Raw genomic sequence first — 55,462 nt, 5'->3', positions numbered from 1 at the left:
AACGCGCGAACGCCGGTCGCGGTTTCGGGGCGCGGTCGCCGAGGAGCGCCGCTATCCGTCCCGGCATGTCACCGGGCGCGCTCAACGACGGGTCGTCGGCATCGAACACCGGCCCGTCACCGGAGACCTCGGATGCCGCAGCGAGCAGCTCCGGCAGATCGATGGCCCCGCCGTCCTCGGCCTCCCAAGCGCGCACCGTCTCGCTGAGCAGCCAGAGCCCCGTGACGTTGTGCAGGAACCGGTAACGGTCGTCGACGCCGAGTTCGTGGGTGAAGTTCGCGGTGCGCGCGGCATCCGTCAGCACCGGCTGCGCGAGTTCCACGCCGACCAGGCCCCAGGTGCCGCACGAGATGTACGCGGAGGCAGGACTGGAGAGGGGAGCCGCCACGACGGCCGATGCGGTGTCGTGCGAGCCGACCGCGATCACCGGCAGGTCGGCGCCGATGCGGGCGGCGAGCTCCGGGCGGAGAACACCGATCGTCGTGCCGGGGTCGACGAGCCGCGGCAGGATGCGCGTGGCGATGCCGAGGCGGTCGGCCAGCGCCGTGTCCCATTCGCCGTCCGTGACGCTCAGCAGGCCGGTGGTCGAGGCGTTCGTGCGCTCGGCCACCGCTACGCCCGTGAGCAGGAACGCGATGAGGTCGGGGATGAGGAGCGCGGTGTCGGCCTCGGCGAGGCGCTCGTCGACGCGGTACTGATACAGCGTGTTGAACGGCAGGAACTGCAGTCCGTTGCGCTGATACAGCTCGGCGAACGGGACGATGTCGTGCACCTCGTCGACGCCGCGAGCAGAGCGCTCGTCGCGGTAGTGGAAAGGCTCTGCGAGCAGCTCGCCGTCTTTCAGCACGCCGTAGTCGACGGCCCACGAGTCGATGCCGATGCTCTCGATGCGCGGTTCGCGGCGGACGGCCTCGGCGAGCCCAGCCACGACGTGCTCGTACAGGGCGCCGAAGTCCCAGTGCAGTCCGTCTTCGCGCTCGATCGGTCCGTTCGGGAACCGCGACACGAGCTCGAGGTCGAGCTGCCCGTCTCCGATCCGCCCGATCATCACGCGCCCGCTGGTGGCGCCGAGGTCGACCGCGGCGACGGCCCGGACGCTCATCGGCGCGCTCCGCTCGTCGAGTGCACGGCATCCGCTCGAGCGCACGGCCAGGCGACGTGAACAGGGCGTGCCTTCGGCGCGAAGCCGTGCACTCGACGAACGCGGGTCATCGCAGGAACGCGGCGGCGACGCCGGAGTCGACCGGGATGTGCAGCCCCGTGGTGCGGCTGAGTTCGGGGCCCGTGAGGACATAGACCGCGTCGGCGACGTTCTCGGGGACGACCTCGCGCTTGAGGATCGTGCGGTTGGCGTAGAACTGGCCGAGGTCCTCTTCGGCGACGCCGTAGGTCGCGGCGCGGTTGGCGCCCCAGCCCGAGGCGAAGATGCCGGAGCCGCGCACGACGCCGTCGGGGTTGATGCCGTTCACCCGGATGCCGAACTCGCCGAGCTCGACCGCGAGCAGCCGCACCTGGTGGGCCTGGTCGGCCTTGGTCGCGGAGTAGGCGATGTTGTTCGGGCCGGCGAAGACCGAGTTCTTCGAGGAGATGTAGATGATGTCGCCGCCGAGCTTCTGGTCGATGAGCACGCGAGCGGCGGCCTTCGACACGAGGAACGAGCCCTTGGCCATGACGTCGTGCTGCAGGTCCCAGTCCTTCTCGGTGGTCTCCAGGAGCGGCTTCGAGAGCGACAGGCCGGCGTTGTTCACGACGAGGTCGATGCCGCCGAACGCGAGCACCGCCTCGTTCAGCGCGGCCTGCACGGCATCGGCATCCGCGACGTTCGCGGCGACACCGATCGCGACATCCGTGTTCCCGAGTTCCGCGGCGGCGGCCTGGGCCTTCTCGAGGTCGAGGTCGGCGATCACGACGCAGGCGCCCTCGGCGGCGAGGCGGGTGGCGATGGCCTTGCCGATGCCGGAGGCGGCGCCGGTGACGAACGCGATGCGGCCCTGGTGCGTCTTCGGCTTCGGCATACGCTGCAGCTTGGCCTCCTCCAGCGCCCAGTACTCGATGTTGAACTTCTCGGCGTCCGAGATGGGCGCGTAGGTCGACAGCGCCTCGGCGCCGCGCATCACGTTGATCGCGTTCACGTAGAACTCGCCGGCGACCCGGGCGGTCTGCTTGTTCGCCCCGTAGGAGAACATGCCGACGCCGGGGACCAGCACGATGAGCGGGTCGGCGCCGCGGATGGCGGGCGACTCGGCGGTGGCGTGCGCGTCGTAATAGGCCTGGTAGTCGGCGCGGTACTGCTCGTGCAGCTCGTGCAGCCGTGCGATCTGCTCCTCGGCGGATGCCGTGGCCGGCAGGTCGAGGATCAGCGGCTTGACCTTGGTGCGCAGGAAGTGATCGGGGCAGCTGGTGCCGAGAGCGGCGAGCTCCGGTGCCTTCTCGGACGCCAGGAAGTCGAGGACCACGTCGGCATCGGTGAAGTGTCCGACCATCGGCTTGTCGGTCGACGCGATGCCGCGGACGGTGCCGGCGAGGGTGGCTGCACGCTCGCGGCGCTCGGTCGGAGCCAGAGCCTCGAATCCGGCGCGGGCGCCGCCGAACGGCTGAGCCTTGCCGTGCTCGGCGATGTACTGGGCGGCGGTGTCGATGATCCACAGCGAGTTCGCTTCGGCTTCTTCCGAGGTGTCGCCCCAGGCGGTGATGCCGTGACCGCCGAGGATGGTACCGATCGCCTGCGGGTTCTGCGCCTTGATCTCGGCGATGTCGAGTCCGAGCTGGAAGCCGGGACGACGCCAGGGCACCCACACGACCTTGTCGCCGAAGATCTTCGCGGTCAGTGCTTCGCCGTCGGTGGCGGTCGCGATCGCGATGCCGGAGTCGGGGTGCAGGTGGTCGACGTGTGCGGCATCCACGAGGCCGTGCATGGCGGTGTCGATCGAGGGGGCGGCTCCGCCCTTGCCGTGCAGGCAGTAGTCGAAGGCAGCGACCATCTCGTCTTCGCGGTCGATACCGGGGTACACGTCGACGAGCGCGCGCATGCGGTCGAGGCGCAGCACGGCGAGGCCGCTCTCGGTCAGGGTGCCGAGGTCTCCGCCGGAGCCCTTGACCCACATCAGCTCGACCGGCTGCCCCGTCACGGGGTCGGTCTCGGTGCCCTTGGCGGAGGTGTTCCCGCCGGCGTAGTTCGTGTTCTTCGGGTCGGCGCCGAGGCGATTCGACCGGGCGATCAGGGCGGCGGCGGTGGGGTTCGTCATGACTCTCCAAGACAGGGGCGAAGCACACGGCCGTGTGCACTCATTCTGTTACTTCTTGTGAAAGATAACATGAAACTACGTTTGCGGAAAGTGGTCAGAGGACGTCAGCGGTCTGCCGGAAGGCGTTCAGCCGCTCGTCCGACGGGTCGAGTTCCGTGATGAGCACCGAGATCTCCTTGCGTTCCAGCGCCCGGGCCACGGACCGGCGCTCGAGTTTGCTGGAGTCGACGCACACCACTGTCGTGCCGGCGTTCGCGGCCATCGCCTGCTTCAGCTCGGCCTCCTCCACGGACACCTCGGAGGTGCCGTCCGCACTGTCGAGTGCATCCGCCGAGGAGAAGAAGATGTCGAAGTAGACCGACCGCATGCTGCGGCGGGCGATCGGCCCGACGAGGCTGCCCGTGGTCGGCTCGGCGGTCCCGCCGGAGATCACCGCCGTCACACCCTCGAGGGGGTGCAGCACCTGGAACGACTCGAAGGAATTCGTGTACGCCGTGAGCCCGGCTCTGGGGCCGATGACCGAGGCGAGCATGTTGACCGTCGAGGATGCGTCGAGTGCGATGGCGCCCTGGTCGGGCACGAGCCGGAGCGCCTTCTCGGCGATCGTCCGCTTCGCGCTCGCTCGGATCGCGCGCCGCGCATCGAACGGGCGAGCTCGCGGAGCCGCGGTCGCCCCGCCGCGCACGCGCCGCACGCGCCCCTCGGCCTCCAGCTCGAGCAGGTCGCGCCGGATCGTCATGGACGACACGGAGAACAGCTCGGCGGCGGCCTCGATCATGACGCCCTGGGGGGCATTCGCGAGTTCCACGAGTTCGTCTCGGCGGCGCTGCGCTTCGAGATTGCCGGAAAGAGCCATGGGAGGAATCTATCCGGTGCGCGAGGGGCGGTCGCTACCGAGCGCGACGTCCACGCACCGTGGCGGATAGCCGGATGAAGACGGCCCCGAGCGCGACAGCGAGCGCCCCGGTCAGCAGCGCCGGAAGGGGGTCGGCCCCGCTGTCCGCCAGGACCGGGCCGCTCGACGGGGACGGCTCGGGCGTGCCGGGTGCGAAGTCGAAACGGGCGGATGTCGCTGCGGGCGCGAGGAGGCCGGTGAGCTCGTACGCGGCCGGATCGAGGACGTACTCGCCGCCGGACGAGACGAGGTCCAGGGCGAGCGAGCATGAGACATCCGTCGGTCCGAGGCTTCCGCGGCCGACGATGCTCGTCGACGTCAGGTCCAGCTCACCGTTCGGGCAGTTCGTCTCGATAGCCGGGTCCTCGGCGGGAAGGAGGCCGGGGGGCAGTGCGAGGTCGAAGCTCCATTCCGGCTTCGCTCCGCTGGGCGCGGCGGGCGAACCGGCGAGGTGCGTGTTGGTGACGGTGAACAGGAGCCGGGCAGTTTGGTCGGCGGCGTAGGCATCGCCGATCGGTGGCGCAGCGATCACCGCGTCGAGCTGCGGTGTGGTGTCGATGAGCGCGAGATTGTCGAAGGCGTTGTCGTCGCCGCCGCCACCACCCAGGTCGTTGCTCAGCACCACTTCGACGCTCGTCGACCTTGCGAGCAGCGAGGTGAGTCCACGGAAGGTGCCGACGTTGTTGCCGTTGATCTGGTGGACCGGCAGATCGCACGCGGCGATCGGGCCGGGGAATGCGGCGACGGGCTCGGACACGCCATCGTCGAGTCGCACCGCCAGATCGACCGGGTTCGTCGTCCAGCAGTTCGCCTGGGCCACATCGACGGTCGCCGTGTAGTAGTGGCCGACGGTCACGGGGACCACGGTCGCGGCCATCACGCCGGCCGGAGACTCCCCTTGGGTGTAGGAGCTCACCGCATGATTCGCTCCGGGCTCGGGGCGAGGCACGGCGGGATACGGGTAGTCCGGATGGGAAGTCCAGGCTCCCAGCGTCTCTGCGAGCACTCGGGACTGGTTCCAGCCGTCCTGCTCGCAGTCCGACGCCTGGGAGGCGGTGGGGACGGTCGAGACGTCATCGCCGGCGACGATGAGTCCGTTGCAGAACTGGCCGTTCCACGCCGGGTCGGCCCGGTAGCGCTCGCCGCTGGTGCCGACATACCCCGGCACGGGTGGCGCGACCCCGTCGTCGTAGTCGGCGATCGTCTGCACGAAATCCGGCGTGGCCGGAGAAACGGGGCCCTCGAAGCCCTCGTACAGGATCACGGTCGGCGCCGCCATGACTCCCGGTGTCCCCGGCACGGCAGCGGCCGGGGCGCCGGAAGCGAGGAGCACGCCGAGCGCGGCGGTCGCGCTCCCGAGAGAGAGCGACCGCGGGAGCGTTGACCTGCGAGGGGCCGGCATGTCTCGAAGGTACGCCCCGGGCCCCCCGCTGTCGACGGGTTGTGGTCAGGCGCCCCAGCCGGCCTGCACGCCGCCCACGCGGTCGGCGGCGATCTTCTGCTGGTAGCCGGAGGCGGCATAGGCGGCCATCGGGTCGGCGGCCAGGCCGCGCGACTCCCGCCACTCGGCGAGGGCCGGGCGCACGTCCGTGTAGAACGCATCCATGAAGACGGCGTTCGCGGCGAGCACGTCGCCCGACTTCTGCGCGGCGGTGAGAGCATCGCGGTCGACCAGCAGCGCGCGGGCGGTCATCTCCTGCACGTTGAGCACCGAGCGGATCTGGCCGGGGATCTTGTCTTCGACGTTGTGGCACTGGTCGAGCATGAACGCGACGTCGGGGTTGTTCAGGCCCCCGCCGCGGATGACCTCGAACAGGATGCGGAACAACTGGAACGGGTCGGCGGCGCCCACGATCAGGTCGTCGTCGGCGTAGAAGCGCGAGTTGAAGTCGAACGAGCCGAGCTTGCCGAGGCGCAGCAGCTGCATCACGATGAACTCGATGTTCGTGCCGGGGGCGTGGTGGCCGGTGTCGAGGCAGACCATGGCCTTGTCGCCGAGGGCGCTGACCTGGGCGTAGGAGGTGCCCCAGTCGGGAACGTCGGTGTGGTAGAACGCCGGCTCGAAGAACTTGTACTCGAGCACGAGGCGCTGGTCGTCGCCGAGGCGCGCGTAGATCTTCTGCAGCGACTCCTGGAGGCGGTCCTGCCGGCCGCGGAGGTCGGCCTGGCCCGGGTAGTTCGACCCCTCGGCCAGCCAGATCTTGAGGTCGCGGCTGCCGGTGGCATCCATCACGTCGATGCAGGCGAGGTGGTGGTCGATGGCCTTCTGGCGAATGGCCGCGTCCTCGTGCGTGAGGGCGCCGAACTTGTAGTCGTCGTCCTGGAACGTGTTCGAGTTGATGGTGCCGAGTGTGACTCCCAGGTCTTCGGCGTGCTTGCGCAGATCGTCGTACGAGTCGACCAGGTCCCACGGGATGTGCAGGGCGACGGAGGGCGCGAGGGCGGTGTACTTGTTGACCTGCGCGGCATCGGCGATCTTCTCGTAGGGGTCGCGCGGGGTGCCGGGGGTGCCGAAGACCTTGAACCGGGTGCCGGAGTTGCCGAACGCCCAGCTGGGCAGTTCGATGCCCTGCTTCTCGAGGGTTGCGAGGTGGTCGGGGGAGAGGATGCTCACGATGAACTGCTTTCGTTGTCGGTAGCGGGGGCGGGGATCTCGCCGCGGGCGGCGAGCTGGTCTTCGAGGTGGAACACCTCGGTGAGCGCGGTGGCGGCCTGGTCGGGGCGACCGTCGAGGCCGTGGAAGAACCGGCTCATCTCGGCTTCCCAGCGCGCGGCGACCGGTGAGGCGGCGAGGTACGCCTGAGCGGCGACATCGTCGTCGGTCTCGTAGTAGCCGAAGAGCGTGCCGCCCTCGCCGAGGAACAGCGTGTAGTTGCGGCGTCCGGCGGCGGCGATCTCGGCCAGCATCTCCGGCCACACCGGGGAATGCCGTGCGAGGTACTCGTCGAGCAGCTCGGCACGGATCTGCAGCTGGAAGGCGACGCGCGTCATGGGGCTCCTCTGCCGTGGTGACGGGACTATCTGAATCGTTTCAATACCCATGCTACGCAGGCCTCCGGCTGCCCGTCAAGCCGGAGGCCCGACGACCGATTGCCGTACACTGCGGACAGCATCCGGAGCGGCGAGGAGCAGTAGTGGCAGTGAGTGTGCGTGACGTCGCAGCGGCGGCAGGTGTGTCTGTCGGCACGGTGTCGAACGTCCTGAACCAGCCGGACAAAGTCGCGGCGACGACGGTCGAGCGCGTGCAGGCCGTGATCGCCGAGCTCGGCTTCGTGCGCAACGATGCGGCACGCCAGCTTCGCGCCGGTCGCAGCCGCAGCATCGGCCTGATCGTCCCGGACGCGGGCAACCCGTTCTTCGCCGACGTCGCCCGTGGTGCCGAAGCGCGCGCAGACGAAGACTCGCTCGCCGTGCTGCTCGGCAACAGCGACGAGAACCCCTCGCGTGAGGACAGCTACCTCGACCTCTTTCGCGAGCAGCGGGTGAACGGTGTGCTGATCACCCCCGCATCCGAAGACGACGACAAGCTGCTGCGAGTGCAGGCGTCGGGCATCCCGGTGGTCCTGGTCGACCGTGAGGTGGCGGGGTCGGCGTTCTGCTCGGTGTCAGTCGACGACGTCGAGGGTGGATTCCTCGCCGCCCGGCATCTGCTGCGGATCGGACGGCGTCGTCTCGCCTTCGTGGGTGGCCCCGAGGGGATCACCCAGGTCGCTCAGCGCCTCGAAGGTGCCCGCCGAGCGGTCGCCGAGGTTGCGGGAGCGACGCTCGAAGTGATCCGGATGCCGGCACTCACGGTGCTCCACGGCCGCGCGGCGGGCGAGGCGATCGCCGCGCGTGCCGAGCGAGAGCGTCCGGATGCCGTCTTCGCTGCGAACGACCTGCTCGCGGTGGGAATGCTGCAGGCACTGACTCTCTTGCGCACGATCCGGGTGCCGGAGGACATCGCGTTGGTCGGCTACGACGACATCGACTTCGCGACGGCCACGGTCGTGCCGCTGACCTCGGTGCGCCAGCCCGCTCAGTTGATCGGACGCACGGCCGTCGAACTGCTGCTGCGGTCGATCAGTGATCCCGACGGCGAGTATGAGCGCCGGGTGCGGTTCCGCCCCGAGTTGATCGTGCGGCAGTCGACGGCCGGCTGAGTCTTCTGCCGGCATCCGGCGGTCACCGCGCCAGGGGCACCGATCGCGCATGCGACCCGTGGCCGAGCTCCTCGACAGCCCAGCCCGGAAGGTCGAGTTCGGCGGTGGTGCCGACCGGGACGGTCACCTCGACGTGCAGTCTGTCGTGCTCGATCCGCCACGAGATCGAGGCCTCGCCGTACGGCGTGCGCTGCGTTGCCGACGCCTGCGTCAGCCCGCCTCCCGGCCGAGGCGCGAACCGGATGCGGCGGTAGCCGGGTTCGGCCGGAGCGAGTCCGGCGACGCTGCGGTGGAGCCAGTCGGCGACGGCGCCGAGCGCGTAGTGGTTGAACGAGGTCATCGTTCCCGGGTTGACCGAGCCGTCCGGGAGCAGGGCATCCCACCGCTCCCAGATCGTGGTCGCTCCCTGCACGACCTGATAGAGCCAGGACGGGCACTCCGTCTCCTGCAGCAGGTCGTAGGCCGCGTCGGTGTGCCCGGTGAGGGTGAGCGCGTCGCAGACGAGGGGAGTGCCGACGAAGCCCGTCGCGATGCGGTTGCCGTCGGCGTGGACGAGTTCGGCGAGACGAGCACCCGCTTTCGCGCGCTGCGCAGCGTCGGGGAGCAGATCGAACACGATGGCGAGGGCGTAGGCGGTCTGGGCATCCGAGGTCATCGTGCCGTCGGGCTTCACGTACGCGACGCGGAATGCTGCCGCGACCTCGTCGGCGAGAGCGGCGTAGCGGACGGCATCCGCTGACCGGTCGAGCACGCGGGCCATGTCGGCGACGGCCCGCGCGGACCGGGCGAAATAGGCGGTCGCCACCAGGTAGCGGTCGGTGCGCGCATCGCCGGGGTCTTGAGGCGGGGCCGCGGGGTCGAGCCAGTCGCCCAGCTGGAAGCCCTCGTTCCACAGCCGGTCGGGACCCGCGACGGATTCCACCTTGTCGACCCACCGTTGGGCGCTCTCGAACTGCGCCGCCAGCACGCCGATGTCGCCGAAGCGCTGATAGATCGTCCAGGGAAGCAGTGTGGCGACGTCGCCCCACGCCGCGCCGGGTCGGATCGGATCCCACACCTTGTGGGTCGGGATGACGGGGACGAACCAGGGCACGGTGCCGTCGGGCAGCTGGTCGGCCTCGACGTCACGGAGCCATCCCGTGAGCATCCCCGACACGTCGAACAGCGTCGACGCGGTCGGGCCGAACACCTGGATGTCGCCGGTCCAGCCCACGCGTTCATCGCGCTGCGGACAGTCGGTCGGGATGTCGACGAAGTTGCCGCGCATACCCCAGACCACGTTGCGGTGCAGCTGCTCGACCAGTGGGGCGGAACAGGCGAACCAGCCCGTCCGTTCGAGGTCGGTGTGCAGCACGCGCGCGGTGAGCGCGCCGGCTGCGGCATCCGCATCGAGGTCTCCCGGCCAGCCGTCGACCTCGACGTAGCGGAAGCCGTGGAACGTGAAGCGCGGCTCCCACTCCTCGCCGTCGGCGCGCCCGGCGAGGGTGTAGTGGTCGGTGGAGCGGGCGCTGCGCAGCGGACGCGTGAAGATCTCGCCCTCCTGCAGCACCTCGGCCGTGCGGAGGGTGACCGTCGCGCCCCGCGGTCCCGTGACGCGGATGCGCACCCGTCCGACGAGGTTCTGACCGAAGTCGAGGATGCGCGCACCCCGCGGTGAGGTGAGCACGGCGATGGGAGCGACGTCTTCGGTCACTCGGACGGGAGGCCCGGTCGGGGCCACCAGAGTGTGCGGATCGCGCTCGCGCACGGCGACCGGGGCCCAGTCGCCGTCGTCGAACGCGGGCGTCGACCACCCCGGCACCTCCTGCCGTGCGTCGTGGTCTTCGCCGTCGTAGATTCCGGAACGGAGGATGGGGGAGGGGGCGGCCTTCCAGGTGTCATCGGTCGCGAGTGTCACGCGCCGCCCGTCGGCGTAGGTGATCTCCAGCTGGGCGAGGAAGGACAGATCCTGGCCGAAGACGTTGCGGTGACCGCCGCGCCAGCCGAGTCGACCCCGGTACCAGCCGTCGCCGAGCCAGGCGCCGATCGCGTTCTCGCCGTCGCGGAGCAGGCCCGTGACGTCGTAGGTGTAGTACCGCAGTCGCTCGCGGTAGACGGTCCAGCCCGGCGACAGGGTGTCGGATCCGACGCGGACGCCGTTGATCTCGGCGTCGTACAGGCCGTGGGCGGTGGCGTAGAGACGTGCGCGGACGATCTGGCCGTCGATGCGGAATCCCCGCCGCACGAGAGTCGCGCGGCGGGCGTCGCTCTCCGGATCCTCGTCGAGCTCCAGTCCGATCGGCCTCGCGGACCAGTCCTCGGCATGCAGCAGACCCGTCTCGAGCCAGGTCGCGGGGCTCGGATCGGACCAGTCGCCGTCGTCGCCCTGCACTGCGACGCGCACGGCGACGCGCTCGCGGGATTCCAGCGCGCGGCTCGGCCACGGCACCAGCACCTGCTCGGACGAGGCGACGTCGACAGTCTCCTCTCCGTCGATTCGCACGACGGTGATCGCATAGGCGTGCTGCTGCCAGTCGGCGGGAGCATCGCTGAGCGTCCAGCTCAGGCGTGGTCGGGGTTCCCCGATGCCGAGCGGATCCCGGTGGTGTTCGATGCGCGGCGCGGAGACGGTCGTCATGGTCCTCATCCTTGCGGATCGACCTCCGTCTGTACGGTTCCGGCTTCAGGTCGTCGTCTCGCTGTGCCGATCCCGCACGGCCTTCGCGTTCGGTATGCCCCTCGAGAACAGGAGGGACAGGAGGCTGATGAGGATCAGCCCGAAGAAGGCGATGCGCAGAGACGACAGCTGCGAATCGCGGTAGACGGTCGCCAGGGTGTCGGCATCCGCGTCGCTCAGACCGGCGTCCTCGGCGATGGAGGCGACGTCGGCGGCGGGCACGATCGTGACGCCGTGTTCCGTGGCGGACGCGACGGTGGTCTGGGTGGCGTCGGGCAGATCGCTCGCCGCGACCCCCGACGCGAACGACGTCGAGAGCGCCCCGATGAGGATCGAGCCGATGAGCGCCGTTCCGAGCGACGAGCCGAGGTTCTGGAACACGCCCTGGAGGCCGCCGACCTCGCTCGTCTCCTTCTCGGTCACACTCGACATGTTCACGTTGCCGAGCTGGGAGGCGAGCAACCCGAGCGCAGCGCCGGCGAGGAACATCCCGGTGGCGAAGAATCCGCTGCGCAGATCGCTGGTGGCCGAGCCGAGCAGGATGAGTGCGCTGACGACGAGCGCGAGCTGGCCGATCCGCACGATCCTCCGCGGCGACAGCATGCGCGAGAGCCGGGTGCCGACGATGGAGAACAGCACGAGGGCGATCGAGAGCGGGAAGATCCGGATGCCGGTCTCCAAGGCGTCGAGACCGAGCGTCATCTGCAGGTACACCGGCACCATGAAGAAGAGACCGGCCGTCACGGTGTACTGCGCACCGAGCACCGACAGTCCGCTGCGGAGGGAGGTGATCGAGAACATCCCCACATGCACGAGCGGCGCCCGCCCGGCGCGTTCGAGGCCCCGCTGCCGGGAGAGGAACAGCGCGAGCAGTACGACCCCGAACACGATGAGCCAGGCGGCGGGAGAGATACCGAGCGGAGCGATGGAGACGCCGCCGATCTCAGGAGGGTTGAGGGGCAGGATCCACCCCCAGGTCTTGCTCTGCAGCATTCCGAACACCACGGCCACGAGTCCGATCGAGGAGAGCGCGACGCTGAGGATGTCGATCCGCACGGTCTGTCTCGGCGTCGGGTCGGTGACGATCCGTGCGCACAGCACGACTCCGATCATGATGAAGACCTCGGCCACGAAGACGTAGCGCCAGTCGAGGTACGTCGTCACGAAGCCGCCGATCAGAGGCCCTGCCGCGACGGCCGCACCGGAAACGGCGCCGATGATCGCGAAGGCCGTGATCCGCTCCCGACCGCGGTAGTTGTCCGCGACGAGGGCTGCGATAGCCGGGATCACCAGCACAGCGCCGAGCCCCTCGATGATCGACCAGCCGAGGAAGAGGAACTGCACGTTCGGACTCAGTGCGGTGATCAGCGAGCCCAGCGCATACACGCACGACCCGATCATGAATGACCTGCGGCGGCCCCACACATCGCCGAGTTTCGCGCCCAGCAGCATGAACGCGGCCATCGTGAGGGTGTAGAAGGTGATGGCCCCCTGCATTGCGGTGACGGTGGTGTCGAGATCGGACACGACGGTCGAGATCGACACGTTCATCACCGTGCCGTCGAGCACCATCACGAACTGCGCGGAACCGAGGACGGCGATGACGCCCCACTTCTTCATGACGTCTCCTTCGAGCGCGCAGCGGACGCGACGGGGGTGGTGGTGTTCGCGCCGGCGCCGCGCATGATGCGCGCGACGGCCGTGATGAGGAACAGCTGACCGGTGATCGCCTCCGCGACCGCGACAGCCTGCGATGTCGCGTTCGCCGGAACGAGGTTGCCGTAGCCGGTGGTCGTGAGGGTGGTGAACGAGAAGAAGAGCTGATTGGCGAGCGAGTCCTCGCCCGCGTCGCCGAACACGGGGGAGGAGGAGGCGAGCGAGAGCAGGTTGAAGACGAACGTGAAGAAGAGGCCCACGAGGACGTAGGCGGTGATCGCCGCCAGCAGGGCCTCGACGTTGAGCCCGCGTCGCTTCACCTGGTGCCCGATGATCGCGATGGGAGACACGAGCAGTGCGAACATCGTCGCCGCGGAGAACACGATGTCGAGGACGTGCCCGCTCGCACCGAGAAGTGTCGTGACGATGGTGGCCACCCCGGCGGCTGACAGGATGATCCACGCCACATGCTGCACCGTGCGGGGCGCGGCCGTGACCCGGAAGACGACGGCGACGGTCATGAGCGTGACCAGGAAGGCCCACGGGCTCGGATTCGTGCCACGCTGCGCGGCGCACAGTGCATACGAGACGACGACCAACGCAGCGACGACCGCATACCCCGATGCCCCGCTGAAGAGCAGATCGGGACGTCGATCATCGGTTCGGGCTTTCGCCGCACGTGCGGACGCGGTCACCGACCCGGCTCCCCGGGAACCATCGCCGGCGTGTCGGTCACTGGCCATGTCGCACCTCGCACCCGCTCGATGACGGCGCGGGATCCGGATGACCGGGGCGGATCCCCGGGGTCGGGTGCGGGCGGCGTCGCATCGCTCATCGTGCCAGTGCCCGACGGGGCACGAGAGTCGCACATCACCCCTTCCGGGCGAGGGTGCCCGGGGTGCGTCGGCGCCCCTCAGACGTCGCTGGTCGTGGCGCGCTTCGCGCTCGCGCCCCGCATGATCCGCGCGACCGCCGTGATGAGGAAGAGCTGACCGGTGATGCCCTCGGCGATCGCCACCGCCTGACCGCCGGTGCCGACCGGCACGAGATTTCCGTAACCGGTCGTCGTGAGCGCCGTGAAGGAGAAGAACAGTTGGTTGCCGAGCGAGTCGAGGCTCTCCTCTCCGAACAGCGGATCCGTCGAGATCTGCGACATCAGGTTGTACACGAAGGCGAAGAACATGCCGACGAGGATGTACGCGGTGATCGCGGCCAGCAGTGCCTCCAGGTTGAGGCCGCGACGGGTCACCTGGTGGGCGATGACCACCCAGGGGGCGACGAGGAGCGCGATCATCGACGCGGCCGAGAGCGGGATGGCGAGCAACGGGCCCTCGAGTCCGAACAGATCGGCGACGACGGCAATGACCCCGGCGGCGGAGAGCACGACCCAGGAGACCCGCTGCACCATCGGTCGGGCCCTGGTCACATGGAAGACCATGGCGACCGTCGCGAGCATGGGGAGGAAGGCCCACGGGCTCGGGTCGGTGCTGGGCTGTATCGCGCACAGGCCGTACGACACGATGAGCAGGACGAGGACGATCCCGTACCCGAGAGCGCGGTCATCCCACCGGCGGCCGAGCCGGCCTGTGGCGCGTTGCTCGTCCACTGCTTCTGTCAGGGGCATGTCGACTCCACTCCGGTGCGGTGGACGCCGTCGTCCACGATGTGCGGCCAGTATCCCAGCGCCGGAGCGCATCCCGTCTCAGGGCGGGTGCGCGTCGGCGGGAACGGGAACCTCGACCCGGTTCGAGACTGCTCGCCGAACCCGTTATGATGGCTGAGTGCATCCGATCTTCGGGTCGGATCCACGGAGACGTCGCATAGTCCGGCCGAGTGCACCACCCTGCTAAGGTGGAGTCCCCTCACGGGGACCAGGGGTTCAAATCCCCTCGTCTCCGCACTTCTTCTTCATCGGCGCCCGTGCTTCACGGGCGCCGATCTCGTTGTCTCAGCGACTTCCCGCGGAGCGGGCGACGCCGATGGGATCGACCTCCGTCGACTCGTTGGCGATGCCGAATCGGATCAGCGCGCGTGGATCAGACCGGTAGTCCGGAGGCGGCACATCGAGCGCGCTGGCCTGGAGAAGGGTGAAATCGGCCGCGGAGCCGACGACGCGCAGCGTCCCGACCGGGAGGCAGTCCACCACGAGCTGGAACTCCTTCTCGCCCTGGTGCACGGCGGCTCCGGAGATCGACCAGGCGGTGAACTCGTTCGCAGTGCGCGTGCTCAGCCAGTTCTGCTGCACCACACCGGTCACCCTCAGCAGGGCGGTGGTGCCGCGGAGGCGCGAGGACTGTCGCAGCTCGAGCAGGACGCCCACGACTCCGCCCAGGACATCGACGAGGATCCGGGTGATCTGTGCGCCGACGAGAGCGTCCGTGTTCAGGAACGGATTCTCCTCGCGCGGGAGCGGCGGTAGCTCGCCGGGGACGCCGATGAGCAGGTCGTTAACCATCATGTCGAATCGTCTCCCCAGTCCCCCGACCCTTCGAGAATATGTGATCGCGGTTCACATACTCTGTGCGCCGAGTGTGAACGGGGATTCCGGAGCGCCGCTCGATGCTGCTCAGGGCACTGCGACGGCCGCAACCTTCCGATAGTCTCGCCCGCGTGGCCGGCCCGGGCGGCAGGAGCCCGAGCCGATCGAATCGGACCGCAGAAGTCGGGTTCCGATGGCCGGGGCGCGGCGACGATGGTGGGGAAAGGAGGACCTCATGATCGGAACGCTCAACGCCCTGGTCGACCTGGTCGAAGCCACCGGCTCCGATGAGATCGACGTCGCCGGGTTCGCGCGCGAACACGGCACGACGGAATACCACCTGCGTCGGATGTTCTCGGCGCTGGCCGGCATGCCGCTATCGGAGTATGTGCGGCGGCGTCGCATGACGCTCGCCGGTGCGGAGCTCGCCGCCGGCGCCTCGAGCCTGCTCGATGTGGCCGTGCACCACGGGTACGGCTCGGTCGAGGCTTTCGGCCGCGCCTTCCGTGCGGTGCACGGCATCGGCCCGGCCGACGCGCGCCGAGAAGGGGGCCCTCTCCGTACACAACCCACGCTCCGGTTCCGCCTGAGCGTCGAAGGGAGCACCCCGATGGACGTCACCATCACCCACCGTCCCGCATTCGTCCTCGCCGGCCACGCCGCCGAGGTTCCGCTGATCCACGAGGGAGTCAACCCGCACATCCAGGCGCACATCGCCGCGATCCCGCCCGAGGAGCATGCGCGCCTCAAGGCGCTCGGCGACGCCGAACCGGCGGGGATCCTCGCGGTCACGGCCGACGTCGAGCCGGATGCGCCGGAGGGCACACCGCTCACCTATCTGCACGGCGTTGCGCTGCAGCACACCACCGCGGTGCCTGACGACCTCGACTCCCTGCGCCTCGACGAAGGGTCCTGGGCGGTCTTCGCCGCGCGGGGTCCGTTCCCGGCGACGCTGCAGAACCTGTGGGCGGCCACGGCGACCGAGTGGTTCCCGTCGAACCCCTGGCGGCTGCGGCCCGGCCCCTCGATCGTGCGCTACCTCGAGTTCACCGGCGACTTCGCGTCGTGCGAGCTCTGGCTGCCCGTCGAACAGGGCTGAACCCGATGCCCCGCGCGGAGATCGCTCAGCGCGGGGCATCGCCCTTCATCGGCGGGCGATTCGGAGGGAGGCGGTCGGTTCGTCGAGCACGACCAGCCGGGTTTGGCCTAGAGAGTACGTCGTTGTCAGTGCCTCGTGCGACACTGAGCGCACGAACCAGGGAGGCATGTCATGGCGGCGATCGACCCCAAGAAGACGATCGATGCGTACCGGGCGAAACACGGTGAGTTCCGCATCGTCGAGGTGCCGCCGATGCAGTACCTGATGATCGACGGCGCGGGCGATCCGAACACCTCTCCGGCCTATGCGGAGGCCGTCTCGGCGCTGTTCCCCCTGGCCTACACGCTCAAGTTCGCGAGCCGGAACGAGCTCGGCATAGACACGGTCGTGATGCCCCTCGAGGGGCTCTGGCACGCGTCGGACATGGCGACGTTCACCACACGTCGCGACAAGTCGGCCTGGCAGTGGACGCTGCTGATCATGGTCGGCGGCCACATCACCGCACCGATGTTCGCCGATGCGGTGGAGTCCGTGGCGCAGAAGGCCGCGAAGAAGAAAGAGCCGGTGCCCGCACTCGGATCCGTGCGGCTGGAGACCCTCGACGAGGGGATGAGCGTGCAGACTCTGCACGTCGGTCCGTTCGACGACGAAGGGCCCGTCCTCGACGACCTGCATCACCGCTTCATCCCCGAGAACGGTCTGACGATGAGCGGGCTGCACCACGAGATCTACCTGAGCGACCTGCGTCGCACCGACCCGGCGAAGCTGCGCACCATCCTCCGGCAGCCGGTGTCGCGGAGCGCCTGAGGGCAGAAGGCGTCGGGAAAGCAAGCCCCTCCACCGGGTCGGCCGTCGGCGATACTCTTCAACGATGAGCACGGTCAAGCACGCTGCGCGCGTCGCCCAGGGGTCCACGGCCTTCCGTCGCATCGCCCGTGTCGGGTTCGTCGTCCTCGGTCTGATCCACGTCATCATCGGCGCCATCGCCATCACCATGGCCGCAGGGGCTTCGGGAGACGCCGACCAGGACGGCGCGATGGAGCAGCTCCGGAACAACCCGGTCGGCGGATTGCTGCTCGTGCTCGTCGCCACCGGCCTGATCGCTCTGGCCGTGTGGCAGATCGCGAGCGCGTTCCTCGCGGCCGACCCCGCCGAGACGAAGAAGTGGGGGCAGCGCGTCAAGCTCTTCGGCATCGCCCTCGCGTACCTCGTGGTCGCGGGCATGGCGCTCATCTATGCGCTGGGCGGCGACGCCGAGTCGGAGACCGCGTCGAAGACGCTGAGCGCGGTGGTGCTGTCTGCTCCGGGCGGCGTCGCTCTGCTCGTCCTCATCGGACTGTCCGTGGTGGGCGTGGGGATCGGCTTCGTCGTCGGCGGCTTCACGCGCGGTTTCAAGAAGCTGCTCGACCTGCCGACGGGCGTCGCACGCGGGGGCATCGTGACGCTCGGAGTGATCGGCTACTTCGGCAAGGGCATCGCGGTGGCCGTGACCGGCGTGCTGTTCGTCGTCGCCGCGGTCACGCAGGATCCGGAGAAGGGCGCGGGGCTCGATGCGGCGCTGCGCAGTCTGCTCGAGCTGCCTCTCGGCGGACTCGTCCTGGGTGCGGTCGGAGCGGGCTTCGCGATCTACGGGGTCTTCTGCATCGCCCGGTCGCGCTACGCCCGCATGTGAGCAGGGCGCGCCGGGCGCTCACGCGGTAGCGGGCTTCTCGCTCCAGGCCAGCAGGAAAGCACCGAGAGCGATCATGAGCCCGCCCCCGGTTGCGCCCATCGCCTCGATGCGTCGGGGCGAGCGCCCGAACCAGTCGCGTGCGGCGCTCGCGAGGAGCACCCACACGGCGTCGCAGCTCACACCGATGACGACGACGATCACCCCGAGCAGGAAGAGCTGCGCGGGGACCGAGCCCGCATGCAGATCGACGAACTGCGGCAGGATCGCGAGGAAGAACGCGATGGATTTCGGATTGGTGACACCCACGACGAAGCCCTCGGCGAGCAGCCGCCATCCCGAGCGTCGCGCGGGTGTCGTGACGATGGCGCGCGCCGCATCCGTCCGGTGCCGGATCGCCTGGATGCCGAGGAAGATGAGGTATCCGGCGCCGAGCACCTTGACGATGGTGAACAGCACGACCGACTGGGCGATGATCGTGCCGACGCCGAGCGCGACCGCCACGACCAGCACGATCGAGCCGATCGCCGTGCCGAGGATGCTGAGGAACCCGCCCATCCGCCCGAGAGCCATGGCGCGGCCGATCGTGAACAGCACGGTCGGGCCGGGGATCACGACCATGACGAACGCCGCGACGACGAAGGCGAGCAGCGTGTCCGGGGCGATCATGGGTCGAGCCTAGGGTGCGGACGCCGGGCGGTCGAGAGTGCGGCCGCCCGACGCCGGTCGGTCAGGCCGGACCCCAGAAGCGGTCCTCCGCCTCCTGGTCCTCGCTGATGAGCCAGACCTCGGCGATGCGGTCGCCGGCGACGCGGAAGACGTCGACGCCGTGCTGGTCGAGGTCGTCGTGTCCGGCACGCTGCGCACGGAAGCGCACGGTTGCGGACACGAGGTCGCCGCTCTCGGTCGCCGAGTCGGTCTCGAGCACGAACGTGCCACCGCTGAGCTCCATGAAGCGGCCGAGGTGCGCGAGGATCGCGTCGGGGCCGACGTGGTCGCCGGATGCCTGGTTGGCGCCGGGCTGATGCCACACGGCATCCGGATGGAAGGTGGCCGCCAGTGCCCCCATGTCTCCGGCGGCCAGGGCCGCACCGTACTGTCCTACAACGTCGATCGCCGACATGATGCTCCTTCTCTGTGGTCGGTACTCTGGAGCATCCAGCGTCTCGCCGAGGGCGCGGTTACTTCAACGTCACCGGGAGGAGCAGCGCATGTCGCGCACGTGGACGGTGTTCTCCGCCAGCTGTCCGTCTCGGGCGTCGCTCGCCCGCATCGCGAACAAGTGGACCGCGATGATCGTCGTCCTCCTGCACGAGCAGCCGCTGCGCTTCGGTGAGCTGCACACCCGGATGGACGGGATCACGAAGAAGGTGCTCGTCGACACCCTCCGTGCCCTCGAACGCGATGGGATGCTGGAGCGCGCCATCGGCGACGACGGCCATTCGCGCTACCTGCTCACCCCGCTCGGGCGGAGCCTGCATGAACCGCTCCAGGCGCTGCAGGTCTGGGCGGAGTCCCACGTGGAGGATGTGCTCGACGCGCAGGACCGCTACGACGAGGTCGCCGACGCGAAGACGCTCGGCGGGCGCTGACCCGCGGGCCCACCCCCGGCTCGCAGGTGGGAAACTGGAACGATGAGCGTTTCTTCCGGTGTCGACGTGATCGCCCCTCTGAGCGAGACCGAGGTGCAGCGCATCCGCGAGGACTTCCCGATCCTGCACACGCAGGTGCAGGGGCACCCGCTCGTGTACCTCGACTCGGGGGCGACGTCGCAGCGTCCGTCGGCCGTGCTGGATGCCGAGCGCGAGTTCTCGACCACCATGAACTCGGCCGTGCACCGCGGGGCGCACACGCTCGCCGCCGAGGCGACCGAGCTGTTCGAGGATGCTCGCAGCAGCGTCGCGGGCTTCATCGGGGCGCACGACGACGAGGTCGTGTGGACCTCGAACGCGACCGAGGCGATCAACCTGGTCGCCTACTCGCTGTCGAACGCATCGCTCGGGCGCGGGGGAGCGGCTGCCGAGGGGCTCCGGCTGCGTGAGGGCGACGAGATCGTCACGACCGAGATGGAGCACCACGCGAACCTCATCCCGTGGCAGGAGCTCGCGGCCCGCACCGGGGCGACGCTCAAGGTCATCCCGCTCGACGACGACGGAGCACTGCGCCTCGATGCCGCTGCCGACCTCATCACCGCGCGGACGAAGCTCGTGGCGTTCACGCACGTCTCCAACGTGCTCGGCGTGATCAACCCGGTCGAACGTCTGGTCGCCCTCGCCCGCGAGGTGGGCGCCCTGACCCTGCTCGACGCCTGCCAGTCGGCACCGCACCTGCCGCTCGACGTGCGCGCGCTCGGCGTCGACTTCGCCGTGCTGTCCGGCCACAAGATGCTCGGCCCCACCGGTATCGGGGCGCTCTACGGGCGCCGCGAGGTCCTGGCCGCGATGCCTCCGTTCCTCACGGGCGGTTCGATGATCACCACCGTCACGACGACCGAAGCCGAGTACCTGCCGCCGCCGCAGCGGTTCGAGGCCGGCACGCAGCGGGTGTCGCAGGCCATCGCGCTCGCCGCGGCCGTGGACTATCTGACCGAGGTGGGGATGCCGCGCATCGCCGCGCACGAGGCCGCCTTCGGACGCCGTCTCGTCGACGGACTGAGCGCGATCGACGGGGTGCGGGTGCTCGGGGCCGGCATCGATCTTCCGCGTGTGGGGCTCGCGAGCTTCGATGTCGCCGGCATCCACTCGCACGATGTGGGGCAGTTCCTCGACGATCTCGGCATCGCCGTGCGCGTCGGGCACCACTGCGCGCAGCCGCTGCACCGGCGCCTGGGCGTCACCTCGTCGACCAGGGCGAGCACCTACCTGTACACGACCGAGGCCGAGGTGGATGCCGTGATCGACGGCGTCGCCGGGGCGATCGACTTCTTCCGGAGGGGCGCATGAGCGACCTGCAGAACCTGTACCAGGAGCTGATCCTGGACCACTCGCGCACCCCGCACGGCTACGGTCTGCGCGAGGAGATCGCGGCCCAGTCGCACCAGCTGAACCCGACCTGCGGCGATGAGATCACGCTGCAGGTGCACCGCGGCTCCGACGGGGGTGTCGAGGCGATCGCCTGGGAGGGACACGGCTGCGCGATCTCGCAGGCATCCGCCTCCCTCCTCGCCGAGCTCGCCGAGGGGCTCAGCGTCGAGGAGCTCGAGGTGCGCATCGCGGCGTTCCGCGAGGCGATGCGCTCGCGCGGCAAGATCGAGCCCGACGAGGAGCTGCTCGGCGACGCCGCGGCCCTCGGCGGGGTGTCGAAGTACGTGGCGCGGGTCAAGTGCGCCATGCTCGCGTGGGTCGCCGCGGAGGACGCCCTCACCCGCAGCTGAGGTGCAGGATGGACGCATGCCCGTGCATCTGAAGCCGTTGCCCGCCGGACGCTTCGACGAGTGGCGGGCTGCGGCGAGGCAGCGCCTCATCGACGGCAACCGCGCTTCGGGGAGACGCATCGGGGATGATGCGATCGCATTCGCCGACGAGTACCTCGACGAGCTGCTGCCGCACGGGGCGGCGACGCCGACGGCGCGGGTCATGCGGATCGTCGACGCGGAACAGCGCGAGCTCGGAACCCTGTGGCTGGTGCTCGCAGGCGCGAAGCTGTTCCTCCTCGACCTCGCCGTCGAGGCCGAGCTGACCGGCACCCAGAACGATGAACTGGTCGCACGGATCGTGACCATCGCGCGCGACATGGGCGCGACGCAGATCAGCGCACCCGTCTTCCCGCAGGCGGCCACGGCCCATGCGCTGCTCGACGGTCGCGGCTTCGGGGTCGCATCGATCCAGATGGTGCTCGAGCCGGTGCCGGTGCGTGAGGTCTCGCGGCATGTCGTCGTGGCCCCGATGTCCGACGCTTACTTCCCCCGGTTCCTCGCGGCGTCCGAGGAGGGTTTCGCGAAGGACCTCGTGGAATCCGGCCGCTACTCGCCGGAGGAAGCCGCTGCGGAGTCCCACCGTCAGCTGGTCGAGGAGCTGCCGGACGGACTCGCCACCCCGGGACAGGAGTTCTTCACGGCCGCGGTCGACGGTGTCGAGGTCGGCATTCTCTGGCTCGGCATGCGCGAGCGCGATGGACGCCCGCATGCGTTCGTGCTCGACATCGAGGTCGCTGCGGATCAGCGCCGCAGGGGGTACGGGCGCGAGTTGATGCACGCCGCGGAACGTGAGGCCCGTCGGCTCGGCGCCGAGTCGGTCGGCCTGCACGTGTTCGGCTTCAACTCCGCCGCCGTCGAGCTGTACGAGAGCCTCGGCTACCGGCGCACCGAGGAGACGCTGCTCCGCGAACTGTGATGTCCGGTCACGGGACGACACGAAGGGAATAGTGCGGTGTGCTCGACGTTGCCCCCAGCATGACAACTCTCGGAATCATCGGTGCAGGACACATCGGCAGCCAGGTCGCGCGGGTGGCGGTGGCGAACGGTTACGACGTCGTGATCGCCAACTCGCGTGGGCCGGAGACGCTCGCGGGCCTCGTGGAGGAGCTCGGGCCCCGCGCGAAGGCCGCGACGGCGGAAGACGCCGCGGCAGCCGCGGATGTCGCGGTCGTCACCGTCCCGCTTCGCGCGATCGACGCGCTCCCCGCCGCACAGCTCGCCGGCAAGATCGTGCTCGACACGAACAACTACTACTTCGAGCGCGACGGTCGCATCGACGCCCTCGACAAGGGGGAGACGACGACGTCGGAGCTGGTGCAGCGCGCGCTCCCGGACTCGAAGATCGCGAAGGCGTTCAACCACATCTACGCCTCGGAGATCACGAGCGACGGCAAGCCGGCTGGAGCCCCGGACCGCCGCGCGCTGGCCACCGCCGGTGACGACGCCGAGGCCGTCGCCTTCGCGACGCGCTTCTACGACGAAGCCGGCTTCGACACGGTCAACGTCGGGTCGCTCAGCGAGTCGTGGCGGGTCGAGCGCGATCGCCCGGCGTACGTCGTGCGGCAGACCGCCGAGGAGCTGACCGCGAACATCGCGATCGCGAACCGTCTGCCCTGAGCGCCGCGGGGCGAGCGCTCTCCGCGGCGAGCGCGCTCGTCCCGGACCGGAGCATCCCGGGCGTGTTGGGATACCAAAAGTTGAGTAACCCGGCCCGTGATGCGAGAATGCCCAGATGGCGGGGGCTATGGGGACAAGCGGCGAACTCGAATCGGTCAGGGTCACGCGCATCCTGCGCGACGACATCGTGCTGGGGCGACGGGTGCCGGGGTCGCGTCTGGTCGAGCGCGACATCGCGGCCGAGCTGAACGTCTCCCGCCTCCCGGTCCGCGAAGCCATCCGCACCCTCGTGTCCGAAGGAGTCGTCGTCGCACGCCCTCGCACCTGGGCGGTCGTGCGCGAATTCACCCCGCGGGACATCCAGGACTTCGCAGAGGTGCGCGAGGCCATCGAGACACTCATCTTCGTCTTCGCCGCCGAACGGCACGACGAGGCGGGTATCGCCCGGATCACGGCGGCCTACGAGCGCGAGCTCGCGGCGGCCGAAGCCGACGACTCGGAGGCGGCCCGCATCGCGGCGGCGGAGTTCCACGAGGTCGCGGTCGAACTCGCCGGGAACGAGATGCTGGGGGAGCTGATCGCGGTCTTCCTCACCCGTCTGCGGTGGCTGTTCGGACAGCACGACGATCTGCTCGCCATGGCCGACGAGCACCGCATCATCCTCGAGGCGATGGTCGCACGCGATACGGCGGCGCTCCGCCGCATCATTCCTGCTCACCTCGCCAGCGGCCAGTCGGCGGCGGAGCGGCGCCTCGCCGACGGCAGCGACCTGCTCGTCTGAACCCCGGCGTCCCGCTCGCGCACATTGGGGGACACCGACGATGGGTGCAGTTGTATATTGGTCCGGTCGGAGTCGGTCCGGAAACGTTGCGCTGTTCTGGGGAGCGAGATGCGGAGTCTTGCTGTCGCGGTCGGGTGCCTGCTGCTTCTGGGGGGAGTCGCGCTGGTCGCGATCGCCGATCAGGAGCGGGTAGCGGACATCACCGCCGTCAAAGCGGAGATCGTGCGCGTCGAGCGCGCCCTGGACGAGTCCCACGGGGAGAATCTCGAGCTCGCGCAGAAGCTCACTGCACTGCGGTCGCAGATCGCCGAGCAGGATTCCGAGATCGGCGACACCACGGGGTTCCTCCGGTGATGCGCCGGATGCTGGCGGTCACGCTCGCGGCGGCGACCGTGCTCTCCGCCGGAGTGCTCGCGAGGGCGGACGGCCTCGAACGGGAGCGCATCGCGGTCGTGGCGGAGTTCGGCAGCCTGTCGCAGCAGTACCACGCGGCCACCCAGCGCACCGAATATCTCCAGGCGACGATCGAGCAGGCGGAGCAGGTCACCGCTGATCGTGCCTCGGTGCTCGCCGTCCGTCCGGCGTTCTTCGCCGAGATCGCCGCGCTGAGCCGTGCCTTCGACAACGCGGAGGGGATGGTCGACACCGCCGCGCATCGGGCGGCCGCGCTGTCGGCGCAGCAGACCGTTCTGGCCGAGTCGGACGACCCCGCGGTCGTCACCGCGGCGACGGCCACGGTGCACGCACTCGCCGAGAAGGTCGGCACCCAGGTCGCCTCCGTGCAGGCCGCGCAGAGCGCAGGACCGGGCGGCCCGGCCTGGTCATCGAGCGGGCCCGAAGGCTACGCGCGGGTGCGGGCGGCGCTCGACCTCGTCGGCGGCGGGGGTGTCGGGCTGTACGAGTCGTCCTCGTGTGCGGGTGGCAACGCACCGGCCTGCGCCAACAGCAACGGCTACATCAAGTACCGCGCCGACATCGTGAACTGGAGCGCCGGTCGGTTGAACTGGGCCATGGCGCACGAGCTCGCGCATATCTACCAGTTCCGGGTCTGGGGCGCTCTCACGTCGTCGAGCGCATACGCCTCGATGTTCGGCAACGACCCCGAGTTCCTCGCCAACTGCATGGCCGTCGTCCGCGGCTATCCCGGCTCGGTCGGGTGCAACGGCGATCAGCAGGCCTGGGCCTCGGGCATCTGGGTGGGCGCGGTCCGCTGACGCCGCCCCGGTGCGGTCAGGCGACCGGCGTGGTCGTGTCGACGGCCGCGCGCAGCGGCCGCCGCATCACGCGCCAGTACGACGACGGGGCGATGCGCGTGAGCACGTCGATCAGCCGTGCCTCACGTCCGACCATCGTGCGCGCAGCCCTTCGCTCGGTCGCTCGGACGATCCGGGCCGCGGCATCCGCCGGATCGGTGTGGTACATCGCGGCCTGTGCCGCGGCGGCACGAGCGGCGACGTCCGGATCGATCGCCGCGGCGTAGCGGCCGTGCAGGATGATGCCGGTGCGGACGCCGGCCGGGTAGACGGCGCCGACGCTGACGGTGGTGCCCTCCAGCTCGTGCCGCAGCGCCTCGGAAAACCCCCGCACGGCGAACTTGCTCATCGCGTAGGGGATGCGCCCCGCCGGAGCGGCAAGCGCGTACACGCTCGCGAAGTGGGTGATGTGTGCGGCGGGTGCGGCGCGCAGGGCAGGGAGCAGCGCCTTGGTGATCGACACCGTGCCCCAGAGGTTCACGTCGGTGAGCCAGCGCATCTCCTCCATCGTGAGCTGGTCGAGGTTCCCGAGCATCGACGAGCCCGCGCAGGTGATCAGCGCGTTGATCCGCGGATGCGCCGAGGTGATCTCGTCGGCTGCGGCGAACACGGCGTCGTCGTCGCGGAGATCGACCACGTGCGTGGTGACCGTCGAGCCGCCCAGTTCCGCAGCGATGGTCGCGAGCGCGGCGCCGTCGTGATCGATCAGCGCGAGGTGCGTGCCGCGGGCCGCCAGCAGTCGGGCGATGTCGGCGCCCATGCCGTTCGCCGCCCCCGTGATCACGGTGGTGCTGCCGGCGAGATCGAGGTGTTTCATGAGTCTCCTGCGGTGCGCGATCCGGGGCCGTGGGGGGCGGATGTCGGAGGGGTGGGGCATGCTGATCCGGAACCATTCTGGCCGACACCGGGCCCCAGTGATACCGGTACGCTCGTGGAGAGGAGGTGCCGGTGGGACGGACAGCGGATGCCATCGCCGAAGGTGTCGCGATCGCGACGGCTGCCGCGCGCCTCGCGGTGAAGAATCACATCCTCATCGGCACCATCGCCGAAGACGGCGTCTTCGACATGGAGAAGTACATCGACGACGCGCGGGAGGCGCTGCGCGCGATGGCCGAGGAGTCGGAAGAGGCGGCCGCCAACGTCACCGCGCTGCGCAAGCGGGCGAGGGGCAGACACTCCGATCCCGTGGGCACGCACGACTACCGCGACCGCGATGTGCGAAACCTGCGCCGCCGGGCCAAGCAGTCCACCGGGGTCGGCCAGCGCCTGCGCGAGATGATGGAAGACCGGGAACGTCTGGCGCAGATCGTCGAAGAGGCGCGCGACGCCGCCTGGGCCGACGTGCGCCACAATCTCGACCGTCGACTGCGGGTCGAGGGCATGCGTCCCGATCAGGATCCCGACTACAACCGCATGCGCGAAGCACGCATGCAGGCCCTGCGACTCGTCGACCTGCAGGCGCTCTCGTCCGAGCAGCGTGCGAAGGCCAAGCGGCGCAAGAAGCAGCAGAAAGCCGAGGCGGCGAGCGACTGAGCGCTCGTTTCGCTTTCGCGTCAGGACTGTTGTAGGCTGTTCCACGGCCCGCTGAGCGGGCTGGGCGCCCGTAGCTCAATGGATAGAGCATCTGACTACGGATCAGAAGGTTAGGGGTTCGAGTCCCTTCGGGCGCACACTGTGTTGAGACAGTACAGAATCCCCGTCGCGAAAGCGGCGGGGATTCTGCTGTATCCGGGCCGCTTTGTCGCGACTGCTGGTGAGGCTCCGCTCAGAGCAGGCTCGTGATCGCGGGGTCGCGACGGGCGACCTCCGCGGCCGTGGCCACGATGACCTCGCGGATGGCCGCGACTGCGACCGCGGGAGTGACGTCCGCCCGGTGGGCGAGGCTCACGGTGCGGGTCATCATCGGGTGCGTCAGTCGGACCGACCGCAGCGCGGGACGATCGAGCAGCACCATCGCCGGCACCACCGCGACGCCGACACCACGCTCGACGAAGCGCAGCACGGCATCCATTTCGGCCCCCTCGAGCACGTGGGTGGGCACGAGGCCCTCCGCGCGGAAGGCGGCGTCGGTGGTCGCGCGGAGTTCGTACGTCTCGTCGAGGGCGATGAGCGGGAGTGTGGCCAGGTGGGCGAGGCTCATCGCGGGCATGGTCGAGACGGGCGGCTCTGTCGCGGCCGAGATGACGACGAGCTCTTCGGCGAGCAGCGGCATGCGCGTGAGGCTGAAGCCCGACGGCGGTGGACCGTCGGATTCGGTGATGAGGGCGATGTCGACGGCGCCCACGGCCAACTGCTCGACGAGTCGACGGGATCCGCTCTCGGTCAGATGCAGATCGACGCCGGGGTGGCTCGAATGGAACACGCTGATCGCCTCGGCGACGAGGCTGATGCAGAGGGTCGGCGGCGCGCCCAGCCGCACACGTCCACGGCGAAGGCCGGCCAGCTCTCCCATCTCGTCGCGGATGGCGTCGGCTTCGGCGAGCATGCGCTGTGCGCGGGGGAGGAGGGTCTCTCCTGCGGCGGTGAGCGCGATGTGGCCGCGTGCGCGGTGGAACAGTTCGGCGCCGAGTTCGCGCTCGAGGGTCGAGATCTGGCGGCTCAGCGACGGCTGTGCCAGGTGCAGGTGCTCGGAGGCGCGGGTGAAGTGTCCGAGGCGTGCGACCTCGACGAACCCGCGGAGCTGCTCGAGGTTCATGGCCATAGCCTACCGGCATCGTTTCCACTCGAACTATGCATTGGAGTTATTAGGGTCGCCTAATTAGCGTGAATCGTATGTCTACCCCCGAACGTCAGATATCCACCACCGTCCTCGTCATCGGAACCGGCGGCTCCGGCCTCCGCGCGGCGATCGAGATCGCCGAACACGGCGTCGACGTGCTCGCCGTCGGCAAGCGCCCGCGTCAGGACGCGCACACCTCCCTTGCCGCCGGCGGCATCAACGCGGCACTGGGCACCATGGACGCGGAGGACAGCTGGCAGCAGCACGCGGCCGACACCATCAAGGAGAGCTACCTGCTCGCCAACCCGCACACGGTCGAGATCGTCACCCAGGGCGCCGAGCGCGGCATCCGCGACCTCGAGCGCTGGGGCATGGACTTCGCCCGCGAAGACGACGGCCGCATCTCGCAGCGGTTCTTCGGCGCGCACACCTTCCGCCGCACGGCGTTCGCCGGCGACTACACCGGCCTCGAGATCCAGCGCACCCTCGTGCGCAAGGCCGAGCAGCTCGAGGTCCCGATCCTCGATCACGTCTACATCACCCGGCTGCTCGTGCGCGACAACGTCGTGTTCGGTGCCTACGGCTTCGACCAGGCCGACGGCACCCGCTACCTGATCCACGCGGATGCCGTGATCCTCGCGGCCGGCGGGCACAACCGCATCTGGCGCCGCACGTCCTCCCGTCGCGACGAGAACACCGGCGACTCCTTCCGTCTCGCGGTCGACGCCGGCGCACGCCTGCGCGACCCGGAGCTCGTGCAGTTCCATCCGTCGGGAATCATCGAGCCGGAGAACGCCGCCGGCACCTTGATCTCCGAGGCGGCACGCGGGGAAGGCGGCATCCTCCGCAACGCCCTCGGTGAGCGGTTCATGGAGAAGTACGACCCCGAGCGCATGGAGCTGTCGACCCGCGACCGCGTCGCGCTCGCCGCGTACACCGAGATCAAGGAAGGACGCGGCACCGAGAACGGCGGCGTCTGGCTCGACGTGTCGCACCTGCCGCGCGAGACGATCATGACCCGGCTGCCGCGCGTCTACCAGACGATGATGGAGCTGCAGATGCTCGACATCACCACCGACCCGATCGAGATCGCGCCCACCGCGCACTACTCGATGGGTGGGGTCTGGGTGCGTCCGGAGGATCACCAGACCGACGTCGAGGGGCTGTACGCGATCGGCGAGGCCTCGAGCGGACTGCACGGCGCGAACCGGCTCGGCGGCAACTCGCTCATCGAACTGCTGGTGTACGGGCGCATCGTCGGGCAGGCGGCCATGGAGCACGCGGCCGGTCTCGACGCGCAGCGCCGGTCGGCGGAGGCGGTCGCTGCGGCACGGGCCGAGATCGACGATCTTCTCGCCGCGGAAGGGCGCGAGAACGTCCGCGCCCTGCAGCGTGCCATCCGCAACCTCATGACCGAGTACGCCGGGGTCGTCCGCTCGGAAGACGGGCTGCGCGCCGGACTCGCCGACCTCGACATGATCGAGGGGCGCATGGAAGACGTGGGGATCCACCCGGACATCGCCGGGTTCCAGGACCTCGCCCACGCGTTCGACCTCAAGGCCTCGGCGCTCGCCGCTCGTGCCACGCTCGAGGCCGCGCTGGAGCGTCGGGAGACCCGCGGATGCCACAACCGCAGCGACTTCCCCGACACTGACCCGACCCTGCAGGTGAACCTGGTGTGGTCGCCGACCGCGGGCGTCACGCGTGAGGAGATTCCCGAGATCTCGCCCGAGATCGCCGAGCTCATGCGTGAGGTCGACACCGAGGGCAAGCTCGTCGAGTAGGTCCGCCGAGACCCCGACTTCGCGCCGAGACCCCGCCCTGCTGATGTCTGCAGGGCGGGGTCTCGGCGGTAGCCCGGGGTCTCAGCGAGGTGCTCAGTCGGACTGCGGGTCCTCGGTGTCGATCACGCCGATGCCGACGGCCTCGTGGTCGGGCTCGGGCTCTTCGCGCTTCGGGGCCTTCGGCTCTTGGCCCGGGTCCTTCTCGGTGCTCGGCTCCTCGAGCTCCTCGGTGCTGGGCACCTCGCTCGGGTCGGCGTCTTCGGGCGATTCGGCCTGGTCGGGCGTCGTCGCCTCGCCCTCGCTCGTGTCGGAGGCCGGAGTGGGGGTCGGGGTCTGCGCCTCGGGCGAGAGTTCGTCGGAGGGATCCTGTCCGGGAGTGGCGTTCGTCATGATGGCCCCTTTCATGGTGTCGTGCGCTCAGCATGCCTCGTCGGCTGATGTGACTGAAGGGGCTTGACGCGGCGCCGAGTTAATCGAGGTGAACCGAGGACGCGGATGCGGCGTAGCCTGGAGGGGTGACTGCGTACGTCTCGGCTTTCGACCTCTTCTCCATCGGAGTGGGGCCTTCGAGCTCCCATACGGTCGGACCGATGCGAGCGGCCCTCGACTTCGCGCGACGGCTCACCGCGACCGGCACCCTCGCCCATGTGGCGCGCATCGGCAGCACGCTGTACGGATCGCTCGGTGCGACCGGCATAGGCCACGGCACACCGGATGCCGTCGTCGCCGGGCTCCGCGGACTCGCACCGGAGACGTGCGATCCCGCCGACGTGAGGTCGGCGTGGACGGACTTCCCCGCGGGTGGCGGGCTGTCGATCGACGGCATCCACGACGTCCCGTTCGCGAAGGACGACATCGTGTTCGCGCCGCGCACCCGGCTGCCGGGGCACCCCAACGCCATGACGATCACGGCGTGGGATCCCGAGGGGCGGATCGTCGCCCAGGAGACCTACTACTCGGTCGGCGGCGGCTTCATCCGCAGGGACGGGGAGGACGCGACGCTCGCGACCGCGGGGTTCCCCTACGCGTATGCGGATGCGGCCTCGCTGTTGGCCCTCTGCGACGAGAACGGACTGTCGATCGCCGAGGTCGCGCGGCTCAACGAGACCTCGCTCCGCGGCGAGGAGGAGGTCGCGGCCGGGCTCGACGCGATCTGGGACGCGATGTCGGGATGCGTCGAGGCCGGCCTGCACGCCGACGGCACGCTTCCCGGCATCCTCAAGGTCAAGCGGCGGGCCGGAGTGATCCGCGGCCAGCTCGAAGCGGTCGAGGCCGACGGGCATCGTGAGCTGCCGGGCGAATGGCTCGGCGCCTTCGCGCTGGCCGTCAATGAAGAGAACGCGGCGGGCGGACGAGTCGTGACCGCGCCGACGAACGGTGCCGCCGGCATCCTCCCCGCCGTCGCCATGTACTGGTGGCGGTTCCTCGCCGACTCGGGGCTCGGTGCGGGGAATGCCGTCACCCCGTACGGCGAGCTGGTCGGCAGTGCGCTGCTGGGGTTCGAGCCGGACGTGCGGGCTCTGGATGCCGCGAGCGACCTCGACGAGGAGCAGACCGCCGAGGCCAACCGCCGCCGCGGCATCCGACGCTTCCTGCTGACCGCGACCGCGCTCGGATCGCTGTTCAAGGCGAACGCGTCGATCTCGGGAGCCGAGGGCGGGTGCCAGGCCGAGGTCGGCTCGGCCTGCGCGATGGCGGCCGGTGGACTCACCGCGGTGATGGGCGGTACAAATCGTCAAATCGAGAACGCCGCCGAGATCGCGATGGAACACCATCTGGGGCTCACCTGCGACCCGATCGGCGGTCTCGTGCAGATCCCCTGCATCGAACGCAACGCGATCGCGGCATCGACGGCGGTCACGGCCGCTCGTCTCGCACTGCGCGGAGACGGCAGCCACTACGTCTCGCTGGATGCCGTCGTCGAGACGATGCGCCAGACGGGTGCCGACATGTCGACCAAGTACAAGGAGACCAGCGAGGGCGGCCTCGCGGTCAACGTCATCGAGTGCTGACCGCGCTCGCGCGACCCCGTGTCGGCGGATGCCGGTAACCTCCACGAGAAGTGCGCGGAGGGATCACGATGGATGCGTTCTGGGAGCCGACCTCTCGGCAACGGCGGCAGCAGCCGGTCGTGGCGGTGCGCCCGAACGACGACGCACCGACGCCCGGAGCGGGATGGCCGACGAACATTCCCGCCGTCGCCCAGGTGCTGCGGGAGGGGATCGACCTCGACCCCGGGGTCACGTTCCTCGTGGGTGAGAACGGCAGCGGCAAGTCCACCCTCGTCGAAGGGGTCGCGCTCGCCTACGGGCTCTCTCCGGAGGGCGGTTCTCGGCAGGCGCGGCACACCACGCGCGCGACCGAGTCTCCGCTGTCGGACTGGCTGCGGCTGCAGCGGGGCGTGGGAGCGAACCGGTGGGGCTTCTTCCTCCGCGCCGAGACGATGCACTCCTTCTACACCTACCTGGAAGAGAACCCCTCACCCCGCGGCGATGTCGCGTTCCACGAGATGAGCCACGGCGAATCGTTCCTCGCTCTGCTGGAGAGCCGATTCGACGAGCCCGGCTTCTACTGTCTCGATGAGCCCGAGGCGGCGCTGTCGTTCAACTCGACGCTCGCCCTGATCGCGGTGCTCCGACGCATCGCCGACGAAGGCGGCCAGGTGCTGTGCGCGACGCACTCGCCGGTGCTCGCGGCCCTGCCCGGCGCGAAGATCCTCGAGGTGGGGGAGTGGGGCGTCCGTCCGGCCGAGTGGGGCGACCTCGAGATCGTGAACCACTGGCGCTCGTTCCTCGAGCATCCGACGCGCTACCTGCGTCATCTGCTCGACTGAGGGTCGGACCCGCGCCGTCGGCACGCGTCATAGGCTGGCGGTCATGACCGAGCAGAAGGCGCCGCGCCGGCGAGGGCGCCCCCGGGGCGGCTCCGACTCGAGGGCGCGCATCATCGCGTCGGCGGTCGACGACTTCGCCGAGAAGGGGTACGACGGGGCGACGGTCCGCTCCATCGCCGCCAGAGCCGGCGTGGACTCGGCACTCGTGCACCACTACTTCGGCACCAAGGCCGATCTCTTCGCGGAGGCTGTGGGCATCCCGCTGCGACCCGACGTCGACGTGCCGAAGATCCTCGCGGGTCCGCGTGAGGAGGTCGGTGAGCGGCTGATCCGCTACGTGCTCGAGGCGTTCGAGCAGCCGGAGGTGCGTCGACGGGGAGTCATGCTGATCCGCACCGCCCTGGGGAGCCGGCTGACGACCCCGTTGCTGGCGGGGTTCCTCTCGCGCGAACTGCTCTCCCGTGTCGCCCGCAGCCTCGAGGCCGATGACGCCGATCTACGGGCATCGCTCGTGGCGTCGCAGATCGCCGGGATGCTGATCGCGCGGTACGTGCTGCGGCTCCCCGCGCTCGCCGCGGCGTCGGTCGACGAGCTCGTCACCCGCGTCGGCCCGACCGTGCAGCGCTACCTCTTCGACTGACCAGCCCCGGGATCCGCCGCGCCGGCCCCGGAATCCCCCCCAACATCCGCCCTCCCCCGGCATCCGCCGTCTCCCGGCATCTGCCCTCCCCCCGGCATCCCCCCCCCCGGGCATCCGCCGTCTCCCGGCATCTGCCGACACAACTTCGGATTCCCCGGGGCCGACACGCGGGGCTGGCGGTCGACCAGCCGGCGTGTCGGCTCCGATCTCCGAAGTTGGGCGGGGGTGTGGGCACGGGCGGGGGTGCGACCCCCGCGTATCCCGTTGACGCGATAGATCTGCGGGCGCATAATTCATCACATGATGAATAACTCGGCCGTCGAGATCGCCCAGCTGCGCGTGCACCGTGGAGCAGTGCAGGTCTTCGACGGGATCGACCTCACGATCCCGCGCGGACAGATCACGGGTCTGCTCGGGCCGTCGGGATGCGGCAAGACCACCCTCATGCGCTCGATCGTCGGCGTGCAGCGGATCGCCGGGGGAGACGTCACGGTTCTCGGGGAGCCCGGCGGCTCCCGGCAGCTCCGCCACCGCGTCGCCTACGGCACGCAAGGGGCCGCAGTGTACGGCGACCTCAGCGTGCGCCAGAACCTCTCGTACTTCGCCTCGCTGCTGAAGGCGCCGAAGGGGGACGTCGACCGGGTCATCGATGAGGTCGGGCTGCGGGCCCAGGCGGGGCAGCTCGTCGACGCGCTCAGCGGCGGCCAGGCGACGCGCGTGTCGCTCGCGGTCGCGCTCATCGGCTCGCCCGAGCTGGTCGTGCTCGACGAACCGACCGTCGGGCTCGACCCCGTGCTGCGCGCCGAGCTGTGGGCGTTGTTCCGAGGTCTCGCCGACCGCGGAGTGACGCTCGTCGTCTCCAGCCACGTCATGGACGAGGCGGTCCGCTGCGACCGGCTGCTCCTGATGCGGGAAGGGCGGATCATCGCCGACACCACGCCGTCGTCGCTCCTGGCCGACACCGGCACGACCGATGCCGAGTCCGCGTTCCTGGCGCTGATAGAGCGGGACCGCAACGGCGACGCGGGCACCCCGCGATCACGCCGCGAGGCACGGGAGCACCGCGAGGGGAACACAGAATGAACGGCCGCCGGATGCTCGCCACCGCGGGGCGCGTGCTCGCGCAGCTGCGGCACGATCCGCGGTCGATCGCGCTGATGCTCGTCGCACCGAGTCTGCTGGTCGGCCTCTTCGCCTGGCTGTTCAGCGACCAGGAGGGTGTCTTCGACCAGTTCGGCGGCGCGATCCTGGCGCTGTTCCCGTTCATCGTGATGTTCCTGATCACGTCGATCACCACCCTGCGCGAGCGCCGGTCGGGAACCCTCGAGCGCCTGATGACGACACCGCTCGAGAAAGCGGACTTCATCCTCGGCTACGCACTCGCCTTCGGGCTGATGGCCCTGCTGCAGGCAGTGATCACGGTGTCGTTCGCGGTCGGGGTGTGCGGGCTCGACGTCGACGGGCCGCTGTGGCAGCTGGGGCTCGTCGCGGTGGTCGACGCTCTGCTCGGCACGGCGCTCGGGCTGCTCGCCAGTGCGTTCGCGCAGACCGAGTTCCAGGCGGTGCAGTTCATGCCGCTGCTGGTGTTCCCGCAGATCATCCTCGGCGGCCTGTTCATGCCGCGCGATCAGATGCCGGATGTGCTGTACGCCATCTCGGACTGGCTCCCGCTGAGTCACGCGATCGACGCGATCAACGCGGTGGCCGCGGGTGACGAGGGCGGGGAGGTGTTCGGTCCGCTGCTGATCGTCATGGCCTTCGCGGTGGGCGCCCTCGTGCTCGCGTCGCTGACGCTGCGGCGGCGCACGCGCTGAGTCTCAGACTCCGGTCGCGGCTCAGCGCGCCGCGCGGTTCTTGGTGTGCTTCGTCGGCGCGGCGGCCCACGGGTCTTCGGGCCACGGATGCCGGGGGTAGCGCCCACGCATCTCGGCGCGCACCTGGCTGTAGGGACCGGACCAGAACGAGGCGAGGTCGTCGGTGACCGCGAGCGGACGCCCCGCGGGGGACAGCAGGTGGAAGAGGACGGGCACCCGGCCGTCGACGAGCCGCGGAGTCGCGGCCCACCCGAAGCACTCCTGCAGCTTCACGGCGACGACCGGCCGCGCGTGCGGGTCACCGTCGGGCTCCGGGTAGGCGATGCGGATGCGGGATCCGCTGGGCACTTCGAGGCGCTCCGGTGCGAGCTCGTCGAGGCGCGCTGCGTCGGGCCACGGCAGCAGACGGCGAAGCGGCGCTGACAGCTCCAGCCGTGCCGCGGGGGTGCCGGATGCCAGGCGATCGAGCTCGGGCGCCAGCCACGCGTCGAGGGAGTCGACCAGCCCGGCGTCCGAGACATCGGGCCACGGGTCGCCGAGCTCTCGTCGCAGCAGTGCCAGTCTCCGGCGCAGCGCGTCTGCGGTGTCGGACCAGGCGAACATGCCGAGCCCGTCGCGGCGGAGGGCTCGGCGCACGGCGTCGCGGCCCTCCTGAGCCGACGCTTTCACGGGGGCAGCGGACCGAAGGATGGCGCCGATACGCCGTTCGCGTCGGGCATGGACGCGACCTCCGACGAACTCCGCCTCGACGCGGTCGGTCATCAGGTGGCTCGCGGCGTGCTCCATCTGCGCTTCGGTGAGCACGGCAGCCGATCGGATGATCGCGCCGGACCCGGCCGCCGCGCGCGCGGTGGCACGAGCGACGTCGGCGACGGCGAGCCATTCCACTGCGGCGAGCGAACCCCTCACCCCCGCCCTGGTTCCAGATGCCAGCAGGAAGGTCGCCCCGTCGGCGGTGCGCTCCACGCGGAGCGCGATCCTTTCTGGGAACGCCAGCGCGATCACGAGCCCGACTCCGTCGAGGTCTGACCGGACGCCCGGTGTCGCCGAGACCATGCGTTCGAGGCGGTTCGCATCGTCGTGCCACCGGCGGGCTTCCGGAGTCCGACCGCCTCGCAGCGCGATGAGGGCCTGGGCGACGTCGGCGTCCGCGATTCGCACGTCACCACCCAGCAGGGCGACGACCTCCGCCGCGAGCCGGCTGCCGACGACCGGGCTGCCGTCACGAAGGGCTCGGGCCAGTCGAGGATCGGTCGGAATCCGTGCCAGGACACGGCCCTCGGCGGTGGCGCGACCGTCTTCGTCGATCGCACCGAGACCACGGAGCACCGAGATCGCATCGGCCAGGTTCTCGGCGGGCAGCGGGTCGATCATCCGCAGCCCGGTGCCGCTCGGGGCGCCCCAGCAGGCGAGAAGCAGCGCGGCATCCGCGAGGTCGATCACCGCGATCTCGGGCACGGGACGAGCGGGCGCCGCCGCGTAGGTGCGCTCGTCGACGCAGCGGATGACCGTACCGGGCCCCTGACGGGTGCCGCGTCCCGCGCGTTGCACGCACGACGAACGAGAGGCTGCGCTGGTGACCAAGCCGGTCATGCCTCGGCCGGCATCGCGCCGCGGATGCCGCGACAGGCAGCTGTCCACGACCAGGCGCACCCCCGGCACGGTGAGCGAGGACTCGGCGAGCGATGTCGTGACGATGATGCGCGGAAGGTCCCGCGGTGTGCGGCCGCGGATCACGGCATCCTGCTCGGCCGGCGGGATCTGGCCGTGCAGCTCCCGCACATCGAAGGCCTCGGTCGCATCACGGACGCGGCGGGCGATCTCCGACACCTCGCGCGCACCCGGCGCGAAGACCAGCACGTCCGCCTCGGGGTCTTCGCGCACCAGTTCCTGGGCCGCGGATGTCGTGACTCGCGCGACGTGATCGAGGAATCCCCAGGTGACTCCGCGCTCGTCGAGGCGCGGCACGGGGCTCGGAGCCCAGTGCACGGCGAGCGGGAAGGCGGGGACATCGTGGTCGATGACCGGTGCCGGGGAGTCGTCCGTGCCGATGACGGCGGCGATGCGCGCGGCGTCGAGGGTGGCCGACATGGCGACGACCACGAGGTCGTCCCGCAGCTCGCGCACCTCCGAAAGCAGCCCGATCAGGAGGTCGGTCTCGAGCGCGCGCTCGTGCACCTCGTCGAGGATCACGGCATCCACACCGTCGAGTCCCGGGTCATCGAGCATCCGTCGAAGGAGGACTCCGGCCGTGACGAACTCGACCCGCGTCTCGTGCCCGGCCGAGCGCTCGCCGCGGACGGTGAAACCCACGCGGGAGCCGAGGGACGACCCGTCGAGGTGGGCGAGGCGCCGGGCGGCCGCGCGGGCGGCGACCCGGCGCGGCTGGGTGACGATCACGCGACTGGTGCTCCGCGAGGCGAGGAGCGGTGGCACGAGGGTGGTCTTTCCCGTGCCGGGCGGGGCGGTGACGACGACCGATCCGCTCGCATCGAGTGTCGCAGACAGCTCGTCGAGCGCGGCCGCGAACGACAGCCCCGCGCCGATGGCGGCGAGGTCGAAGGCGGCGGACGTCATCCGTCCAGTCTGCCCGGTCTGGTCGACGAAACAGCGGATGCCGCGACCGAGATCGGCCGCGGCATCCGCTGTCGTGAAGGTGCGACTACTCCGCTGCGGGAGCCGGCGGTGCGGGCGGTGGTGGGGTGGTCGGCGTCGACACGCGCGGCGCGGTTGCCGCTGGCGTGGCTTCCGCGATACCGGCCCCGAAACCGCGACCGACGGCCTGCCCCTGGATGATGCCGGCGAGGTCGAGCCCGGTGGCCGAGTGGACGCTGTCGAACACCGAGCGCAGTGCCTTGGCGCTGTCGGCGCCGACGACGTTGGAGGCGCCGTCTTCGCCGGAGCTGCCGATGATCGACACGTTGCCGATCGCCGCATAGCCCTTCGAGAACTCGGCCATGATCGACGGCAGCACCTCGAGCACACGCTGCGAGAGGAAGGCGTCCTGGTTTGAGGCGATGGCCTTGGCTTCTGCCTCGAGGGCTGCGGCGCGGGCATCACCCTCGGCGCGGATGGCGTCGGCTTCGGCGCTGGCACGCAGTCGGCGGGCCTCGGCTTCGGCCTCGGCCTGTGCACGCAGGGCGTTCGCCTCACCGCTGGCCTTCGCGATCGCGGCCGCGGCCTCACCATCGGCGCGGGCCTTGTCGGCCTGGGCCTGCTGCTCGGCGATGCGAGTGCGGGCCTCGGCCTGCTTGACCTGCTCGATCGCGGCGGCCTCGGCGGCGCGCTCGCGCGTGTAGAGCTCGGCCTGTGCGCGCGTCTCGGCCTCATACCGCTGCGCGTCGGCGACGCGCTTGACGTCGGCATCGAGCTGGGCCTGCTTGTTCTCGGCCTGCTGCTGCAGAACCGCCTGCTCCGCCTGGGCGCGGGCGAGGGCCTCGGCCTGCTCCGCCTCGGCGCGGGCACGACCGATTCCGGAGTCGGAGTTGGCCGTGTTGGTGTCGAGCGCGGTCTGCTCGATCAGGTTGGCTTCCTTATTGGCGATGTTCTTCTGGTTGATCGCGCGGTCGGCGTTGGTCTGCGAGATCTCGGCGGCCTGACGCTTCGCCTGGATCTCGGGGGCGCCGAGGGACTGGATGTAGCCGACCTTGTCGGTGATGCCCTTGATCTGGAAGGAGTCCAGGATCAGACCCTGCTCCGCGAGCTCCTGCGAGACATCGGCGGCGATCTGGTCGGAGAACTTCTTCCGCTCCCGCATCAGCTCGACGACCGACAGCGTGGCGACGATTCCACGGAGGGCGCCTTCGAGCTGCTCGGTGGTGAACTGCTCGATCGCCTTGTCCTGCGAGGCGAAGCGCTCGGCCGCACGGCGGACGTAAAGGGGGTCGGAGCCGATCTTCACGATCGCGACGCCGTCGACGTTCAGCGTCACGCTGTCGAGGGACTGCGCTTCTGCGTTGAGGGAGACCTGGCGCGAGCGCAGGGAGATGATCTCGTGGCGCTGCGTGATCGGATTGACCAGCGACTTGCCGTTCACGATCACGGTGACCGGCGATTCGGCCATCTCGGAACTGGTCGTCCCGTCGGCGGCGATGACGGCGCGCTGGATCTTCTGCTTACGCCCCGAGATGACGAGTGCCTCGTCGGCTCGGGCGACCTTGATCCAGCTGCGCGCGAACAGCAGCAGGATGAGCAGCAGGACGACGGCGACGACGACTGCGATACCGACGATGACGAGGATGCCGACGATTCCGGCGATCTCCATGGATGACCTCCCTGGTTCCCCCCGAGGGGGCGGTCTGACGTGCCCGCGGCGGTGCAGGCGTACGCCCCCACCCTGCCAGAAACGGAAGCGGGTCGTTCCCGCGGCCTCCTGATGGGCGGAGAACTCGCGATGAGGAGGAGATTCCGCAGCAATAGTTCCGCCCGACGCCGAGATCTCCTCCCGACGGGGACGAGCCGGAGCGTCGTAGCAGTGCGTCAGCGGGTGCGGAGCTTCTCCGCGAGGTCACGCAGCGCACGCAGCTCGTCGTCGTCGAGACGCGACATCCGGTCGGCGATCGAGCGTCCGTGCACGGTGGCGAGCGAGCGGAACGCCCGTGCACCTTCATCCGTCGCGCGGATCAGGGCGCCGCGGCCGTCGTCGGGGTCGGCGCACTTCGCCACGAGCCCGCGCGTGACCATACGGTCAACCAGGCGCGAGACGCTCGGCTGGCTGATCAGCATGTTCGCGGTGATGTCTCGCAGCCGCGCGGTCATGCCGGGGGAGCGGGTCACGGTCAGCAGGACGTCGTACTCGGCCTGAGCCAGGTCGCTGTGCTCGAAGTCCGTCATCATCTCGGTGAACAGCTCGTGCTGCGCGCGGAACAGGCTCTCCCAGGCCTCCAGGGCGAGCTTGCGATCGGTCATCCTCACAGAATAGTGGGAACAGTAAAGGGCCGGTCGGAGAGGCTCCCGACCGGCCCTTGTCCCTTGCACCAAGAGTGTCCTGCAATCACATGCGGTGTATGCCACAGCAAACATTCACCGTGTGATCACTGTATAACGGCGAGATAACGAATGCAACGGTTTGGTCACGGAAATCTCAGGATCGGAGCGGCACCCCGATCGCGAGCCGCTGCTCCGCGAGCGGGCAGGCGAACACGTCGCGCTCGCCGAGTCCGACGCGGTTGATGTAGCGCACGACGATCGCGTACGAGGCGAACAAGCCGACCTGTGTGTAGGCCACCCCGTGGGTCCGGCAGTAGTCGGCGATCAGAGGCGCGGCGCGGCGCAGGTGCGGGCGCGGCATCGACGGGAACAGGTGGTGTTCGACCTGATAGTTGAGGCCGCCCATCGCGATGTCGAGGAAGCGACTCCCACGGACGTTGCGACTCATCAGCACCTGCCGGCGGAGGAAGTCGAGGGTCATCTCCCTCGGCACCACCGGCATCCCCTTGTGGTTCGGGGCGAAGGCGATGCCCATGTAGAAGCCGAACAGTCCCAGCTGCACCGCGAGGAAGACGAACGCGACGCCGGGGGAGAGCACGATGAACACCAGCACCAGGTAGCCGATCATGCGGATGCTGAGGAAGGCGATCTCCGCCCACCGGCGTTCCAGCCGCCCGCGCGCGAACATGCGCCGCACGCTCGATGCGTGCAGCGACAGGCCCTCGAGGAGCAGGATCGGGAAGAACGCCACTCCCTGATGTCCGCGCAGCCAGGTGATGACCGGGCCATGGTGCCGGGCCGCGGCCTCGGCGGAGACGGCGATCACCGGGAGTTCGATGTCGGGATCGGAGCCCAGCTTGTTCGGGTTCGCGTGGTGGCGGGTGTGCTTGTGCTGCCACCAGCCGTAGCTCATTCCGACGAGGAGGTCGCCGAGGATCAGGCTGATCCAGTCGTTCCAGCGACCCGACACGAAGATCTGCCGGTGCGCGGCATCGTGCCCGAGGAAAGCGATCTGCGTGAACACGATCGCCAGAACGGCGGCCGTGAACAGCTGCCACCAGGTGTCGCCGATCCAGACGAAGGCGAGGAGACAGGCGCCCAGGAGCACGGGGGCGGCGATGAGCTTGGTCCAGTAGTAGCCGTACCGACGGCGCAGCAGCCCGCGACTGCGGACCTGCTGCGCCAACTCGGTGAAGGCGCTCGATGCACGCGGTGCGCTGTCACGCGGGCGAGTGCGGATGGTCGGACGGATGCCGTCCATGATGACCTCTTCTCCGGCGCCGACCTCGACGGCGGCACCGTTGTGCGAACCGATCCTCAGCGATTCCCGGTCGTCGTCGAAAGCGGCCCTCGCTGGTGGGTTCAGCGTCAGGTTACGCCGCGAACCTGCGTGCGCTCTCAGCTATCGGCGCACAATCGAACGAGGGTTTTACACGGGACATTGCTCTGGATGCGATACATTGCATGGTAGGTAGAACTTCAGGCTCTACGTCGCTGCAAGCTCAGTGGAGGAAAATTGGCACTCTCAGGCGGACCCCTCGAGCGCAGGTCGATGAGCGACGAGGCGTACGCCCGTTTGCAGGACGCGATCATCAGCGGCGAGCTGCGTCCGGGCGAGCGTCTGCGGGACTACGAACTCGCCGAGCGACTGGGCACGTCGAAGACGCCGATCCGTCACGCGCTCGACCGCTTGGCCGATCACGGCCTGGTCGAGATGCAGCGCAACCGCTACACGCGGGTGGCGCCGATCGATCTCGATCGTGTCCGCAACGCCGTCGACCTCTTCGGTGACATCTGGATCGGCTCCGTGCGCCACGTCATGCCCGTGATCCAGGATGACGACGTCGCTTACCTCACCGACCTCGCGGACGACATGGCGAGGGCGGTCAAGTCCCGCGACGTCGCGGGCTTCGGTGTCGCTCTGCGTGCCATCGCCACCGGATTCGCTCGCATCGAGGGCAACTCCGCACGAGCAGTCGTCATCGAGCGGCTCGGGCCGCAGATCCGACGCTTCGGCGAGCACTCGCGGGACGCATTCGAGTGGGACAAGATCGAGGCGTTCGCGGTCGCCCTCCGTGAGGCGATGAATGCGCGCGACGCGGTCCAGACCCGTGCGGTGCTCGTCACGCTTTTCGACGACGTGCTCCTCGCCACGATCGACCGCGCGGAAGCCGCAGGCTTCCCCGGGATCGACGAGGACTGAGGTCCCACGAGAGCGCCGCCATCTCCCGGCGTTCATGAAGATGAGTACCTCCGTCGGCACACGTGAGTGAACGGCGTGCCAACTTGTATTGACACCTTCGTCTGAAAGGGCGAGCGCCGGCGATCGACGTTCGAGACTGGGCTCCGGGCATGGACCTCCCCATGCCGGTGAACCCCACAGTCTCGGAGATCAAATGTCCTCGTTCCGCAAGCGAGCGGTTGTCGTGACAACTGCAGCCGCCTGTCTCGTGTCCTCCCTCTCAGTGGTGCCCGCCGCGGTCGCCGCCGACGCCCCGCCCGTCAAGACGCTGGTCGTCGGCATCGACGGAGCTGCGTTCGACTTCCTCGACGACGCGGACATGCCGAACCTCGACGCCCTCATGGCGCGCGGCATGGTCTCGTCGAGCAACCTGTACGGAACGCCGATGGCCGGAACCATCTCCGGGCCCGGCTGGTCGACCATCGCGACGGGCGTCTGGCCCGACAAGCACAACGTGGTCGACAACAACTTCTCCTCGCCGCGTTACGACCTGTACCCCGACTACCTCACACGCATCGAGGCTTCCCGACCGGCGCGCTCCACGGCCGTCGTCGCCACCTGGGCTCCGATCGCGACCACGGTGTTCGGTTCAGCCGTGGACTCGCGTGTCCAGGGTGGCAGCGATGTCGGCACGACGGCCAAGGCCGTCGAGACGATCGCCGCAGGGGCGGACGACGTGTTCGTGCACCTCGACGAGGTCGACGGTGCCGGCCACAGCGGAGGAACGAATGCCGCCGCATACGGACGCGCACTGGCGAAGGCAGACGGGGAGCTCGGGCAGATCCTCGCCGCCGTCGAGGCCCGGCCGGACGACGAGGAATGGCTGGTCGTCGTGACCGCCGACCACGGCCACACCCCGACGGGCGGACACGGCGGCAGCAGCCCGGCGGAGCGCGAGGTGTTCGTGGTCGCCGCAGGACCCGGGATCGAGCCCGGTGTGCGTCACGATGTGAAGATCTCCGATATCGCGCCTACCGTGCTCTCCGCAGTCGGCATCGCCGCCGACCCGACGTGGAAGCTCGACGGTACGGCGGTGCCGTCGCTCAAACCCGATGCCTTCGACTCGCTGCGGCCTTCGCTGCAGACGCGCGCCGACGAGACGCGCCCGGGGGCGGACGTGCTCGGCTGGACCCATGCGGCGCCCGAGGGGTGGAGCATCGACAACTCGCGCATGCCGGCGGGTGGTGTGAAGGAGTGGTCCGGCTGGTCCTTCGCGACCGACGACTTCTGGACGAATGTCGAACTCGGCCAACGTCGGGAGACCTCGGTGCGTGCTCGCGACGTCTTCGCGGTGGCCGACTCCGACGAGTGGGACGACAAGGCGCACTCCGCCGGGGCGTTCGACTCGACGCTCGTGAGCCCGGCATTCCCGCTCACCGGCGCGAAGACGGCGACCCTGTCGTACGCCACGAACTACTTCATCGACGGCCCGCAGTCAGCAGAGGTGCTCGTGAGCTTCGACGGCGGCCAGCCGCAGTCGCTGAAGGCGTACACCGCGAACACGAACGCGAACGAGCAGCTCGCGTTCGACGTTCCGGCCGGGGCGCGCACCGCGCAGTTCCGCTTCCACTACACCGGCACCAACAGCGCATTCTGGGTCGTCGACCGGGTCGCACTGGGCCAGGCGGCAGCACCCGGGGACACGACCGCGCCGACCGCGACGATCAAGGAAGGCGCCTCCTTCACGGTGGGTGCCGACGGCGCGTACGACCGGGTGAGCTACAAGCTCTTCGACGCGGGCAAGGTCGCGTCCGTCACGATCAACGGCGTCATGAAGGACCTCGTCGACAACCATTGGTCCGACGTGAACTTCCTGAAGCCCGGGGTGTTCGGTGCGGTAGCCGGACTGAACACGATGGTGGTCAGGGACGTGGCGGGCAACACGAAGACGGTCACGTTCACCCTGAACTGACGGCGGCCTCCGCGGGCGCGCTGCACCGGCGCGCCCGCGGAGGAGCCCCACTCGACCGAGCCACGCCGTTCCAGGCGAACCCACAGGAACCGCAAAGGGTCGTCTCCTAGCCTGGAGAAACCAAGGGGAGTACTCCGATACGGTCGGGTCGTCATTACGGATGCACGTCGCATCCCGGGCCACCGGTTCCTGTTCAGGAATGGAGAAGACTTTGGCGGCGCTTTTGCGCCCCGAGTCTGGAGTACCCGTTTGGATATCACCCCCCTGATCTGGATCATCACGATCGCGGTCACGATCGCCTTCTTCGTCTACGAGTTCTTCGCGCACGTGCGCACGCCTCATGAGCCGACGATCGCGGAGTCGGCGCGCTGGTCGATCTTCTACATCAGCCTCGCGCTGCTGTTCGGCGTCGGCATCGGCGTCTTCTCCGGCTGGACCTTCGGCGGCGAGTACTTCGCCGGCTACCTGACCGAGAAGGCGTTGTCGATCGACAATCTCTTCGTCTTCCTCATCGTGATGACCGGCTTCGCGGTGCCGAAGATCTATCAGCAGAAGGTGCTGATGATCGGCATCGTGATCGCGCTGATCCTGCGCGGCATCTTCATCGCCGTCGGCGCGACGCTCATCGAGAACTTCTCCTGGATCTTCTACCTGTTCGGCGCGCTGCTGCTTGTGCTCGCCTACCGTCAGGCGTTCAGCAACCACGAGAGCAACCCGGCGAACGGACGCTTCATGACGTTCGTCCGTCGGCACCTGCCCGTCAGCGATGAGTACAACGACGACAAGCTGACCGTCGTCAAGAACGGCAAGCGCTTCGTCACGCCGATGCTGCTGACGATCATCGCGATCGGGTTCATCGACCTGGTGTTCGCCGTCGACTCGATCCCCGCCATCTACGGTCTCACCGACCAGGCGTACATCGTCTTCACCGCCAACGCCTTCGCGCTCATGGGCCTGCGTCAGCTCTACTTCCTCATCGGTGGACTGCTCGAGCGACTCGTCTACCTCGCGCAGGGCCTCGCGGTCATCCTCGGGTTCATCGGCGTCAAGCTCGTCCTGCACGCGCTGCACGTCAACGAGCTGCCGTTCATCAACGGCGGTCAGGGCGTCGAGTGGGCGCCGGAGATCCCGATCTGGTTCTCGCTGCTGTTCATCGGCGCCACCATCGCGGTGGCCACCGCGGCGAGTCTCATCAAGACCCGTCGCACGCCGGGCGCCGTCACCGCTTCCACCGACACCACCCCCACCATCCCGCAGAAGGAGCACTCTTGAGCGCGCAGCGCTGTTCTGACTCTTCGGACTCTGACAGTACGAGCGCCCGGTTCATCCCGGGCGCTCACCCCACCACAGACGCGGCGGCCCGCTGATGGGCGACCTGCTCTGGAACATCGCCCTCGTCTTCGCGTTCGTGCTCATCGGCGGTGTCTTCGCCGCCACGGAGATGGCACTGGTCACGCTGCGCGAGAGCCAGATCAACGCGATCGGCCAACGCGGACGCCGAGGGGCGAAGGTCGCGGACCTCGCGCGCAACCCCAACACCTTCCTCTCGGCCGTGCAGATCGGTGTGACCGTGGCCGGGTTCGCCTCGGCCGCGTACGGTGCGACCTCGATCGCGCCGTCGCTGGCACCCGTGCTCGAGTCGTGGGGTCTGGCCCCCGCGATCGCGCTCACGATCGCGACCCTCGTGCTCACGCTCGTGATCGCCTACCTCTCGCTGGTGCTCGGAGAGCTCGTGCCCAAGCGCCTCGCGATCCAGCGCAACGCGCAGTTCGCGTATGCGGTCGCGCCCGCCCTCAACGGCTTCGCCACGGTCATGCGTCCCGTGATCTGGCTGCTCTCGGCGTCGACGAACGCCCTCGTGCGGCTGCTCGGCGGCGACCCGCATAAGACCAGCGACGAGATGACCGACGAGGAGGTGCGCGACATCGTGGCCAGCCATCAGGGTCTGCCGGACGACGAGCGACGGATCCTCGACGACGTGCTCTCTTTGCGGGGCCGGCAGGTCAGCGAGGTCATGCGACCGCGCCCCGAGGTCGTCGCCCTCGACGAGGCGGCGAGAGTCGGCGAGGTGCTGGCCCAGGTGCGAGACCTTCCGTACTCGCGCTACCCCGTCTCGGAGACCTCGATCGACGACATCACCGGATTCGTGCATGTCCGCGACCTGTTCGAGGCCGCATCCGACGACCCGACCCGTCCGCTGAGCGCGCTCATGCGCGAGATCCCCTACATCCCGTCGTCCGCCCGGGTGCTGCCGACCCTGACCCGGATGCGCGCGGAGGGGCACCACATCGCCGTCGTCGTCGACGAATACGGCGGCACCGACGGCCTGGTCACGCTGGAAGACCTCGTGGAGGAGGTCGTCGGCGAGATCTTCGACGAATACGACGCCGAGGTGTTCATCTCTGCCGACGACGGACTCGACGGACGCCTCAACCTGCAGGACTTCGAGGAGGCCACGGGGCTGGCCATGCCGCGCGGGTCGTCCGACACCATCGCCGGGTTCGTGACCGAGCAGCTGGGCCGACTCGCCGTTGTCGGCGACACGGTCGAGGTGCCGGGCGCGACGATCCAGGTCACGGAGCTCGACCGACGTCGGATCTCGCGTGTTCGAGTCACCCCCGCGCAGGTCGTCGAGCCCCAGGCCTGATCGTGCGGTCGGAGGGCGGTCAGGGCTGAGGTACGCGGCTACCCAGGTCGCGGAGGCCCTCAGCCAGGATCTCGACCAGCAGGCGGGCATAGCGCCCGTCGGGGTCGAGGTCGGGATCGAAGACCGTAATCGAGGCGCCGACCGCGTGCGGGGCGATTTCGCGCAGCAGTGCGGTGAGATCGGCCGCCCCGATGCCGCCGGGGTCGGGGCTGTCGACGGCGGGCATGATGGCCGCATCGAGCACGTCGACGTCGACCTGGAGCCAGTACGCGGAGCCCGCCACGGCGGCGGCCGCGGCCCCGACATGGGCGGCGCCGCGAGAGAGGACGTCGGCGGAGGAGAAGACACCGCCCAGGGCGCCGCGCACCTCCGGAAGGTCTTCGTCATCGTCACGGTGGCCGATGTGCGCGGTGCGCTGCGCGGGAAAGAGGGGACCGAACCCGTCGATGTCGGCGACGGCCGGCCAGTGCCTGCCGATCGCCGCGGCGAGAGCCTCTCCGGCCACGCTCGCACATTCGTCGCTGTTGCCCGGGTGGCGGAAGTCGGTGTGGCCGTCGACGTGCACCAGTCCGATGCCGCCGCGGCGCACGGTCGCGAGACCCGCGCCGAGCAGGATCGCGCAGTCGCCCCCGATCACGAGCGGCGCCTCGCCCCTGTCGAAGGCGGCGCCGATGCGTGCGGCCAGGCGCCGCGAATGGTCGATGGTCGCGCTCTCGTTGCGCACGTGCCCCGGCGCTCTCGTGGCGTCGTCGTCAACGTAGCGGCCGGCCAGGACGACGCCGGAGTCGGTGGCGCCGAGCTCGGCGAACCGTGCGAAAAGCCCGGCTTCGCGCAGTGCCTCCGGAGCCTTCGCGGCGCCGGGGACGCTGCCCGGCTCGGGGGGACGGAGGCCGAGGTTCGAGGGAGCCGACAGCAGCGTGATCATGCCTGCATCCTGCACCGGGGGTCGGACATTCGCGCGGGGGTCAGGCCGGGAAGCGCACCCCGGTGATGCTCTCCGCCGCTGCCCACAGCGCCGTCCCGATCGCCGCGGAGCGCACCTCGTCCGACGCGGCCGCCCGCGCCGGTGCTCCACGGAACTCGAGCAGACCGCCGGGGCCCCAGTAATCACCGTTCTTTACGTCTGCGGCCGTGGCCGCATGGACGACGGGCAGCGCGCCGCCGTCCTTGCCCTGCACGAGCAGGCGGGTCGGCGCGGACAGGGCACGGACGACGCCCGAGACTTCCGCGAGACCCGGACGCGGTGGGGTGAGCGGGTCGACCGCATAGCCCGGGTGTGCGCAGACTGCCAGTCGGGAGGAGCCCGACCAGCGTCGGGACAGTTCGAAGGTGAAGGCCATCAGCGCTGCCTTCGATCGCCCGTACTGCCGGAGCGAGGAGCCGGTCCACGGGGCGTCGAGGGCTGCCGGATCGAGGGTCGCGAAACGGTGGGCGATCGAGCCGACGGCGACGACGCGGGCGTCCGGTGCGAGGGCGGGCCCGAGCTGCGCCACGAGGGCGAAGTGTCCGAGGAAGTTCGTGCCGACCATGAGGTCGAGTCCGTCGCTGGTGCGGCCCGAGCGGTCGGCCGCCTTGACTCCGGCGTTGCAGATCACCGCGTCGATCCGTTCGCCGATTCCCGTCGCAGCGCCGCGCACGCTGTCGAGGGAGCCGAGGTCGAGCGGCAGTATCCGGAGGTCGGCGTCCGGCACCTGCGTGCGGATCGCGGTCACCGCCGTCGCCGCGCGTTCCGGGGAGCGGCATCCGAGCAGTACCCGCGCACCCCGCGCGGCGAGCTGCTCCGCGCACCAGTACCCGATCCCGGCGTTCGCGCCGGTGACGAGCATCGTGCGTCCGAGCAGGTCGCGGCCTAGGTTGGCGGAATCCATTCCCCCAACCTAGGCCGCGCGGATGCTCCCCGCTCAGTGATGGTGCTCGTCGTGCTCATCCTCGAGGAGCATGCCGACCGACGTCGCGCAGGCATCGCCCTTCCACGCCTCGACGCCCTCGCGCACGGCGAAGGCCGCGATGACCAGTCCGGCGACGGCATCCGCCCACCACCACCCGAGCAGGGAATTCGCGACCAATCCGATCAGCACCGCGGCCGAGAGGTACGTACAGATGAGCGTCTGCTTCGAGTCGGCGACAGCCGTGGCGGAGCCGAGCTCGCGACCCGCACGGCGCTCGGCGAAGGACAGGAAGGGCATGACGGCGACGCTGACGGCGGTCAGGACGATGCCGACGGTGCTGTGCTCCGGACGCTCGGCCATGACCAGCGCCGCCACCGAGGTCGCGGTGACGTAGGCGGCGAGGGCGAAGAAGGCGACCGCGATGACGCGCAGGGTGGGCTTCTCCCAGCGCTCCGGATCGCGGCGGGTGAATTGCCAGGCGACTGCGCCCGCAGACAGGACCTCGATCGTGGAGTCCAGGCCGAACCCGATGAGTGCGGCCGAGGAGGCGACGGATCCGGCGGCGATCGCGACGACCGCCTCGATCAGGTTGTAGGCGATCGTGATGCCGACGATGAGGCGGATGCGGCGATGCAGGGTCTCGCGGCGGGTGAGGGTGAGCGTGGCGGTCATCAGCAGGTGCAGCCTTCGCCGGAGCAGCAGTCCGGCTCCACGATGAGTGTCACCCGCATGAGCATGTCGAGCGCGGGTGCGAGGTGCCGGTCCGCCAGACGATAGCTGCTGCGGCGGCCGTCGGGCACGCTGTCGACGAGGCCGCATCCGCGCAGACACGCGAGATGGTTCGACATGGCCTGGCGTGAGACGCCGAGCGCTTCGGCGAGGTCGGCGGGATAGCGCGGGGACTCTCTCAGCGCGAGCAGCACGCCGGCGCGGGTGGGATCGGAGAGTGCGTGTCCGAGACGGGCGACGGCGGCCGTGTGCGTGGGGGAGGAGGCGAGCGCGGTGGTCACGAACCCACTGTACAGAAAATCATGAATTCAGGAAATGATGGACATGAGGCGGGGGTGCGACGGGCTCGTCGCACCCCCCGCCTCAGGAAGCTCAGCGGATCGCGTACACGGCGCTGCCGACGATGACGGCCACGATGGTCGTCCAGCCGATGATCGCCAGCGCCTGCCAGAAGAGGATGCGGGCCTTGCCGATGCCGGACGCCGCGAGCATCGTCGCGGTGAACTGGGTCGGCAGGAGGAGCGGGCCGAGCAGGCTGACTCCGGGAACGCCGTAGCGCTCGAACGCGCGCTGGAACTTCTCCCGACGCGCGGTACCGCGCCCGGTGTCAGCAGTCTCCGCGTGCACCTCGTCCGCCGTGCCGCCGCCGGCGAGGGCCACCGCCTTTGCGCGCGAGCGATTCACGACGGCCTGTCGCGCTCCGGAACTCACCAGCACCACGACCAGGACGCAGAGGAAGTTGCCCACGATCGCCGCGATCGCGGCGACCACGGGCGGGATGCCGCCGATGATGCCGATGCTCACCGCGCCCTCGCCCTCGATGAAGGGGATCGCGCCGGCGAGGGCGACGATGAGCGGCTGCACGAGCTCGGGAACCTGGGCGACCAGGTTCTGGAAGGTCTCGATGAGGTTCATGGGGATGCTCCCTGGTGTCGGTGCCAGCGGTGTCTCCGCTGCGATGACTCCAGTCCACTCGACGGACGGTCACCGCGGCAGTGTCGGGCCGTCACCGCTTCCCGGGTGGATCGCATGACGCATCCGTGACAACTGTCACGGCCCTATCGTGGGAGCGTGAGCAGCCGCGCCGAGCCCCTCGCCCCCGTCGAGCCGAGTCCGGGGGCGCGACAGCTGTCCCGTGGCGTGACGGCCACGTGGTGGTACACGGCGAGCGCCGTGGTCATGTTCGAGCTCGCCCTGGTGGCCGCGTGGACGCTCGTGACGCTCGCGATCGACCGTCAGGGCTTCTCCGCTCTGGTCGTCGGCGGGGGCGGACTGCTCTGGAGTGCTTCCACGCTCCCGCTGCTGGCCGATTATCGGCACCGACTCGACGCCGAGCCGGGCGTGCGATGGCTGCGTCTGGCCGTGCCGTTCCTCGTCGCCGTGGTCTACGGAGTCGCCGCCGGAGCGGTGGTCGGCAGCTGGCAGCTCGCCCTGATGCCGATCGTGCAGTCGCTCGTGCTGCTCAATTGGCAGCGCGGAGTGCGGTACAAGGTGGTCATCGCCGCCACGATCGTCCTCGCCGCCGTCGCCGTCGTCGATTCCACGCTCGACGTCTCGGACGAGATCCCGCTCCTGGTTCCCGTCGTCTACACGGTGTTCCTGCCCGTGATGACCGTGACCTCGCTGTGGTGGTGGGACGTGCTGATCACGCTGGATCGCGCCCGCGCATCCGAGGCGAGGCTCGCCGCCACGCAGGAACGGCTGCGGGTCGCCACCGATGTGCATGATCTGCAGGGTCATCACCTCCAGGTCATCGCCCTGCAGTTGGAACTCGCGGAGCGTCTGCTGCCGACCGACGCCGACGCGGGGATGGAGCAGCTCCGCGCAGCGCGGGTGAGCGTCGACGAGGCACGCCAGGGCACCAGGGACCTCGCGACCCGCTTCCGCTCGGTGCCGCTGCGGGACGAGCTCGCCAATGCCCGCGACCTGCTGACGGCGGCGGGGCTGGACGTGGAGTCCGTCATCGATGCGGATGCCGATTCGGCTCCGGCATCCGCTCTGGGCCCCGTGATCAGGGAGACGACGACGAACGTCCTGCGACACGGCGGCGGGCGCCATGCGCGTCTCCTGCTGGCCCGAACCGGCGATGCCTGGCGGTACGAGATCGCGAACGATGTGATCGCGGGGGCCGAGGTCGAGCATGACGGCTCCGGGTTGGAGGGTGTGCGCCGCAGGATCGAGGAGGCGCACGGCACCCTCGAGGTACGGCGCGACTCCGACGAGTTCGTGGTCGTCGTGGCCGTGCCGACGCAGGGGGAGGATGCTCGATGATCCGCGTGCTGCTCGCCGATGACGAAGGCATGATCCGCTCTGCCCTTGCCGCCCTGCTGCGGCTGGAGGAGGACATCGAGGTCATCGCCGAATGTGCCGACGGCGAGCAGGCCGTCGCGGAAGCCCTGCGCCTGCAGCCGGACGTGTGCCTGCTGGACCTCGAGATGCCGGGCCTCGACGGCGTGCAGGTCGCCGAGAAGCTGAACAGGGCGATCGCGACGCGGTGCGTGGTCGTCACCCGTCATGCGCGCCCGGGCGTGCTCCGTCGCGCTCTGGCCTCGGGGGTCTCGGGCTTCCTGCCGAAGTCCCGCGGCGCCGACGAGGTCGCCGCCGTCATCCGCCGGGTCGCCGCCGGCGCCCGCTACGTGGATCCCGAGATCGCCGCCGACGCTCTGAGCGACGAGCGCTCGCCGCTCACAGACCGTGAACTCGACGTGCTGCGCGCCGGTCGTCGTGGCGAGACAACGGGGCAGATCGCCCGGGCGCTCTCTCTTGCCCCGGGGACTGTGCGCAACCACATCTCGGTCATCCTCGGGAAGCTGTCCGTCGGCACGCGGCAGCAGGCCGTGCTCATCGCCGAGGATCGCGGCTGGATCTGATGGCCGATATGCTGTCCGGCATGGGAACAATATGCGCCGCGCCCGTGATGGGGCGCAACCTCGTGTTCCGCGACCGCCGCGCCTGACGGCGCGCTCGCTCTTCGCACGCATCTGCGCGCCGTCCACCGAGATGTCATCGCACCTCGGGACGGGCAGTCCTCACCGACGCCTCTTCGCGTCCTCCCCTCCTTCGAGGTGCTCCGATTCTTCTTCTGGAGCGCACTCATGCCTCGTTCAATCCATGGTGGCCGTCACGAACTCGGCCAGAACTTCCTCACCCATCGTCCGACCCTCGCCCGCATCACCGACCTCGTCGGGCGCACCTCCGGCTCGATCCTCGAGCTCGGGTGCGGTGATGGCGCACTCACCCGCTCGCTCACGACCCTCGGCAGACCCCTCGCGGCGATCGACATCGACGAGCACCGGGTGCATCGGCTCCGAAGGGCACTGCCCGGCGTGCGCATCGAGGTCGCGGATGCGACCCGCCATCCGCTCGACGCGGACGTCGTCGTCGGCAACATCCCGTTTCATGTGACCACGCCCATCCTGCGGCGGTTGCTCTCGAGCCGTGGGTGGGACCACGCGGTCCTGCTGACGCAGTGGGAGGTGGCGCGCAAGCGGGCCGGCGTCGGCGGCGGAACGATGATGACCGCGCAGTCCGCGCCCTGGTTCGAGTTCTCGCTGGAGGGCCGCGTCCCGGCATGGGGGTTCTCGCCGCAGCCGAGCGTCGACGGCGGGGTGCTCGCCATCAGCCGCCGCGGCTCACCGCTCGTCCCGGTATCCGATCGCCGGGCGTACGAGGCGTTCGTGGGGGCGATGTTCACGGGCCGAGGCTCGAACCTCGCTGCGGTGGTGGCCACGGCGGCGCGCACACCCCTGTCCCGGGGTCGACAGGCGGTCGCGGCGGCCGGCGCCGAGGACCGGCGTCTTCCCCGCGATCTCCGCCCCGAGCACTGGGCGGCGCTCTGGCGCCACGTCTCCCGCGGGTGAGATGACCGGGCCGTCCCGCCGCCCCGCCGCGCGACGGCCCGGCCCGCTCACGGTGAGCCCGACGTCGGAGCATCCGGGTAGCCTCGACGCATGTCCGCTTTCGGAACGCTCGCCACCCCGGTCGGTGTCGTCGGCGTCGTCAGCGACGGCGTGGCGATCACCCGGGTCACGTGGCGGTCCGCTCCGCCCGAAGACGCCACCGCACAGCCCGACCCACTGCTCGCCGAGGCCCTCGCGCAACTCGCCGCGTACTTCGCGGGCACGCTGCGCCGATTCGACGTTCCCGTCGACCTCGGCGTGCAGACCGCGGCGACCAGAGCAGTGCTCACGGCTCTGCACGGGACGGTCGGGCATGGCGAGACGATCACGTACGGCGGCCTCGCCGCGCGCAGCGGCACCGACGTCCCGGCCAGGGGCATCGGGTCGATCATGGGGGCGAACCCCGTCCCGCTGATCGTGCCCTGCCATCGGGTGGTGGCCGGCGACGGCCTCGGCGGATACTCGGGCGGTGACGAAGGTCGCGGGCTCGAGACCAAGCGCTGGCTGCTGGAGCACGAGGGGGCGCTGCCGACCTCTCTGTTCTGAGCAGGAGCGGCGGCATCCGTCATCCCGTCATCTCGCCGGCGAACACCCTGCGAGAATGGACGTGCCGAGTCCCGAGCCGAGGAGCCAACGTGCAGTTCATCTCCACCCGCGGCGGCATGCAGCCGCAGTCGTTCAGCGAGACGCTGTTGGAGGGCCTCGCGCCCGACGGCGGACTGGCGGTGCCGGAGGTCATGCCCACCGTCGACGGCGAGACGCTCGAGCGTTGGCGTGCACTGACCTACCCGCAGCTCGCAACTGAGGTGCTGAGCCTGTTCGCGACCGACATCCCGCGCGCCGACCTGGCGCGGATGACCGACGCGGCCTACGCCGACTTCCCCGACGGCGTCGTGCCGCTGCGCGCGATCGACGACGAACTGACGCTGGTCGGTCTCTCCGAGGGCCCCACGCTCGCGTTCAAGGACATGGCGATGCAGTTCCTCGGCCAGGTGCTCGAGTACACGCTCGAGCGCAACGACGCCGTGCTCAACATCCTCGGCGCGACCTCGGGTGACACCGGCTCCGCGGCCGAGCACGCCCTCCGCGGCAAGGAGCGCGTCGCGGTGTTCATGCTGTCGCCGCAGGGGCGCATGAGCGCGTTCCAGCGGGCGCAGATGTTCTCGCTCGACGACGCGAACGTGCACAACATCGCGGTCGAGGGCGTCTTCGACGACTGCCAGAACCTCGTGAAGAAGCTCGCCGGCGACCTCGACTTCAAGCGCACGCAGCACTTGGGAGCGGTGAACTCGATCAACCTCGCGCGCATCACCGCGCAGACCGTCTACTACTTCTGGGCGTGGCTGCGGGCGACGGATGCCGGCGGCTGGACCGAGCTTTCCTTCACTGTGCCCTCGGGCAACTTCGGCAACATCCTCTCCGGCTTCTTCGCGAAGCAGATGGGACTGCCGATCCGCCGCCTGGTGCTCGCCGCGAACGAGAACAACGTGCTCGACGAGTTCTTCCGATCCGGCGTCTACCGCCCGCGCAGCGCCGCGCAGACGCTCGCGACCTCCAGCCCCTCGATGGACATCTCCAAGGCGTCGAACCTCGAGCGCTTCATCTTCGAGCTCGTCGGCCGCGACCCCGCCCGCGTCGTGGGGGCGTGGGACGACCTCGAAGCGCAGGGATACTTCGACTTCTCGGCCGAGCAGGAGCGCTTCCTCGAGGAGTTCGGCATCGTCAGCGGAACCTCGACGCACGCCGACCGGCTGACCACGATCCGCTCGGTGTACGAGACCACGGGCGAGGTCATCGACCCGCACACGGCCGACGGCGTCAAGGTCGCACGCGAGTATGTGGAGCCGGGCGTTCCGATGCTCGTGCTCGAGACAGCCAAGCCGGAGAAGTTCGCCGAGACGATCCACGAGGCCATCGGCGTCGAGCTCGGCTACGCGCCGGAGCTGCAGGAGATGCTCGACGCACCCCAGCACGTGACCGAGATGGCCGACGACGAGCAGGCTCTTCGCGCCTTCATCGAGGCGAACGCGCTGCACTGATCGTCGGGGCGGTCGTCGAAGCCCCGCTTTCCCGCCGAGACCCCCTCCTGTCGCTGTCGGCAGGAGGGGGTCTCGGCGTTTCGTCGGGGTCTCGGCGGGAGGTCTCCGGGTGCGAGCGCCGCGCGAGGGTCGCGTGCAATGCGCACATACCGACGTGATTCTCGTGCGATGTGCACATATCCTCGGGCCGGAGGGCGTGGCTACTGTGGCCCACAACCCGTTCCCTCCCCCCGAAGGACCCTCATGGCACGCACGGCGCACGCAGACGACTTCGCGCTCTCCCGAGTGACTCCCGAGGCCCGCAAACCCTGGTTCGGAATCGCAGTGCAGCGATTCGGACAGGTCTCGGCCCTCTCGCAGTTCCTCCTCGGCGCGACCCTCGGATACAGCATGACCTTCGGCGAGGCCGTCCTCGCCTTCCTCTTCGGCTCGCTCATCCTCGAGGTGATCATGTGCGTGGTCGGCTTCATCGGCCAGCG

At 69.6% G+C, this 55,462-nt stretch carries 54 protein-coding genes and 2 tRNA genes (2 of these 56 cut by a window edge); 31 read left to right on the top strand and 25 right to left on the bottom strand.

Going from position 1 to position 55,462, the window contains the following annotated elements; all coding sequences use genetic code 11:
- The 6 genes from ACWGO6_RS14645 to ACWGO6_RS14620 all read right to left on the bottom strand — a co-directional run.
- On the bottom strand, positions 1–1,102 hold the 5' portion of the coding sequence (locus ACWGO6_RS14645) for a rhamnulokinase (protein ID WP_452327063.1). It extends 296 nt beyond the left edge of the window; only the first 1,102 of its 1,398 coding nucleotides appear in the window; it begins with the start codon at positions 1,100–1,102; its stop codon lies off the left edge, out of view.
- A gap of 106 nt (positions 1,103–1,208) precedes the next feature.
- Entirely contained in the window at positions 1,209–3,245 is a 2,037-nt protein-coding gene (locus ACWGO6_RS14640; RefSeq protein ID WP_452327062.1) for a bifunctional aldolase/short-chain dehydrogenase, read from the bottom strand.
- 94 nt (positions 3,246–3,339) lie between these two features.
- On the bottom strand, positions 3,340–4,101 hold the full coding sequence (locus ACWGO6_RS14635) for a DeoR/GlpR family DNA-binding transcription regulator (protein ID WP_452327061.1): 762 nt from the start codon (positions 4,099–4,101) through the stop codon (positions 3,340–3,342).
- 34 nt (positions 4,102–4,135) lie between these two features.
- Positions 4,136–5,542, bottom strand: coding sequence for a hypothetical protein (locus tag ACWGO6_RS14630; protein WP_452327060.1), 1,407 nt, complete (start codon positions 5,540–5,542; stop codon positions 4,136–4,138).
- A 45-nt stretch (positions 5,543–5,587) separates the two neighbouring features.
- Positions 5,588–6,754, bottom strand: coding sequence for an L-rhamnose isomerase (gene rhaI / locus ACWGO6_RS14625; protein WP_452327059.1), 1,167 nt, complete (start codon positions 6,752–6,754; stop codon positions 5,588–5,590).
- Positions 6,751–7,131 carry an L-rhamnose mutarotase gene (locus tag ACWGO6_RS14620; protein WP_452327058.1) on the bottom strand — a complete coding sequence of 127 codons (381 nt, stop codon included), beginning with the start codon at positions 7,129–7,131 and terminating at the stop codon, positions 6,751–6,753. The genes rhaI and ACWGO6_RS14620 overlap by 4 nt, the downstream gene beginning before the upstream one ends.
- Positions 7,132–7,274: 143 nt before the next feature.
- Between ACWGO6_RS14620 and ACWGO6_RS14615 the strand changes: the two genes are divergently transcribed.
- The gene (locus tag ACWGO6_RS14615) at positions 7,275–8,282 is read left to right on the top strand and encodes a LacI family DNA-binding transcriptional regulator (protein WP_452327057.1); all 1,008 of its coding nucleotides are present in this window, start codon (positions 7,275–7,277) and stop codon (positions 8,280–8,282) included.
- Positions 8,283–8,304: 22 nt separating this feature from the next.
- Here ACWGO6_RS14615 and ACWGO6_RS14610 read toward each other — a convergent pair whose 3' ends face one another.
- The 4 genes from ACWGO6_RS14610 to ACWGO6_RS14595 form a co-directional block, all read right to left on the bottom strand.
- On the bottom strand, positions 8,305–10,899 hold the full coding sequence (locus tag ACWGO6_RS14610) for a family 78 glycoside hydrolase catalytic domain (RefSeq protein WP_452327056.1): 2,595 nt from the start codon (positions 10,897–10,899) through the stop codon (positions 8,305–8,307).
- 45 nt (positions 10,900–10,944) lie between these two features.
- The gene (locus tag ACWGO6_RS14605) at positions 10,945–12,558 is read right to left on the bottom strand and encodes an MFS transporter (RefSeq protein WP_452327055.1); all 1,614 of its coding nucleotides are present in this window, start codon (positions 12,556–12,558) and stop codon (positions 10,945–10,947) included.
- Positions 12,555–13,289 (bottom strand): ion channel, encoded by a 735-nt coding sequence (locus tag ACWGO6_RS14600; RefSeq protein WP_240745136.1) that lies wholly within the window; start codon positions 13,287–13,289, stop codon positions 12,555–12,557. Before ACWGO6_RS14600 ends, ACWGO6_RS14605 begins: the two co-directional genes overlap by 4 nt.
- Positions 13,290–13,507: 218 nt before the next feature.
- Positions 13,508–14,218, bottom strand: coding sequence for a potassium channel family protein (locus tag ACWGO6_RS14595; protein WP_452327054.1), 711 nt, complete (start codon positions 14,216–14,218; stop codon positions 13,508–13,510).
- A 185-nt stretch (positions 14,219–14,403) separates the two neighbouring features.
- On the opposite strand from ACWGO6_RS14595, the gene ACWGO6_RS14590 reads away from it, so the two are divergent.
- Positions 14,404–14,492, top strand: a tRNA-Ser gene (locus ACWGO6_RS14590).
- A gap of 50 nt (positions 14,493–14,542) precedes the next feature.
- Here ACWGO6_RS14590 and ACWGO6_RS14585 read toward each other — a convergent pair.
- Positions 14,543–15,052 carry a hypothetical protein gene (locus ACWGO6_RS14585; protein WP_136043071.1) on the bottom strand — a complete coding sequence of 170 codons (510 nt, stop codon included), beginning with the start codon at positions 15,050–15,052 and terminating at the stop codon, positions 14,543–14,545.
- 256 nt (positions 15,053–15,308) lie between these two features.
- On the opposite strand from ACWGO6_RS14585, the gene ACWGO6_RS14580 reads away from it, so the two are divergent.
- The 3 genes from ACWGO6_RS14580 to ACWGO6_RS14570 all read left to right on the top strand — a co-directional run bounded on the left by ACWGO6_RS14580 (position 15,309) and on the right by ACWGO6_RS14570 (position 17,844).
- Positions 15,309–16,172: an AraC family transcriptional regulator gene (locus ACWGO6_RS14580; RefSeq protein WP_452327053.1), complete on the top strand. Its 864-nt coding sequence runs from the start codon at positions 15,309–15,311 to the stop codon at positions 16,170–16,172.
- Between the two features lie 171 nt (positions 16,173–16,343).
- Positions 16,344–16,979: a GyrI-like domain-containing protein gene (locus ACWGO6_RS14575; RefSeq protein ID WP_452327052.1), complete on the top strand. Its 636-nt coding sequence runs from the start codon at positions 16,344–16,346 to the stop codon at positions 16,977–16,979.
- A gap of 64 nt (positions 16,980–17,043) precedes the next feature.
- Positions 17,044–17,844: a DUF1206 domain-containing protein gene (locus ACWGO6_RS14570; protein ID WP_452327051.1), complete on the top strand. Its 801-nt coding sequence runs from the start codon at positions 17,044–17,046 to the stop codon at positions 17,842–17,844.
- 18 nt (positions 17,845–17,862) lie between these two features.
- Here the strand turns inward: ACWGO6_RS14570 and ACWGO6_RS14565 are convergent, their stop codons facing one another.
- Together ACWGO6_RS14565 and ACWGO6_RS14560 are read right to left on the bottom strand one after the other, a co-directional pair.
- Positions 17,863–18,510, bottom strand: a complete 648-nt coding sequence (locus tag ACWGO6_RS14565) for a LysE family translocator (protein WP_452327050.1) — start codon at positions 18,508–18,510, stop codon at positions 17,863–17,865.
- Positions 18,511–18,571: 61 nt separating this feature from the next.
- The gene (locus ACWGO6_RS14560; RefSeq protein ID WP_136043062.1) at positions 18,572–18,964 is read right to left on the bottom strand and encodes a nuclear transport factor 2 family protein; all 393 of its coding nucleotides are present in this window, start codon (positions 18,962–18,964) and stop codon (positions 18,572–18,574) included.
- Positions 18,965–19,052: 88 nt separating this feature from the next.
- Between ACWGO6_RS14560 and ACWGO6_RS14555 the strand changes: the two genes are divergently transcribed.
- From ACWGO6_RS14555 to ACWGO6_RS14520, 8 genes are all read left to right on the top strand, one after another.
- Positions 19,053–19,433, top strand: a complete 381-nt coding sequence (locus ACWGO6_RS14555) for a winged helix-turn-helix transcriptional regulator (protein WP_452327049.1) — start codon at positions 19,053–19,055, stop codon at positions 19,431–19,433.
- Between the two features lie 42 nt (positions 19,434–19,475).
- Entirely contained in the window at positions 19,476–20,783 is a 1,308-nt protein-coding gene (locus tag ACWGO6_RS14550) for an aminotransferase class V-fold PLP-dependent enzyme (RefSeq protein WP_452327048.1), read from the top strand.
- A complete protein-coding gene (sufU, locus tag ACWGO6_RS14545) occupies positions 20,780–21,214 on the top strand; it encodes a Fe-S cluster assembly sulfur transfer protein SufU (protein WP_452327047.1) in 435 nt (144 codons plus the stop codon). Before ACWGO6_RS14550 ends, sufU begins: the two co-directional genes overlap by 4 nt.
- A gap of 16 nt (positions 21,215–21,230) precedes the next feature.
- Positions 21,231–22,172, top strand: coding sequence for an N-acetyltransferase family protein (locus ACWGO6_RS14540; protein WP_452327046.1), 942 nt, complete (start codon positions 21,231–21,233; stop codon positions 22,170–22,172).
- A gap of 59 nt (positions 22,173–22,231) precedes the next feature.
- Entirely contained in the window at positions 22,232–22,873 is a 642-nt protein-coding gene (locus tag ACWGO6_RS14535) for an NADPH-dependent F420 reductase (protein ID WP_452327045.1), read from the top strand.
- A gap of 127 nt (positions 22,874–23,000) precedes the next feature.
- Complete coding sequence (locus ACWGO6_RS14530) at positions 23,001–23,654, top strand: GntR family transcriptional regulator (RefSeq protein ID WP_452327044.1); 654 nt, start codon at positions 23,001–23,003, stop codon at positions 23,652–23,654.
- Positions 23,655–23,762: 108 nt separating this feature from the next.
- Positions 23,763–24,008 carry a hypothetical protein gene (locus ACWGO6_RS14525; protein WP_136043055.1) on the top strand — a complete coding sequence of 82 codons (246 nt, stop codon included), beginning with the start codon at positions 23,763–23,765 and terminating at the stop codon, positions 24,006–24,008.
- Between the two features lie 8 nt (positions 24,009–24,016).
- Entirely contained in the window at positions 24,017–24,868 is an 852-nt protein-coding gene (locus ACWGO6_RS14520) for a hypothetical protein (protein ID WP_452327043.1), read from the top strand.
- Between the two features lie 16 nt (positions 24,869–24,884).
- Here the strand turns inward: ACWGO6_RS14520 and ACWGO6_RS14515 are convergent, their stop codons facing one another.
- Positions 24,885–25,724 (bottom strand): SDR family NAD(P)-dependent oxidoreductase, encoded by an 840-nt coding sequence (locus ACWGO6_RS14515; RefSeq protein ID WP_452327042.1) that lies wholly within the window; start codon positions 25,722–25,724, stop codon positions 24,885–24,887.
- Between the two features lie 131 nt (positions 25,725–25,855).
- On the opposite strand from ACWGO6_RS14515, the gene ACWGO6_RS14510 reads away from it, so the two are divergent.
- Entirely contained in the window at positions 25,856–26,440 is a 585-nt protein-coding gene (locus ACWGO6_RS14510; protein WP_452327041.1) for an asparagine synthase, read from the top strand.
- Between the two features lie 64 nt (positions 26,441–26,504).
- Positions 26,505–26,577 (top strand) — tRNA-Arg (locus ACWGO6_RS14505).
- A gap of 95 nt (positions 26,578–26,672) precedes the next feature.
- Here the strand turns inward: ACWGO6_RS14505 and ACWGO6_RS14500 are convergent.
- Positions 26,673–27,608: a LysR family transcriptional regulator gene (locus ACWGO6_RS14500; protein ID WP_136043051.1), complete on the bottom strand. Its 936-nt coding sequence runs from the start codon at positions 27,606–27,608 to the stop codon at positions 26,673–26,675.
- Between the two features lie 71 nt (positions 27,609–27,679).
- Between ACWGO6_RS14500 and ACWGO6_RS14495 the strand changes: the two genes are divergently transcribed.
- Complete coding sequence (locus tag ACWGO6_RS14495; protein WP_376103265.1) at positions 27,680–29,410, top strand: L-aspartate oxidase; 1,731 nt, start codon at positions 27,680–27,682, stop codon at positions 29,408–29,410.
- Positions 29,411–29,503: 93 nt separating this feature from the next.
- Here the strand turns inward: ACWGO6_RS14495 and ACWGO6_RS14490 are convergent, their stop codons facing one another.
- Entirely contained in the window at positions 29,504–29,800 is a 297-nt protein-coding gene (locus ACWGO6_RS14490) for a hypothetical protein (RefSeq protein WP_452327040.1), read from the bottom strand.
- Positions 29,801–29,925: 125 nt separating this feature from the next.
- Here ACWGO6_RS14490 and ACWGO6_RS14485 point away from each other — a divergent pair, with 125 nt between their 5' ends.
- From ACWGO6_RS14485 to ACWGO6_RS14465, 5 genes are all read left to right on the top strand, one after another.
- Complete coding sequence (locus ACWGO6_RS14485) at positions 29,926–31,422, top strand: L-serine ammonia-lyase, iron-sulfur-dependent, subunit alpha (RefSeq protein ID WP_452327039.1); 1,497 nt, start codon at positions 29,926–29,928, stop codon at positions 31,420–31,422.
- Between the two features lie 68 nt (positions 31,423–31,490).
- Positions 31,491–32,243: an AAA family ATPase gene (locus tag ACWGO6_RS14480; RefSeq protein WP_452327038.1), complete on the top strand. Its 753-nt coding sequence runs from the start codon at positions 31,491–31,493 to the stop codon at positions 32,241–32,243.
- A gap of 43 nt (positions 32,244–32,286) precedes the next feature.
- On the top strand, positions 32,287–32,883 hold the full coding sequence (locus ACWGO6_RS14475; protein WP_136043046.1) for a TetR/AcrR family transcriptional regulator: 597 nt from the start codon (positions 32,287–32,289) through the stop codon (positions 32,881–32,883).
- 300 nt (positions 32,884–33,183) lie between these two features.
- Positions 33,184–33,966, top strand: a complete 783-nt coding sequence (locus ACWGO6_RS14470) for an ABC transporter ATP-binding protein (RefSeq protein WP_452327037.1) — start codon at positions 33,184–33,186, stop codon at positions 33,964–33,966.
- The gene (locus ACWGO6_RS14465) at positions 33,963–34,697 is read left to right on the top strand and encodes an ABC transporter permease (RefSeq protein WP_452327036.1); all 735 of its coding nucleotides are present in this window, start codon (positions 33,963–33,965) and stop codon (positions 34,695–34,697) included. Before ACWGO6_RS14470 ends, ACWGO6_RS14465 begins: the two co-directional genes overlap by 4 nt.
- Before the next feature lie 21 nt (positions 34,698–34,718).
- Here the strand turns inward: ACWGO6_RS14465 and hrpB are convergent, their stop codons facing one another.
- The 4 genes from hrpB to ACWGO6_RS14445 all read right to left on the bottom strand — a co-directional run bounded on the left by hrpB (position 34,719) and on the right by ACWGO6_RS14445 (position 40,887).
- Positions 34,719–37,274 carry an ATP-dependent helicase HrpB gene (gene hrpB / locus ACWGO6_RS14460; RefSeq protein ID WP_452327035.1) on the bottom strand — a complete coding sequence of 852 codons (2,556 nt, stop codon included), beginning with the start codon at positions 37,272–37,274 and terminating at the stop codon, positions 34,719–34,721.
- A gap of 85 nt (positions 37,275–37,359) precedes the next feature.
- Entirely contained in the window at positions 37,360–38,961 is a 1,602-nt protein-coding gene (locus ACWGO6_RS14455) for an SPFH domain-containing protein (protein ID WP_452327034.1), read from the bottom strand.
- A gap of 215 nt (positions 38,962–39,176) precedes the next feature.
- Positions 39,177–39,605 (bottom strand): MarR family winged helix-turn-helix transcriptional regulator, encoded by a 429-nt coding sequence (locus ACWGO6_RS14450; protein WP_136043041.1) that lies wholly within the window; start codon positions 39,603–39,605, stop codon positions 39,177–39,179.
- A gap of 175 nt (positions 39,606–39,780) precedes the next feature.
- Positions 39,781–40,887: a fatty acid desaturase family protein gene (locus tag ACWGO6_RS14445; protein ID WP_452327033.1), complete on the bottom strand. Its 1,107-nt coding sequence runs from the start codon at positions 40,885–40,887 to the stop codon at positions 39,781–39,783.
- A gap of 291 nt (positions 40,888–41,178) precedes the next feature.
- On the opposite strand from ACWGO6_RS14445, the gene ACWGO6_RS14440 reads away from it, so the two are divergent.
- The 4 genes from ACWGO6_RS14440 to ACWGO6_RS14425 all read left to right on the top strand — a co-directional run bounded on the left by ACWGO6_RS14440 (position 41,179) and on the right by ACWGO6_RS14425 (position 46,427).
- On the top strand, positions 41,179–41,829 hold the full coding sequence (locus ACWGO6_RS14440) for a GntR family transcriptional regulator (protein WP_136043039.1): 651 nt from the start codon (positions 41,179–41,181) through the stop codon (positions 41,827–41,829).
- A 247-nt stretch (positions 41,830–42,076) separates the two neighbouring features.
- A complete protein-coding gene (locus ACWGO6_RS14435) occupies positions 42,077–43,780 on the top strand; it encodes an alkaline phosphatase family protein (protein WP_452327032.1) in 1,704 nt (567 codons plus the stop codon).
- A gap of 249 nt (positions 43,781–44,029) precedes the next feature.
- On the top strand, positions 44,030–45,052 hold the full coding sequence (locus tag ACWGO6_RS14430; RefSeq protein WP_452327031.1) for a TerC family protein: 1,023 nt from the start codon (positions 44,030–44,032) through the stop codon (positions 45,050–45,052).
- Between the two features lie 94 nt (positions 45,053–45,146).
- Complete coding sequence (locus ACWGO6_RS14425; RefSeq protein WP_452327030.1) at positions 45,147–46,427, top strand: hemolysin family protein; 1,281 nt, start codon at positions 45,147–45,149, stop codon at positions 46,425–46,427.
- A gap of 19 nt (positions 46,428–46,446) precedes the next feature.
- Here the strand turns inward: ACWGO6_RS14425 and ACWGO6_RS14420 are convergent, their stop codons facing one another.
- From ACWGO6_RS14420 to ACWGO6_RS14400, 5 genes are all read right to left on the bottom strand, one after another.
- Entirely contained in the window at positions 46,447–47,352 is a 906-nt protein-coding gene (locus ACWGO6_RS14420; protein ID WP_452327029.1) for an arginase family protein, read from the bottom strand.
- Between the two features lie 40 nt (positions 47,353–47,392).
- Positions 47,393–48,295 (bottom strand): SDR family NAD(P)-dependent oxidoreductase, encoded by a 903-nt coding sequence (locus tag ACWGO6_RS14415; protein ID WP_452327028.1) that lies wholly within the window; start codon positions 48,293–48,295, stop codon positions 47,393–47,395.
- 33 nt (positions 48,296–48,328) lie between these two features.
- The gene (locus tag ACWGO6_RS14410) at positions 48,329–48,988 is read right to left on the bottom strand and encodes a cation transporter (RefSeq protein ID WP_452327027.1); all 660 of its coding nucleotides are present in this window, start codon (positions 48,986–48,988) and stop codon (positions 48,329–48,331) included.
- Positions 48,988–49,326, bottom strand: a complete 339-nt coding sequence (locus ACWGO6_RS14405) for an ArsR/SmtB family transcription factor (RefSeq protein WP_452327026.1) — start codon at positions 49,324–49,326, stop codon at positions 48,988–48,990. The genes ACWGO6_RS14410 and ACWGO6_RS14405 overlap by 1 nt, the downstream gene beginning before the upstream one ends.
- Before the next feature lie 91 nt (positions 49,327–49,417).
- Positions 49,418–49,960 carry a small multidrug efflux protein gene (locus ACWGO6_RS14400; protein WP_452327025.1) on the bottom strand — a complete coding sequence of 181 codons (543 nt, stop codon included), beginning with the start codon at positions 49,958–49,960 and terminating at the stop codon, positions 49,418–49,420.
- Between the two features lie 156 nt (positions 49,961–50,116).
- Here ACWGO6_RS14400 and ACWGO6_RS14395 point away from each other — a divergent pair, with 156 nt between their 5' ends.
- From ACWGO6_RS14395 to ACWGO6_RS14370, 6 genes are all read left to right on the top strand, one after another.
- Positions 50,117–51,316 (top strand): sensor histidine kinase, encoded by a 1,200-nt coding sequence (locus tag ACWGO6_RS14395; RefSeq protein ID WP_240745134.1) that lies wholly within the window; start codon positions 50,117–50,119, stop codon positions 51,314–51,316.
- Positions 51,313–51,915 carry a response regulator transcription factor gene (locus ACWGO6_RS14390; protein WP_136043030.1) on the top strand — a complete coding sequence of 201 codons (603 nt, stop codon included), beginning with the start codon at positions 51,313–51,315 and terminating at the stop codon, positions 51,913–51,915. The genes ACWGO6_RS14395 and ACWGO6_RS14390 overlap by 4 nt, the downstream gene beginning before the upstream one ends.
- Before the next feature lie 225 nt (positions 51,916–52,140).
- Positions 52,141–52,905, top strand: coding sequence for a 23S ribosomal RNA methyltransferase Erm (erm, locus tag ACWGO6_RS14385; RefSeq protein ID WP_136043029.1), 765 nt, complete (start codon positions 52,141–52,143; stop codon positions 52,903–52,905).
- A gap of 90 nt (positions 52,906–52,995) precedes the next feature.
- Entirely contained in the window at positions 52,996–53,490 is a 495-nt protein-coding gene (locus tag ACWGO6_RS14380; RefSeq protein WP_452327024.1) for a methylated-DNA--[protein]-cysteine S-methyltransferase, read from the top strand.
- A gap of 89 nt (positions 53,491–53,579) precedes the next feature.
- Complete coding sequence (gene thrC / locus ACWGO6_RS14375; protein WP_452327023.1) at positions 53,580–54,983, top strand: threonine synthase; 1,404 nt, start codon at positions 53,580–53,582, stop codon at positions 54,981–54,983.
- Between the two features lie 243 nt (positions 54,984–55,226).
- A protein-coding gene (locus ACWGO6_RS14370; protein ID WP_452327022.1) for a purine-cytosine permease family protein crosses the window boundary here: on the top strand, positions 55,227–55,462 show its 5' portion. Its footprint extends 1,102 nt past the window's final position; only the first 236 of its 1,338 coding nucleotides appear in the window; the start codon lies at positions 55,227–55,229; the stop codon falls past the right edge of the window.

The organism is Microbacterium sp. NPDC055665 (genome assembly GCF_053618035.1).
The sequence above is the reverse complement of the archived record's forward strand: the minus strand, read 5'-3'. Positions and strand labels throughout refer to the sequence as shown.

Bases quoted from the DNA above. Each gene is read 5' to 3' on its own strand.
- ACWGO6_RS14640 (WP_452327062.1), bottom strand. From the start codon at position 3,245: ATGACGAACCCCACCGCCGCCGCCCTGATCGCCCGGTCGAATCGCCTC.
- ACWGO6_RS14635 (WP_452327061.1), bottom strand. From the start codon at position 4,101: ATGGCTCTTTCCGGCAATCTCGAAGCGCAGCGCCGCCGAGACGAACTC.
- ACWGO6_RS14630 (WP_452327060.1), bottom strand. From the start codon at position 5,542: ATGCCGGCCCCTCGCAGGTCAACGCTCCCGCGGTCGCTCTCTCTCGGG.
- ACWGO6_RS14620 (WP_452327058.1), bottom strand. From the start codon at position 7,131: ATGACGCGCGTCGCCTTCCAGCTGCAGATCCGTGCCGAGCTGCTCGAC.
- ACWGO6_RS14610 (WP_452327056.1), bottom strand. From the start codon at position 10,899: ATGACGACCGTCTCCGCGCCGCGCATCGAACACCACCGGGATCCGCTC.
- ACWGO6_RS14605 (WP_452327055.1), bottom strand. From the start codon at position 12,558: ATGAAGAAGTGGGGCGTCATCGCCGTCCTCGGTTCCGCGCAGTTCGTG.
- ACWGO6_RS14595 (WP_452327054.1), bottom strand. From the start codon at position 14,218: ATGCCCCTGACAGAAGCAGTGGACGAGCAACGCGCCACAGGCCGGCTC.
- ACWGO6_RS14585 (WP_136043071.1), bottom strand. From the start codon at position 15,052: ATGATGGTTAACGACCTGCTCATCGGCGTCCCCGGCGAGCTACCGCCG.
- ACWGO6_RS14580 (WP_452327053.1), top strand. From the start codon at position 15,309: ATGATCGGAACGCTCAACGCCCTGGTCGACCTGGTCGAAGCCACCGGC.
- ACWGO6_RS14575 (WP_452327052.1), top strand. From the start codon at position 16,344: ATGGCGGCGATCGACCCCAAGAAGACGATCGATGCGTACCGGGCGAAA.
- ACWGO6_RS14570 (WP_452327051.1), top strand. From the start codon at position 17,044: ATGAGCACGGTCAAGCACGCTGCGCGCGTCGCCCAGGGGTCCACGGCC.
- ACWGO6_RS14565 (WP_452327050.1), bottom strand. From the start codon at position 18,510: ATGATCGCCCCGGACACGCTGCTCGCCTTCGTCGTCGCGGCGTTCGTC.
- ACWGO6_RS14560 (WP_136043062.1), bottom strand. From the start codon at position 18,964: ATGTCGGCGATCGACGTTGTAGGACAGTACGGTGCGGCCCTGGCCGCC.
- ACWGO6_RS14555 (WP_452327049.1), top strand. From the start codon at position 19,053: ATGTCGCGCACGTGGACGGTGTTCTCCGCCAGCTGTCCGTCTCGGGCG.
- ACWGO6_RS14550 (WP_452327048.1), top strand. From the start codon at position 19,476: ATGAGCGTTTCTTCCGGTGTCGACGTGATCGCCCCTCTGAGCGAGACC.
- sufU (WP_452327047.1), top strand. From the start codon at position 20,780: ATGAGCGACCTGCAGAACCTGTACCAGGAGCTGATCCTGGACCACTCG.
- ACWGO6_RS14540 (WP_452327046.1), top strand. From the start codon at position 21,231: ATGCCCGTGCATCTGAAGCCGTTGCCCGCCGGACGCTTCGACGAGTGG.
- ACWGO6_RS14535 (WP_452327045.1), top strand. From the start codon at position 22,232: ATGACAACTCTCGGAATCATCGGTGCAGGACACATCGGCAGCCAGGTC.
- ACWGO6_RS14530 (WP_452327044.1), top strand. From the start codon at position 23,001: ATGGGGACAAGCGGCGAACTCGAATCGGTCAGGGTCACGCGCATCCTG.
- ACWGO6_RS14525 (WP_136043055.1), top strand. From the start codon at position 23,763: ATGCGGAGTCTTGCTGTCGCGGTCGGGTGCCTGCTGCTTCTGGGGGGA.
- ACWGO6_RS14520 (WP_452327043.1), top strand. From the start codon at position 24,017: ATGCTGGCGGTCACGCTCGCGGCGGCGACCGTGCTCTCCGCCGGAGTG.
- ACWGO6_RS14515 (WP_452327042.1), bottom strand. From the start codon at position 25,724: ATGAAACACCTCGATCTCGCCGGCAGCACCACCGTGATCACGGGGGCG.
- ACWGO6_RS14500 (WP_136043051.1), bottom strand. From the start codon at position 27,608: ATGGCCATGAACCTCGAGCAGCTCCGCGGGTTCGTCGAGGTCGCACGC.
- ACWGO6_RS14495 (WP_376103265.1), top strand. From the start codon at position 27,680: ATGTCTACCCCCGAACGTCAGATATCCACCACCGTCCTCGTCATCGGA.
- ACWGO6_RS14490 (WP_452327040.1), bottom strand. From the start codon at position 29,800: ATGACGAACGCCACTCCCGGACAGGATCCCTCCGACGAACTCTCGCCC.
- ACWGO6_RS14480 (WP_452327038.1), top strand. From the start codon at position 31,491: ATGGATGCGTTCTGGGAGCCGACCTCTCGGCAACGGCGGCAGCAGCCG.
- ACWGO6_RS14475 (WP_136043046.1), top strand. From the start codon at position 32,287: ATGACCGAGCAGAAGGCGCCGCGCCGGCGAGGGCGCCCCCGGGGCGGC.
- ACWGO6_RS14470 (WP_452327037.1), top strand. From the start codon at position 33,184: ATGATGAATAACTCGGCCGTCGAGATCGCCCAGCTGCGCGTGCACCGT.
- ACWGO6_RS14465 (WP_452327036.1), top strand. From the start codon at position 33,963: ATGAACGGCCGCCGGATGCTCGCCACCGCGGGGCGCGTGCTCGCGCAG.
- hrpB (WP_452327035.1), bottom strand. From the start codon at position 37,274: ATGACGTCCGCCGCCTTCGACCTCGCCGCCATCGGCGCGGGGCTGTCG.
- ACWGO6_RS14455 (WP_452327034.1), bottom strand. From the start codon at position 38,961: ATGGAGATCGCCGGAATCGTCGGCATCCTCGTCATCGTCGGTATCGCA.
- ACWGO6_RS14450 (WP_136043041.1), bottom strand. From the start codon at position 39,605: ATGACCGATCGCAAGCTCGCCCTGGAGGCCTGGGAGAGCCTGTTCCGC.
- ACWGO6_RS14445 (WP_452327033.1), bottom strand. From the start codon at position 40,887: ATGGACGGCATCCGTCCGACCATCCGCACTCGCCCGCGTGACAGCGCA.
- ACWGO6_RS14440 (WP_136043039.1), top strand. From the start codon at position 41,179: ATGAGCGACGAGGCGTACGCCCGTTTGCAGGACGCGATCATCAGCGGC.
- ACWGO6_RS14425 (WP_452327030.1), top strand. From the start codon at position 45,147: ATGGGCGACCTGCTCTGGAACATCGCCCTCGTCTTCGCGTTCGTGCTC.
- ACWGO6_RS14420 (WP_452327029.1), bottom strand. From the start codon at position 47,352: ATGATCACGCTGCTGTCGGCTCCCTCGAACCTCGGCCTCCGTCCCCCC.
- ACWGO6_RS14415 (WP_452327028.1), bottom strand. From the start codon at position 48,295: ATGGATTCCGCCAACCTAGGCCGCGACCTGCTCGGACGCACGATGCTC.
- ACWGO6_RS14410 (WP_452327027.1), bottom strand. From the start codon at position 48,988: ATGACCGCCACGCTCACCCTCACCCGCCGCGAGACCCTGCATCGCCGC.
- ACWGO6_RS14400 (WP_452327025.1), bottom strand. From the start codon at position 49,960: ATGAACCTCATCGAGACCTTCCAGAACCTGGTCGCCCAGGTTCCCGAG.
- ACWGO6_RS14390 (WP_136043030.1), top strand. From the start codon at position 51,313: ATGATCCGCGTGCTGCTCGCCGATGACGAAGGCATGATCCGCTCTGCC.
- erm (WP_136043029.1), top strand. From the start codon at position 52,141: ATGCCTCGTTCAATCCATGGTGGCCGTCACGAACTCGGCCAGAACTTC.
- ACWGO6_RS14380 (WP_452327024.1), top strand. From the start codon at position 52,996: ATGTCCGCTTTCGGAACGCTCGCCACCCCGGTCGGTGTCGTCGGCGTC.